This window comes from Phaeodactylibacter xiamenensis (assembly GCF_000759025.1).
Classification (GTDB): domain Bacteria; phylum Bacteroidota; class Bacteroidia; order Chitinophagales; family Saprospiraceae; genus Phaeodactylibacter; species Phaeodactylibacter xiamenensis.
On record NZ_JPOS01000012.1, the window covers coordinates 115,343 to 173,013 of the forward strand.

Here is a 57,671-nt window from a genome sequence, read left to right on the forward strand (position 1 = left end):
CCTCCATACCAAGGATGGCGATGATGTCCTGAAGCTCATTGTAGCGCTGCAGGATATTCATGACGCGCTGAGCGGTATTGTAGTGCTCATCACCGATGATAGCCGGATCGAGGATACGTGATGTTGAATCGAGCGGATCCACTGCAGGGTAGATACCGAGGGACGCAATCTTACGGCTCAGTACCGTTGTTGCATCAAGGTGAGCGAAAGTTGTAGCCGGTGCGGGGTCTGTCAAGTCATCCGCAGGTACGTATACCGCCTGTACGGAGGTAATAGAACCACGCTTGGTGGAAGTAATCCGCTCCTGCATCAGGCCCATCTCCGTAGCCAGGGTTGGCTGATATCCCACCGCTGAAGGCATACGGCCAAGCAGTGCCGACACCTCAGAACCTGCCTGCGTAAAGCGGAAGATATTATCGATAAAGAAGAGGATATCACGACCGCCCATTGGGTCTTTCATATCACCATCGCGGAAGTACTCTGCAATTGTCAGGCCGGAGAGTGCCACACGGGCACGTGCCCCGGGAGGCTCATTCATCTGACCGAATACGAAAGTCGCCTTAGAGTCTTCCAGGTCTTTCATATCCACAGCACTGAGGTCCCAGCCGCCATTTTCCATAGACTCCATGAAGTGCTCGCCGTACTTGATAATGCCCGCTTCGAGCATTTCCCGCATCAGGTCGTTACCCTCACGGGTACGTTCACCAACACCTGCGAATACAGAGATACCATCGTATCCCTTCGCGATGTTGTTGATCAGCTCCTGAATGAGTACGGTTTTACCTACACCTGCACCACCGAAGAGGCCAATTTTTCCACCCTTCAGGTAAGGCTCGATCAGGTCGATCACCTTAATACCAGTGTAGAGTACTTCTTTCTCCACGGAAAGGTCTTCGTATACAGGTGGCTTACGGTGGATTGAAGCCGAACCGGTTTGGTTGGCTACTTCACCAATACCATCGATTGGCGTACCGACCACGTTGAAGAGACGACCTTTGATGCCAGGGCCTACAGGCATAGCAATTGCTTCGCCGGTGTCCTGTACTTCCATTCCGCGAACCAGCCCGTCTGTTGCATCCATAGCAATAGCACGAACGCTGTCTTCACCGAGGTGCTGCTGAACTTCCATCACCAAAATTTCTCCGTTGGGACGGTCGATCTTCAGTGCATTATTAATTTCGGGGAGTTTCGAACCCTCAGCAGAAAAACTTACGTCTACTACCGGGCCGATAACTTGCTTCACATGACCGATGTTTGCCATATCAGTGCGTGTATTTAGTTGAAAACTAGAGTATCTTTTAAAAATCGGCACAAATTTAGGCTTTTGGGTTGATAATCAAAAGCAATTCCCTGCCCTTATCTTACCTAAAGCCTAATAAATCAGCCCCTTGACTTAAACCCCGGCACCGGGCTTCCGGAGAGACCGGGAAATATTGCACCCCCTTCTGCTCCTGTTCCGGTATTTTATTTCCCCGAACAACGCTGCTATACACCACGATTAGGCAAATCGCTAAGGAGACAATGGCTTCAGGCCGCGGGGAGGCTGTGATATTTTTCTGTTCATTATGTCCAACAATTCTCCCGGATTGCTTATTCTTGATACTATGATCTGGGAAGCCCTTTCAAAATTAGCCCTTTTGGGCACAGAACGCGGACAGCTGCCACCGGAAGTCTTAAAAGCCTTGGAGCAGGTCGGGATACAGGCCACGCAGGCACCGGAAGCGGTGGTGCTTGAAGGTGCTGCCCTGTACCATCAACTTCGCCGGGCAGGCTTCCCGCTGCAGCACTTGGAAGCACCTACTGCTCCTCTGCTACAAGGCAAACAGGCTGCTGCGCCACCGCAGGCAGCACGACAGATGGAACATATCGTCCGCGGCAACTTCCGGGAAGCCCTGCCTGAAGCGTTGCAGCTCCTGCATCAGGCCAATCTGCCCCTGCCCCCTGAGCACCTGCCTGCCTTGCTTTACAAAGCCGCTAAGAAACCAGACTTCTGGTATGCCCTCCGCCCAGTCCTCCAACCGGCAGACTTTGAGCTCCTCCGGCTTAACCCGGACTGGAGCTCGATCGCGGAGCGCCCCCCCGTAGCAGACTGGCAAAAGGAAACGCAGGCCGATCGGGTGCAGATGCTGCGGCGACTGCGCTTTGAACAACCGGAGCAGGCGACATCCTGGTTAACCACTTGCTGGGAAGGGTTGACTCCGACTGAAAAAAAGGAACTGATTAGCATCCTGGACACCGGATTGAACGCATCAGACCAACCGTTTCTGGAAGCCCAATTGTCCGACAGCCGGAAGGAAGTGCGGCAATCGGCAGCACAGTTGCTGCTCAAAATCCCGGATACTCCTTTACAAGACACCTTATATAAGGAAGCTGCCACCTGGCTTACCCTGCATAAAGATGGCCGCCTGGATCTGCATGCGCCCCCGAAGCCCATATCCGCTTTTAAAAAGCTGGGGCTGTACAGCAGCAAAAAGCACAAATACACCGGTGGCGAAAGGGCCGGCTATGCTTACGACATCCTGTCAAAGGTGCCGCCCAAGCGCTGGGAAGCATATTTTAGAAAATCCACCCTCGATGCCCTGCGCCTTTTCGCCCGGGCCAATCAGCATCAGCTCCTTACCGATGCTATTGCGAATGCCGCTCTCCTGCATCAGGACCACCGCTGGATAGAAGCGCTGCTCCGGCATTGGTGGCGCACGGATAACGAAGTGCGTTGGAACAGCGCCCTGGGCAAGCAGCTTATGGCCGCTTTGCCGGACCCCCTTTTTAACGAAATCATGAGCCAACACCTAAAGCAGCATCAAGGCTATATCGAGGAGCGCAGTTTTGCCGGACAATTGCTATGTTTGGGCGTGCATAAGTGGGAAAGCCGCGTGGCCCGGCAGGTACTCCAAAACTTCAGGGACTGGCTCAACGCTGCGCAGTCGGTCTACTGGAATATGTGGCACTACAAGCGCATCCTCCGGGTAGCGGCCTATCTGGCACCGGTGGATATCCTGCCTGCCTTCCGGGCCGGCTGGAACCAACGAACTCCCATCTGGGGCAACTGGGAAGGCGATATTGACCGATTGCTGAAAACGCTGGCTTTCCGCAAAGACCTGAACGAAGTGTTGAACCCACCCGGCAAAAATCACAACAAGAAAACACCATAATATATGTCTGCCAACGCTGCTATCCGACTACAAGCTGAAGACGCCTACGCTGAGGAGCTCAAAGCCCTGCAAGCTGCCGACGACCGCCCCCGCCCTACCAACTGGAACCTTTCGCCCTGGGCGGTGATGATCTACCTCATGGGTGGAGAGCTGGAAGATGGCACCAGAATTTCGCCGAAGTATTTTGGCAACCGCCGCCTGATCGAAGTTGCGGTAGCTACCCTGGCCACCGACCGGGCGCTGCTGCTCACGGGCATCCCGGGTACTGCTAAAACCTGGGTATCCGAGCACCTGGCCGCAGCGATCAGTGGCAACTCCAAACGCCTGGTACAGGGCACCGCCGGCATGGCAGAGGAATCCCTGCGCTATGGCTGGAATTACGCCCGCCTGCTGTCTGAGGGCCCTTCAGAAAAAGCCATGGTACCCAGCCCGGTTATGGTAGCTATGCAGGAAGGCCGTATTGCCCGGGTGGAGGAACTGACCCGCATCCCCAGCGATGTGCAGGATGCGCTTATTACTATCTTATCCGAAAAGGCGCTGCCCATTCCGGAACTCAACTCAGAGGTACGGGCACAGCGGGGCTTCAACCTGATTGCCACAGCCAACGACCGCGACCGGGGCGTTAACGAGCTATCCAGTGCCTTGCGCCGCCGTTTTAATACAGTAAGCATGCCCCTGCCGGCCACCCTGGAAGAGGAAGTAGAAATCGTCCGGCAACGGGTAGCGCAAATCGGCAGCACCCTCGAATTACCGCCACAAGCGGCCCCGGTAGAGGAAATCAGGCGCCTGGTCACCATCTTCCGGGAGCTGCGCAATGGCAAAACCGAAGACAGCCGGCGCAAGCTCAAAGTCCCCTCCAGCACACTGAGCACAGCGGAAGCTATATCGGTCATCAATAGCGGGCAGGCGCTGGCTGTGCATTTTGGCGAAGGGGAAATCCGGGCGGAGGACATTGCCGGCAGTTTGCTGGGTGCAATTGTTAAAGACCCGGTGCAGGACCTGGCCGCATGGGAAGAGTACCTGGAGACGGTCGTAAAGGAACGCAAGGGCTGGGGAAACTTGTACGAGGCAAGCAGAGGGCTGTTGGGAAAATAGAAAATGATACCTAAAGTGCCCGATTTTCGGATATTCAATATGCTCTTTCAATATCCCCTTTGAAATTTCCGTGCGATATTTAGACTGTTTTTCAGGCACTTACAAAAGCACCTTTGCGATTTTTTTATCAAAAGCCTTGTTTATTGGATTAAAGAGCGCTACCTTTGCACCTGCCTTTTCAGAGGCAGCCCGATCAAGGCGAAACAATTAAGAAAAACAGGTGCAAAAAGAAGGTGCATAACTTCGCTCGCATCGCTCCATTTCCTCCTGATTTTCTATTGATCAACAATTAAATTATTTGAAAAGTGGATACGCTAAGTTATAAAACGCAATCTGCAAAAAAAGAGACAGTAGAACGCAAGTGGCACATCATCGACGCTGAAGGCGAAGTGGTTGGCCGTATGTGTACCAAAATTGCTTCTGTTCTCCGTGGGAAGCATAAGCCTTCCTACACGCCACACGTAGATACGGGCGATTACGTCATTGTTGTCAACGCAGGCAAAGTCCGGTTTACCGGCAATAAGCTGGACCAAAAGGAATACCAGCGCTACTCCGGTTACCCCGGCGGCCAGAAGTCCCGCACAGCTAAGGAAATGCTGGACAAGAAGCCAATTGGTATAGTGGAAGCTGCCGTACGTGGCATGCTGCCCAAGAACCGCCTGGGCCGTGCGATGTTCAAGAAGCTTTTCGTTTATGAAGGCGCTGAGCACCCACACGAGGCACAGAAGCCGGAAAAACTGGAACTTTAATTTTAAAAAAGCAGGACAATCTCGATAAATATGGAAATGATCAATGCCATTGGGAGAAGAAAAGCGTCTGTAGCCCGTGTTTACCTCAAGAAAGGTGAAGGCAAAATCGTTATCAACGGTAAGGACTACAAAGAGTACTTCCCTCAAAATCACATCCAATATAACCTTACGGATCCTTTTCAGACCGTAGAAGTGGAGAACATCTACGACCTGAAGATCAACGTAAATGGCGGTGGCTACAAAGGTCAGGCCGAAGCGATTCGTATGGGCATCGCCCGTGCGCTCGTCAAACTGAACGAAGACTTCCGCAAGCCGCTGAAGGACAAAAAGTATCTTACCCGTGACTCCCGCGTTGTTGAACGTAAGAAGTACGGTAAGCCTAAGGCACGTAAGAGCTTCCAGTTCAGCAAGCGTTAATTTTCGTTATTCAGTATTCGTGGCGGGCTGTCTGCGTACGGCTCGCTTCCAAATTCAAACTTTAGCAAAAAGAAAATGGAAAAGCCCACCTATAAAGATTTGTTGGATGCAGGTGTGCACTTTGGCCACCTCAAGAGAAAGTGGAACCCCAAGATGGCACCTAATATCTTCATGGAGCGCAAAGGGATTCACATCATTGACCTGAACCGCACCCTGGATAGCCTGGAGCGCGCTGGTAATGCCGCCCGCCAAATGGCGAAGTCTGGTAAGAAGATCATGTTCGTTGCGACCAAGAAGCAGGCCCGCGAAATCGTTGCCAATGCAGCGCGCGAAGTCGGCATGCCTTTCGTGACTGACCGCTGGCTTGGTGGTATGATGACCAACTTCTCCACGATCCGCCGTTCGATCAAGAAGATGAACAACATCGACCGCATGTTCCAGGATGGTACACTGGATAATGTAACCAAGAAGGAGCGCCTTACCCTGACCCGCGAGCGCAACAAGCTGGAGCGCGTACTCGGTGGTATCGCAAACCTGAACCGCCTGCCTTCTGCGGTATTCATCGTGGATATCCACCACGAGCATATCGCTGTAGCAGAGTCGCACAAGCTGGGACTGAAAACTTTCGGTATGGTGGACACCAACTCTGATCCTTCTCAGGTTGATTATGCTATCCCTGCCAATGATGATGCATCCAAGTCGATTGCCATCATCACCAACTACATGGCGGAGTGCATCCGTCAGGGCCTGAAAGACAGAGAGTCTGTCAAATCAGAAAAGGAAGCAACTGCGAAAGGCTAAGCTGCCGCGGTTCCTGGATTTTATTACCACACCATTACAATACAAGATATAATGAGTGCAAACATTTCTGCTGCCGATGTCAAAAAACTGCGCGAAATGACCGGCGCAGGTATGATGGACTGCAAAAAAGCGCTTAAAGAGGCTGAAGGCGATTTCGAAAAAGCCGTCGAGGTACTTCGTAAGAAAGGCCAAAAGGTATCTGCCAAGCGTGCAGACCGTGATGCCAACGAAGGCGTTGTTGTTGCCCTGGTTTCTGATGATAAGACCAAAGGTGTTATCGTTAAGCTGAGCTGTGAAACTGACTTCGTAGCTAAAGGCGACGAGTTCATCGGCTTCACCAACAAAGCTGCCGAACTGGCACTGCAGCATTTCCCTGATACACTGGAAGACCTGCTCAAGGTTGACATGAATGGTCTTTCTCTGGGCGATCGCGTTACCGAGCTGGTTGGTAAGATCAATGAGAAGATTGAACTTGATACCTACGAAAAACTGGAAGCAACTATGATTAGCCCGTACATCCACATGGGCAACAAAGCTGCTGTTCTTGTAGGCATGAACAAAGCAAGCGATGACATCTACGATGGTGGCCGCGACGTAGCTATGCAGGTAGCTGCCATGAAGCCGGTTGCAGTAGATAAGGATGGCGTCGACCAGTCTATCATCGACAAGGAGATCGAAATTGGTAAGGAGCAGGCGCGCCAGGAAGGCAAGCCTGAGCAAATTATCGAGAAGATCGCTATGGGTAAGCTCAACAAATTCTTCAAGGAAAACACCCTGCTGAATCAGCAGTTTGTTAAGGACAGCAACGAAACTGTGGCTTCCTTCCTGAAGAAGTTTGATAAGGAACTGACGGTTACAGACTTTAAGCATGTAACCCTCGGATAAAATTTTCGAAAGGCGGATTAGTTATCTAATCCGCCTTTTTTTATATCATTGGCCCGCAAAGGTCTGCTATGCACCATGCGTATCAGGCCTTCGTAGGATTACAGCAGTTTGCTGCGACTTTAAGCTTCAACCTCAAACAACTGGGAAATATGGCACAGCTCAAGTATAACAGAATTCTGCTCAAATTGAGCGGGGAGTCCCTGATGGGCGATCAGGGCTTCGGTATTGATTCCAAAATGCTTTCGCACTACGCTGAGCAGGTAAAAGAACTCCTTGAGCTGGGCGTGCAGGTTGCGATCGTTATCGGTGGCGGCAACATCTACCGTGGGCTACAGGCCAATGAGTCAGGCATTGAGCGGGTGCAAGGGGACTACATGGGCATGATGGCGACTGTAATTAATGGCATGGCGCTCCAAAGCGCCCTGGAAACGGTGGGTGTTTACACCCGGTTGATTTCTGCTATTGAAATGAAGCAGATTGCTGAGCCCTACATCCGCCGCCGGGCTATCCGCCACCTCGAAAAAGGCAGGGTCGTGATCTTTTCTGCCGGTACAGGCAGTCCTTATTTTACCACGGATTCTGCAGCCGCACTGCGCGCCAATGAAATCAATGCAGACGTCATTCTGAAAGGCACACGTGTGGATGGTATCTATAACGCCGACCCGGAAAAGGACGCCACCGCCACCAAATTTGACAACCTCACTTTCGCCAAGGTAATCAGCATGGGGCTGAGTGTGATGGATATGACTGCCTTTACCCTTTGCCGGGAGAACAACCTGCCGATCATCGTATTCGACATCAATACCAAAAGCAACCTCAAGGATATCGTAGAGGGCAAGCCTATTGGCACTCTTGTTGAGGGGTAGGCCGCTACTGCCCGCACCCTATAGGCGAGCCATCCGGCAATCGTGGTGCCTTGGGCAATTGATATGCCGATGGCGCCTCCCGAAATTTCTGTATCTCACCCAACATATAGCTTAGGTGAGCCCGTTCTTCCCGTTCGGGCCGGTCAGACAGCTGCTTTTCAAAGCCCCGCTCGAAAGCATCAACCTGATAGCGGGCGGCACCTGCCACCTGCGGCGCAACTTGGTCATCCCCTGCTAATCTCAATAAGTGCAACATGAGCCGCTTTTGACCTACCCTTGAAATAGCGCGTTCTGACGAGGTGTAAGCGTCGTCCATCGTTTTCCACAAGGCTTCAACGAAACGGTCAAGGTGAATGCTCTGCAAGTCACCCTGTGCCTCCTGATTGACCATCCGGGCAAGCCGCTGTGGGTGCAGCATCAGGCCAAGGGTATAATCAATTGCGGATGCTGCGGCTGCCATAGGATCAAAAACAGTACCGGTATAAGGCTCAAAATATTCTCTTCCCCGGCTGTACCCCATCGGCTGTGGAGGTATCAGACCGAGAATCTCAGCCGGTATAATCAGCTCACTTGGCTTTACCGTTCTTAATAGTGCGGTCATGGCGGCACTTTGTTCCGGCTCCGGCACAGGGCGGATAACCGGCTGACCGTCTCCCCGAAGTGCATAGGTGTAGTAATATCCGCCCAAAAGCTTACTACAGGCTGCTACCTGATACCGATGCGACAAATAAAGTGGCGTCAGTACCCGTTCCAGCGTGGACATAGGCTGCCCCTCCGGAATGTTTGCCTCCCCAAAGCGGCTCAGGGCCTCCCGCCGTAAATCCATAATGCGGTTGAGCTCCTGTGGTGCGGAAGTACCATTATCCCACAAATGAGCCAGTGGATGAGCTGTGCCGTCCGACCGCGCGCCATCGTCTGAAATGTAGTGCAGCCCTGCTTCAACACCCTCCATCAGAATGGTATTAAGGGCCTCCTTAACATTTGTTTCTTTTGAGAACTCCGTATACCCGTACCGGATCGCCAGTTTGTCCCAGTCACCGATGCCCGTATCGTAGGCTTTTGAGAAATCAACAGCCCCATCTTGCCCCAATTGTAAGAGCGGGTGCGGATAATCCATCACTGAGGCACGGTTCTTCATACTCGCAGCAAAATTATGCGCCAGCCCAAGCGTATGCCCTACTTCGTGGGCAGAAAGCTGCCTGAGCCGGGCCAGGGCCATTTCCTTTAGCCTTGGGTCAGCTACTTCTCCGGCCTCGTAGGCTTCTACCAGCCCCTGCGCGATCAGGAAGTCCTGCCGTACCCGGAGAGACCCCAAAAGTACATGCCCTTTTAGGATTTCTCCGGTGCGTGGGTCGGCTACAGTAGTGCCATAGGACCAGCCCCGGGTGCTACGGTGTACCCAGTTGATGATGTTGTAGCGTACATCCATAGGGTCTGCCCCTTCCGGCAAAACTTTGACCTGGAAGGCATCAATAAAACCTGCCGCCTCGAATGCTTCGTTCCACCAGCCGGCCCCTTCCAGCAGTGCAGACCGGATAGGCTCAGGTACTCCTGGATCAAGGTAGTAAATGACAGGCTCTACCGGCCGGCTGCGCTTGGCTTCCGGATTGGCTTTCTCTAAGCGGTGCCGGTAGATCAGCCGCTGCGTCAGAGGCGCATCAATAGGAGCAGCGTAGTCCTGAAAAGTCAGGGGAAAATAGCCCGAGCGCGGATCATAGGAACGTGGCTCGAATTCATCGTCCGGCAATTGGACAAGAGAATGGTGCATGCGTACCGAAAAGGAAGCAGGCGTAGGAGCAACCGATTTGAGCTCCTGCCCGTGAGGTGTACCTGTGAAAGTAAGCAAGGCTTCGAACTCCGTATTCTCTGGGAAGCTTCTGGTCCGGTCCAGCCAGAGAATGCTGCGCTCCTCATCGAGTTTAAAGTCTCCTTGCTTGTGTTCCTTTAAACGCTCTGCAACACCATGGGCATCGCGTATCAGAAAGGGCGTCCAGTCAATCAGCACTTTCCCATTTTCCTCCGCCTCGACTTTAAAGCCCCACAGCACAGACTGGGCAAATGCTTCTTCCACAGATTGGCGCTCCGGGAGGTTTTGAGTACGGGCACGAAACTTCAGGTTGGGCTCCTGCAGCAAGACCTTCCGCCCTTCCCGGATAAACCGGACCACTCTTGTATCCCCGAGTTGGTTGCGGTCAAGACCAATGTCATTAGAACCCAACCCGGCGGTCAGGCTGTTGATATAAAGTACCTCTTCGCCCAGTTGCTCCACTTCCAGCCAGATTTTGCCGGTCTCTTTATCGTAGTAATAGGTAAAAAAACCACTCCCGGGCTGAAGCCCTTTTGTCTTTTCCGTAATTGTGGGTAGTTGAGCATGCAGCAACATAGTCCAGCCCATCAGGACAACGGGCAGCAGGTATTTTCTCATCGCCTTTTTTCTTAAAAGTAGAGAAAAATTCAGAACTTGACGGAGAACCAAAGTCCTCTGACATGAAATATGGCCATTTGATCGCAGCGGCTTTATTTGCGCTATTTGCCTATTTCCAGCTTAATGATCCGGATCCCTGGAGCTGGGTTGCCCTTTACCTGAGTGTCAGTGCCGTAGCCCTGCTTGCCTTTTTCCGGCAATCCTTCCGGTGGCTCGCTATTGCGGGGCTCGTAGTCATTACCATTTGGGGCATACAATTGTTCCCCGCTTTCCTGGACTGGGTTTCCATGGGTGCTCCCTCCATTACCGAAGAAATGAAGACCGAACAGCCCCACATTGAGCTGACCCGGGAATTTCTCGGGCTCATGCTTTGTGCGCTGATGTTTGGCGGCTACCTCATCAGAGGCCGAAAAGGCTGGACATAACAATGATATATGATTTTTACTAATTAGAATGCATCTATCCGTGAAAAAGGGTAAATTGGAGCATTCACAGGTCCCAAGCATAATGCACAAAAATGTCACTTGAAGCCCCAACTGTTTTACAAACGCTCCTAAGATCAGTCCTCACCTTACAGCAGGCACCTTCTCTGCAAAGAGGTATTATCACTACTATTCCTGAAGTGGTGCCCCTGGTAAATACAGATGCGATATGGGTGCTCCGGTTGCCCGCTGCTGCCCCGTTCACTCCTTCACCAATTACCAGCATCCACCGTTGCGAGAGCGGCCAATGGGAAGTCCAGGAAACCTCCTTACCAGATTCCTGGCTTCGCAAACTGGAACACGAGGCGGGTTCAGAATCGTATGTGGCACTTCCATCTCCCTCCGAGAACCACCACATCATCGCTGCCCCAATCCGGTCAAAGGGCCAGGCTGCCGGCTTTTTCATTGCCCGCATACCTGTCGCTCAGGCTACCGGAAGCTCAGACCCGCTTCAGCCCATACAGCCCTATCTTGAAGGGTTGGGCGCGGCGATCTCCCGTTTTACACAGGAGAAAAAGATTAAGGTGCAACGTGACTACCTTCGAAAAATCATTGATAACATCCCCGGGCTTGTCTTTTCCAAAGACCGTGAGGGCCGTTTTGTTCTGGTAAATAAGCGCGTTGCTGAAATTTATGGCGTGCCGGTGGAAGAGCTTATCGGCAAAACAGACAGCGACTTCAACCCGCACAAACAGGAAGTGGCCCGGTACCGGGAGGAAGACCTTCGTGTACTGGATGAGGGCGCGACGATGTGGCTGCCGGAAGATAAAATCACGACTCCCAAAGGACAGGAAATACACCTGCAAACCTTGAAAATTCCTGTAACGAGTGAAGGAGAAGAAGGCACCAACAACGTACTCGGCTTATCGCTTGACATCTCCCCCTGGCTGCGTATCAAGGAGCAGGAAGCCAAAAGCAGAGAACGGTACCACAACTTCATCAAACACGCCGAAGAAGGCATTTACTTTGTGAAGTGCGATCCGCCGATCCCTCTTGAAGGGCTCACTCCGGAAGAGCAAATGGAACATTACTATGCCTCAGCTGTCATCGCAGAGTGCAATAAAGCGATGGCCAAAATGTATGGCCTGGAAGGGCCGGAGGCTCTGATCGGCAAAAAAGTCGCAGACCTGCACAAAGGGGAGGGCGAGGCTCAAAACCGGAAATCCACCCTGCAGTTCTTCAAGAAAAACTTTAAGATTAAAGACTTTGAAACCCACGAGATCACACCCGATGGAACTGAGCGCTGGTTCAACAATCATGTGGTAGGTGTATTTGAGGCCAACCACATGATAGGTATATGGGGCGGGCAAACAGACATCACTGCACGTAAACAGATGGAACTTTCCCTGCGTAAACAACGCGAGGAACTAAACTTCATTCTCGAAGGAGCGAAGGTAGCCACCTGGTACTGGGACCTGCCCGGGAAAATAGCCCGCTTCAATGACTACTTCTGGCAGCTTCTGGGGTACGATAATTCTGAAACGCCATCCAACCCCAAAGAATTCAACAACCTGGTCCATCCCGATGACCTGCCTCCTTTCATCTCCAAGGCCACCAAACACCTTGAACTGAGGAATAACCCTCAGGTGTTTGAACACGAAATGCGTTTGCGTGCTAAGGATGGCAGTTACAAATGGGTACTTAACCGTGGCCGGGCCTTAACCTGGAACGAAGAAGGGTACCCTATACAGGGTAGTGGGATTTTTGTAGACATTACCTCTCAGAAGGGCGCCATGATGCAGCTCAAAGCCCAGCAGGAACTCCTTGATATGGTTTCTGAAAGTGCTATGGTATCCTTTTGGGAGTTAGATCTTGATACAGAGCATGTAAAGATTTCTTCCACCTTCTTCAAAATTCTCGGCTTCGAAACGGATGAGTTTAAACTCACGTTGACGAGTGCCTTTGAGCTAGTACACCCTGATGACCAGGAGCCACGCTTCAACCATGCTATACAAAAAATTGAGCTGGAGGAGAGCTTCGAAGTAGAGCTCCGGCTCAGGACGAAAGAGGGTTCCTATAATTGGGTCGTCGTTCGCGGAGAACTCTATGTCCTGGAAGGCAAAAAGTACTACGCCGGCCTGCTTATTGATATCAATCAGCGCAAACAGACCGAGCTGGAACTTCAGCAAAGTCAGGAAAAGCTCAATCTGGCAATTGAAGGATCCCGGATTGGGATATGGGAATGGGATATCCCCAACAGGAAGGTTTCCAATAATGCGCTGATGTTTAAACACCTCGGCCATACACCGGAAGCCCTAACGGACCGCTATGAAGACTGGGTAAAATACCTTCATCCTGATGATGTCCCAAGGATTCAGGAAAGCTTTCACTTTCAAACCGGAGCTTCGGATAATTTCCGCCTTGACTACCGTATCAAAGATGCACAGGGCCATTACCATTGGGTCTATGATACCGGTAAAGTAACCGGGCGGAATGAAACCGGGCAGGCGATTCATGCTACTGGCATAACCGTTGACATTTCGGAGTTGAAAGCCACCGAACTCGCACTCAAGGAAAGCCAGCAGCGTACCCAACTCATTCTTGATGCCGCCAAACTAGGCTTATGGGAGTGGAATTACCAGACCGATGATTGTTTCTACAACCTCCATTGGGGCGGAATGCTGGGCTATGCACCTCATGAAATCAAGCCCGTTTCACAAACTTTTTTCGAGCTCATTCACCCGGAAGACGCCCCCCTGCTCAGAAAGGTGCTCGACGACCAACTCGCTGGCAAAACGGAGTTATTTGAAGTAGAAATCCGATTGCGTACAAAAGACGGAGACTGGAAGTGGGTGCACGATAAAGGCAGGGTCATGAGCCGCGATAAAGAGGGGCTGCCTGTAAAAATTGCTGGCATTCACATAGATATTGACCACCGGAAAGCAGCCGAAAAAGCCCTCACGGAAAGTGAAGCTTTCTTCCGCAGCTTGTTTGAAGACAGCCCGCTGGGCATATTGTTCTGCAATATGGATGGAGGCATTCAGGAAGTCAATGAAATGGCCTCTCAGCTACTGGGCTACTCCAGGCAGGAACTCACCCATAAAACGCTCAACGACCTGAGCATTGACGAACGGCTCTTTGAAGGACTGGTACATACGCTTAAGCAAGACAACACTATTAATCAGTTTGAACAGCAACTGCGCCATAAAGAAGGCCGCCAAATATGGAGCAACCTGCTCGTCAGTATTATCAGAGATATTAATGGCCAGCCTGAGAGCATTATCTGTTCTATTGAGGATATCACAAGCCGGATGGAAGCCCAGCAGGCGCTACAAGAGAGTGAGGACCTCAAACGTGCCATCCTCGATGCCCTGCCGGACCTTAAATTCCGAATTGATAAGGAACACCGCTTTGTCAGCTTCTTTGCCCCAAAGGGAGAAGCCCCGAAGCTGATCCTGCCCCCCGAGCAATTCCTGAATAAAAAAATAGACGAGGTCCTCCCGCCACACATTGCTCATGCTCTGAAAATCAATTTGAAAAAAGCACTGGAAAAAGGAGATGTGGAAACCTTTGAATATCCTCTCCCATCCAGTGAAGGCATGCGCTTCTTTGAAGCCCGGATCAACAGCATCAACCGATCAGAAGCCATCGTGGTGATCCGAGATGTGACCGAACTCAAAATTGCCCAGCAGGCATTGCAAAATAAGCTGCGGGAGCTTGACTATAACAATGAAAAGCTCACCCGCTATGTCAACAGCAATCTGCAGCTGGAAAACTTTGCCCACACTGTTTCCCATGACCTCCGGGAGCCGGTACGTACCATGAATAGCTTTTCGCAACTCCTGAAGCGCCGGTATGAAAATCAACTCGATGAGGATGCCAACTCTTATCTGGACTTTATCAGCAAGAGTGCCATTCATATGAACAAGCTCATTGAAGACTTGCTGGAGTTTGCCCGTTTCACCAATAGTGAAGACCCTGGCTTTGAAGAGGTAGACCTGAATGAGCTCCTTGTCGTAGTGCAGCAATCTCTTCGGGGGCTGATTAAAGATAAAAATGCTGATCTCATCATTCAGGAGCCACTGCCTGTCCTAAACGGCAACCCCACAAAGCTCGGGCAGCTGTTTCAAAACCTGATTTCGAACGGTATCAAATTTCAGGAAAAAGGCGTTCAGCCCAAAGTCACTATTACAGTGGAAGACCTGGACGAACACTGGCAATTTACAGTAAAGGACAACGGCATAGGCATTGATGAAGAGTACCATGGGCAGATTTTCCAGCTCTTCCGGCGGCTGCATAGCAAAAAGCTTTACCCTGGCTCGGGTATTGGGCTCGCTCTATGCAAGCGGGTAGTCGAACAGCACGGAGGAGATATCTGGGTGAAATCCAGGCCCGGTGAAGGAGCTACTTTCATTTTTACACTGCACAAAAACTTTTAGGCATGCAGGAAAACGCCATCCGTACTTACCTTGATGCGCTTTCCCGGGGAGACTTAGCTCAGCTCCTGGATTTGTTTGCTCCTCAGGCCATCGTACATTCTCCCCTCTACGGACAGCAGGCAGCCCGTAATTTCTACCCTGCCCTGCTGAAGGACAGCTCTGCATCCAATATAGAACTCCTGCATATTTTTAATACCCATAGCACAGAACATGCTGCCGTCAATTTCCTTTACCACTGGACCCTCGCTAACGGCGAACAGGTCACCTTTGACTGTGTCGATATTTTCCGCTTTGATGCAGCCGGAAAAATTACAGAGCTCAAAATTATCTACGACGCCTCGCAAACGCGGCCAGCATTGGAGCGCACTCAAAACTCCTAAGCTATAATGGTGTTGTAGAACTGCAACCCAACCTCGCTATGGCACTACTCGAATTTACCAATAAAGGCATCTACTGCCCACCCGCGGATGTTTACATCGATCCCTGGCGCCCGGTCAGTAAGGCGCTGATCACTCATGGGCACGCCGATCACTCCCGCTGGGGGCATCAGCATTACCTTTGTACCGAAGCTGCAGCACCGGTTATACGGTACCGGCTTGGCAACATCAACCTCTCCACCGTTCAGTTTGGAGAAGCAACGACCATCAACGGGGTAAAGTTCTCTTTTCATCCGGCCGGGCACATCGTTGGCTCTGCCCAGATACGCGTAGAGCATAAAGGGGAAGTCTGGGTCGCATCAGGCGATTACAAGGTAGCACCTGATGGTTTATCCGAGCCCTTCGAGCCGGTCCGCTGCCATACTTTCATCACAGAGTCCACCTTTGGGCTGCCGGTGTACCGCTGGAAACCGCAAGACACTGTTTTTGAGGAGATCAATGACTGGTGGCGGCAAAACCGGGATCAGGGGAAAGTCAGTGTTTTGGCAGCCTATGCTCTGGGGAAAGCACAACGCTTGCTGCACGGTATCGATGCCGAAATCGGGCCCATCTTCACGCACGGCGCTATTGAGAAAACCACGCAGGTCATGCGCAAACAAGGCATCAGGCTACCCGAAACCCGGCGCATCACCCAACAGTACAAATCAAAAGACTTCGAAGGCAGCCTGGTACTGGCCACCCCCTCCGCCACTGGCTCCAACTGGATGCGGCGGTTTAAGTCCGCGTCGGTAGGCATCGCCTCTGGCTGGATGGCACTGCGGGGCACCCGCCGGCGAAGGGCTGCCGACCGGGGCTTTGTCCTCTCAGACCATGCCGACTGGAACGAGCTCAATGATGCCATCAAAGCTACCGGAGCAGAACGGGTGGCGGTAACACACGGCTATACCAACCTTTTTGCCCGCTGGCTGCGGGAAGAGTGCGGGCTCGATGCCTGGGAAGCTGCAACCGAATACGAAGGCGAATCTCTGGATAAAGATGATGCCGAGGACATGGAAAACGAAAAGGACGCATGAGAGCATTTGCCAACCTCTATACCCGCCTGGACCAAACCACCAAGACCAACACCAAAGTCGCTGAACTGGCCCGCTTTTTCGATCAGGCCAATGATGAGGACCGGCTCTGGACGGTGGCCATCCTCTCCCACCGCCGCCCCAAGCGTACGGTGAATACAACCCTACTGCGGCACTGGGCTGCCGAACTCGCCGGGATTCCGCTTTGGCTGTTTGAAGAGTCCTACCATGTGGTGGGCGATCTGAGCGAAGCCATTGCCCTGACCCTGCCCAAGGCGCACAGCAGCAACAAACAGGGCCTCACCTACTGGATTGAGTACATCAAAGCGCTGGACAAGCTGGAGGAAACCGAAAAAAAGCAGCGCGTCACCGATGCCTGGATGCAAATGGACTATACCGAGCGCCTGGTCTTCAATAAACTCATTATGGGCGGGTTCCGCATTGGCGTATCCCAAAAGCTGATGGTCCGGGCGCTCGCCCAATCCACAGCAATTGATGAGAACACCCTCGCCCACCGCATCATGGGCGATTGGACACCCGACAAGACCACCTTCGAAGACCTCATCCTTACCAAAGACCCGTTAGAGGATGTTTCCAAGCCCTACCCTTTCTATCTGGCTTATGCCCTGGAAGACAGCCCGGACGATCTCGGCCTGCCGAAAGACTGGATCGCTGAGCGCAAATGGGATGGCATCCGCGGGCAGCTCATCGTCAGAAAAGGGGAACTTTTCGTCTGGTCGAGAGGCGAAGAACTAGTAACAGACAAATTTCCGGAGTATCATCCCCTCGCCGAAATCCTGCCTAATGGCACGGTTATCGACGGGGAAATCCTACCTTACAAAGACGGGCAGCCCCTAACTTTTAATGATTTGCAAACCCGGATCGGGCGTAAGAATGTCACCAAAAAAATTCTGGAAAAAGCGCCGGTAGTATTGGTAGCCTACGACTTGCTGGAGTGGGAAGGACAGGACATCAGGGAGCGCCCGATGGAAGAGCGCCGGGCACTGCTCGAACAATTGCTGGAGCAAACGGAGACGGACGGCATCCTAATGCTATCCGAACGCGTCAATTTTTCCACCTGGCAGGAGCTGGAGCCCGAGCGGCAAAATGCCCGGCAGTATCATAGCGAAGGCCTCATGCTCAAACACAAAGGCAGCCCCTACCGCTCCGGCCGCAAGAAAGGCGACTGGTGGAAATGGAAAGTTGAGCCGCTGACCATCGACGCTGTGATGATCTATGCCCAACGCGGGCACGGGCGGCGAGCCAATTTATACACCGACTTTACCTTCGCAGTTTGGGATGACAAGCAGTTGGTGCCGTTTACCAAAGCCTACTCCGGGCTGACCGACAAGGAATTCCGGGAAATCACGGCCTGGGTGCGGCGCAATACCATCGACCGGTTTGGCCCGGTGCGCAGTGTGGAGCCAGCCCATGTCTTTGAGATTGCCTTTGAGGGCATCCGAAAATCCTCCCGGCACAAGTCTGGCGTTGCTCTGCGTTTTCCCCGCATTTCCCGCTGGCGCAAGGACAAACCCCTGAAGGAAGCCAATACGCTGGAAGATTTGCATCAGCTGCTAAAGCTTTATGAAGAAGGTGGTTAAAATGTGTATTTTTGGGCCAAATTAATCCCATTAATCTCATGTTCAGAAATTGCCTTGCTTTTAGCCTGTTTGCAGCACTATTGATCGCTTTCCAGGCTTGCTCGCCTGCTGTTGCGCCGGAGGTTTATCAGGCAGCGCCTCCATCCACTTCCGTCTTCCGGGACACCCTGCCTTTCGAATTCCGGGAAGGCTTCATCGTTGTGCGGGCCCGCCTGAACGACAAAAGCATGCCGCTTGACTTCATCTGGGACAGCGGTGCTGCCGTCAGTACGATTTCACAAGCCACCCGGGAATACCTGGGGCTGCCCAACAGCATTCAGGCAGGGGCGGTCACCACGCTCGACTCTTTCCACCTTAGCGATATTACGTTCCCTTCCGTGCCCGTCGAGATTGTGAATTACGACGGCTATGCTGCCCCCAAGTGCATAGCCGAAGCTGGTGTTATTGGCGCTAATATCATCCGGCACTGCAACTGGTATATCGATTTTGATCAACAATTGCTCATCTTTTCTGACCTGGCGCAAATATTGCCCGCTCCTTCAGCTGTTCACACCCTACCCTTCAAACCTACGCCCTACGGGCAGCCGGAATTGAGAATAGCCACAGCAGCTATGGGCAAAGCTAAAGCAATAGCCAGTATAGGGCAGAGCGGCCCGGTGCGCATCAGCAGCAAGCAACTGCCTGATGCCGGCACCATGATCTACGACCGGGCGGTGGTGGACCGTTTTGCTTCAGATATTGATACGGCGGTTGTCTTTGAAAATACCGGCATTCAGATGGGCGGGCTCAATTTTCAGGGAACGCTTAAGGTACAGTCCGGCCGGCAGAATCAGATTGGCAATGCCTTGTGGGCGCAGTACAATCTCGCCCTCAACTTTAAAGAGGCCAACATTCAGCTTTCTCCAAGAGCGGAAGCTCCAACACCGGATTTCTCGCTGCCCAAATTAGGCTGGATGCCCCATTTCACCCCGAAAAGTGACCTGACGGTAGGCTTTATCGTAGTGGGCAGCCCGGCCTGGGAAGCTGGCTTGCGCATGGGCGATGTGATCAATCAGATCGACCGCAGGGCCTCTCCGGGCTGGTACAATGACTACTGTGCTTATCTGTCTAGTGTTCAGGCCCAGTTTGGGGCACCTGAGCAGATGCAGGTTTTCAAAAACGGCTCGAAGCAGCCCATTTTACTATCGGTAAAAGCGCAACCATAGACAGGATCAATCGGCGATGGCGATGGCTGCCATGCTCAATTCAAGGTTGGAATACCGCAAGAGCTCAGCGCCGCAGGCTTCAAGCGTAGCACCGGTGGTGACTACATCATCGACCAGCAGTACGTGCCTGCCGCTGAGGTCAACCCCGGCAACCGGTTCAAATGCCTGACTGACATTCCCCTGCCGCTCTGCGCGTGTCATGCGTGTCTGCGTTTGGGTGAAGACGACCCGCCTGAGTGCCTGTACTACAGGACGATCCATAGACTCCCCCAGCCCTTTAGCAAACCAGTCCGCCTGATTGTACCCCCGCATTTTTTCTTTTCTGGGATGCAGGGGAACCGGCACAATCGCTTCCACACTTTGATAAACGGGTACCGAACGCAGCACTTCACCATACCACTTCCCGATGTACCGGCCTACCTCCTGCTTGCCATTATATTTAAGGTGGTAAAGCAGGCGCTGTGCCCGCCCGTCTTTAACGAACTGGAAAAAAGCAGCTGCTGTTTGCAGTTCCAGACGCCCCCACAGGCGCTCCGTGAACGCATTGTCCAGGTGCAGGTGATGGTCGGTTTGCGGCAGTTTATACCGGCAGGTAAGACAAATCGGGTCAGATTGCCCGGAAGGCAGGTTGCGGTCGCAGGCATAGCAGAGATTGGGGTAGAAAAGCCCGAGCAAATCGTCAAGCCAAGGGGGTAATGATTGGAGTGGTACCGACATCCGGACAGTGCGTTGGTTTTGCCCTTTGAAGGTAAGAAAAAACGTCTGCCCCGCAAAGCGAGACAGACGCATCAAAACAAAACGAAAAACCAACTTTAAACAAGTTTCTTTATCACCACTAACTGAATCCGTGGGCCGAATGTTGCTTGAAGTGGTGTTAAGGATTTCTTAAAAGAATCCGATATTATTTTAGTTTTCAATGGCTTATACCGCTTCTTTCAATTTAAGTTTTGTAGCGGTTAAGCGCAAGGCCGAAGCCGTCATTTTTCTTACAAAACGCGATTTGACCGCTGAATTTATTCAAGCAATCAAACTTTAGCCGCTTTTTACTCCGGCTTCAGCCGAACGGGAAGGCTCAATTCTTCGCCATTGCGATTGACCGCCACGTCCATGATATCACCGGCTTTAGCCTGACCGATAATCTCCTGCAATTCCGGAACGGATTTAATCTCCCGGCCATTTACCCCGACGATCACATCTTTAGGCAACAATCCGGACATTTTTGCGGAGCCGCCTTCCACCAGTTTCTCAATAACAACCCCCTGCGTAATAGGCAAGCCCAATTCACGGGCATAATCACCATCGAGCTCTGATATCTCGACGCCCAGGTAGGCACGCTGGAAACTACCATACTCAATGATATCATCGGCAATACGGCGGACCAGGTTCACCGGAATGGCAAAGCTGTAGCCCGAGAATACACCGGTACGGGTAGCGATAGCGGTGTTAATGCCCAGCAACCGGCCCTCTGCATCCACCAAAGCGCCACCGCTGTTGCCAGGATTGACGGCAGCATCGGTTTGTATGAAGGACTCAATGGCTTTTCCGCCTCCCAGCAGGTTAATGCTGCGCCCTTTGGCACTTACAATACCCGCGGTTACGGTGGAGGTCAAGTCAAAAGGATTACCAACGGCCAGCACCCACTCCCCAATTTCAGCTTCGTCGCTGTTGGAGAAGTCGAGCGTGGGGAAGTCGTTGCCTTCGATTTTGATGACGGCCAGGTCGGACTTTTCCTCTGTGCCAATCACTTTAGCAGTATACGTACGATTGTCATACAAGGTTACTTCCACCTCGTCGGCATTCGCTACTACATGGTTATTTGTCACGATGTAGCCATCGCTGGAGTAGAACACGCCCGAACCGGTACCGCCCTGAGGCTGACCGCCACCGTAGGAATCGCCAAAGAAGAACCGGAACGGATCCTGACGGTTGGAGGTGGGCTGAGCAATTTTAGAAGAAATATGGACCACGGCAGGCATGGACTTAGCTGCTGCTTCCTTGAAGTCGAAAGGCGCATTGGCCATAGCAGGGGACACATTGACATTTCTGACCGCCTGGGCATAAGTATTGTCCTGCGTGACAGGCAAAGTGGGCTGTGGGGCCAGCAAACTGTAACCGCCAAGGGTAATCAGGCCACCTACAATACCCGCGAACACGAGTGCAAATAGCTGTTTCATAATCGGATGAATATTTTGTGTTTGATGATTGCCGAGATGCATTCTGATCTCTTAACATTTGGCAAAACGCCTGAGCTGCGATCTTTGTTATGGGAATTTCAGGGCTTTAACGGTAGCTTAACTACAGGTACTTTTTACAACCCTCTTGCTGATTTAAGTGGAAATCGTTATCTTGAATGCCTGCACTTGCGAACAGCACCTCAAATAAATTGACCATTCTATTCTGCCGTATGCCGAATAGCAGATTTCGGTGAGTCCCTTCCGGGTTTTATCGCAAATCTCTTTTGGTCTTTTTTCTTTGTTTCGTGGGCGTAGTGAACGGATTTGAAACAGCAGGAGTTCTATGGTAAGTACACCTTTCATCCGTGCCCTTACGCTTGGCTAACCTTTAAATCTGACATGACTCAAGACTATCGCAAACGCCTACAGCAACTCATCTGCCCTGAAAATGAAGCAGAAGCGGCGCTCCTTAATGACCATGCTTTTCAAGAGGGCCTGCTTTGGGGCGTTCCACGGTTTGGTCATCCGGAAGGAGAGGTGTATAAACATATCCTTGAGGTACTGGAAAATGTAGACCGGCTTGACATTTCCCCTTGCGTACGCCGAAAGTTGCGGCTCATCACGCTTGTGCATGATACGTTCAAGCATTTAGAGGTTCGGGGTACGCCCCGCGACTGGTCTAAGCACCACGGTATGATCGCCCGGCGCTATATGGAGCAGTTTACGGCTGATACCAGCATTCTTGATATTTTAGAACTGCACGATGAAGCGTTTTATGCCTGGCGGTGCATTTTCGTCTATCAGCTGCCACAAGAGGGACAGGCACGTCTGCAACGCCTGCTCGGAAGGCTGGGGAGCAACCTGCAACTGTATTACCTTTTCTTCAAGTGCGATACCGAAACCGGCGACAAAATGCAGGCGCCGCTGCGTTGGTTCGAAACCACCGTGCCAGGTATTGAGCCTCTTCCGCCACTACCTCAAAGCTCCACCCGGTAAGTCAGGATCGGGATCAGGCTTAACTGATAGCGCTGTAACACCTCATTTTGAAGAATGTCGTAGTAGGTATAAGCTACATTTTCCTGATTGGTCAGGTTTTGGATGTCCAGCGCAAGGGTACTGCTGTACTTTTTCCGGCTCTTTTTGATGTAAATCCGCAAGTCGGTGCGGAAGAAATCGGGGAACTGCTCCGTGTAACCAGCTGAGAAATCAAAGCGGGTATAACTTGCAGCCTCAGAAGCATCCACATCTATCGGGAGGTCCCTCAGCCCTCCCAGGTAGTTCACCCGAAGGTTCAGCCCTATGGTCCTTATATGTTTATCGGTTTCCTTTTGCCATTCTTTTCCTCCGGCGGCATTGAAGATGTAGCGCCCATCGTAGCGGCCAGTTTGAGCTGCTTCACCGGGCAAAGTGAAATCAGCCTGGTACAACGTCAAATTAGCCAGATAATAAAAGCCTTTGGTCAGGAGCTGTTCGACGGAAAGTTCAACCCCATAATTATCGCCCGTTGCCTTTTCTTCCCGGATGCTTCCGTCCAGCCATGACCAGCTATTGAGCTCGTTCAGCGTAGTGAAGGCGCCGCCGCCTGCCACATCAAAAACCGGTGCATTGAATAAGTGGTGGTAGAACGCCTCGACTTTCACACTCAGTGCCGGTTGCGGTTGCCATTGGTAGCCTAGCGCACCCTGATGAGAACGGGTGGGGGACAGTGCCCCGAATGCCCGGAAATACGGAGAGCTCATCTGAGAATGCAGCCCGTAGCCTGCATAGAGTTGATGCTGAGGCGCCAGTTGATAGCTTAAGGAAGCCCGGGGCTCGACATAAATGGGCGAGGACTCCAGATAAGCAGGCAGGTGGAGACCCAGTTGATAGCTCACCCGACCCGATAGCGGGCCGCTTAGGGTGAAGTATGGAGTCAGGATGGTTTCGTTTTGTGTTGCTGCATCCGGCGAGGCTCCTTCCAGTTGGTCAAGGTGGTCAAACGCCCGTACCTGAAGCCCGAATTGTGCCTGATGCCCCCGGATGAAGTTGTGACGGTAATACGTATGCCCGGAGATCAAACGCAGACGGTCATCATCCTCCAGAAGAGCCTCTGGGAGTGCCTCCTGCAAATCTGGAATTAGCGCCTCGCTGTATCGCTCCTGATCGACGGCAGAAACCCCAAGCCCGGTAAACCACAACCCACGCTCACCAACCGGCTGTTCGTGGGTCGCCCCCAATATGCCCATATTTGACCGGAAATCAATACTGAACAAATCCTTATCCGACTCTCGCAATTCGGGGTCAGCCTGCCCTTCGAATAGGTTGCTGCTAAGGCCACCCACCCCAAAGAGGGTAAGCTTACCGCCCTTCTGCCCGGGAAAAACCAGGTTGAAGGACAAATCCTGAAAATTAATCGCCTCTTCCCCGAAGTTCACGCCGGCTTGCGTAAGCAAACCTACGGTAGAATAACGGTAATTGACCAGGTAGGAAGCTTCGCTGTTTTTAGAAAAAGGCCCCTCAGCGGCAACATCCAAACCGATCAACCCGGCCTGCAGGGTAAATTCCTGCTGTTGATTATTGCCCGCCCGCAGGCGCATGTCCATCACCCCGCTCAGGGCATTGCCGTAGGCTGCCGGGAATGCTCCGGTGTAGAGGTGGGAGGTCGACAGCAACTGAGCGCTCAAAGCATTGACGCCGCCGCTGTTCATCGTTGTTCGATCGGAAAAGGTGCCGGCATTGGGCGTGTGGTTAGGATTGAGAATTTGAATCCCCTCCAATTGCCAGGCCATGTGGTCCGGCGAGTGCCCCCGAATGCTCATGCCATTGGCCTGATCATTGGTATTGACCACACCTGCGTAAGAGGAAGCCAACCGTGCCGGATCGTAGAAGGTAGCCGGGAAACGGCGCACCTGTTCGATGGTCATGGTTTTGACGCCCAAAGGCTGCACCACCTGCATACCACTGCGGGAAGCGGTCACCTCCACCGCGTCTAAAGCCTGTGGCTTCGGCTTGAGCTGCAGTTCCAGCACCACTTCCTTACCGGATTCCACCAGCACTTCCGCCAGGATAAAGGGCGCGTATCCCAGGAAGGTTACCCGCAGTTCGTACCGCCCAACCGGCACTTCCGGAAACAGGAACTGCCCCCGATCGTCCGTCACGGTACCCGAACCGAAGCCAATAAGCTCAACTGCCGCCCCGGTCAGCGGTGCGTTGGTGCCTGCTTCCAGTACTTTCCCCCGAACGGTTTGGGTAGGTGAGGACTGTGAGAACAGCGAAAAAGTGCCTAACAGCAGAACCAGTAAGTAAACGTAGCGCATGAAAATGATTGATTTTAGATCCCCAGCGTATCGCGGTTGAGCTGATCGTCTGACCCTCCCCCGGCGAAATCATCGAAAGACTTCTGTGTCACTTCGATGATGTGCTCCTGAATGAAGGGCGCACCCTCTGCCGCACCCTGCTCGGGGCTTTTGATGCAGCATTCCCATTCCAGCACCGCCCAACTATCGTAGTCGTACTCTGCCAGTTTGCTGGAAATGGCCCGGAAGTCCACATCCCCGTCACCCAGCGACCGGAAACGGCCTGCCCGCTTTAGCCAGGGCTGATACCCTCCGTAAACACCCTGTTTGCCAGTAGGGTTGAACTCCGCATCCTTAACGTGATAGGCCTTGATGCGTTCATGGTAAAAGTCAATAAACTGAATGTAGTCGAGGCACTGCAGCACGAAGTGGCTGGGGTCGTAGTTGATGCAGCAGCGCGGGTGCCCATCCAGCGCTTCCAGAAAAGCCTCAAAGGAACCCCCATCGTGCAGGTCTTCGCCCGGGTGCAGTTCGTAGCAAACGTCCACGCCCTGCTCCTCAAAGGCATCGAGTATAGGCTTCCAGCGTTTGGCGAGTTCTTCAAAGCCCATTTCCACCAGGCCGGCCGGGCGCTGTGGCCAGGGGTACATAAAGGGCCAAAGCAGGGCGCCGGAAAAGGACACATGGGCATCTAATCCCAGATTGCGGCTCGCTTTGGCGGACCATTTCAGCTGCTGAACGGCCCACTCCGTTCGGGCTTTGGGGTTGTTGTGCACCGCTTCCGGGGCGAAACCATCAAACAGCTTGTCGTAAACCGGGTGCACGGCGACCAGCTGCCCCTGCAAATGAGTAGACAACTCGGTGATTTCCAGCCCATGTTCGGCAATTCTGCCCTTAAGCTCGTCGCAGTAAGTTTGGCTTTCCGCAGCCTGCTGCAGGTCAATGAGCCGGCTTTCCCAGGTGGGGATTTGAACGCCTTTATAGCCCAGCCCGGCCATATAGGCACAGATGGCATCGAGGCTGTTGAATGGAGGCTCATCGCCCATAAACTGAGCGAGGAAAATGGCGGGGCCTTTCATGGTCTTCATAGTCGTGGGTTTTAGATTGGAAAGTACGGATTTTTTGGAAAAGCATCCCTGGCTTCAACCAACCAGATAGCTGATCAAAGCCCCGATGGCTTCATTCATACAGGGATAAGTAAGGTTTAGCCTCATCCGTATTCACAATGTTTTTTTCAAAAAAAATTTAGGCCATTTGGAAATACCTATGAAGGAGGGTATATTACATTCATTCAAGTAACCGTTGCAATACAAAAAATCACAACCGCGCCGGATCAATTAATTTTATTGCCTGGCTTAGATTGTCAGTTATTCTAATGACTTCACGCGCTGGCGCTTACTAAAACTGTATGAAGCGTGTTTTTTTTGGACTTTTTTTAGGCATCAACCTGGCTTGCACGGTCCAGGTACATTAATTTTTGAACATGCGAACTTTTTTGACTTTACTCTGCTGTATGGCCGGATTTACCTCCAACCTATCCGCCCAAAAACACGATTACACCTGGCTGTTCAGTGAACAATACATCACTAGTAATGACTGGGGGGAAGCCTCTAGGCTCGACTTTAATTCAAGCCCCCCTGTCATTAGTGCACCGGACAGTGTGCAGATGATTTTTGGGGGTACCAATTTTACGATGAGCAATGCGGAAGGGGGGCTGATTTTTTATACCAATGGGTGCGAAATACACAATGCCCGGCACCAGCTTATGGAAAATGGAGATGGAATTAATCCGGGTGATGTGCATGATCATCAATGTGATGAAAGTCAATATTCTCCAGGTTATACCGTACCTACACAAGGTGCTCTAGCATTGCCAAAACCTAACACACCTAATATATTTTATCTTTTTCATATTCGGTCTGCCTATGATCCAATCTTAGGAGCTCCGTATGGTGCACTTATTCAATTATTGTACACCGTAGTTGATAGTGCCCAAAATGAAGGGAACGGATCAGTCGTAGAAAAAAATATGAGTGCGTGACAAAAAAGCGGGGCATCTATTATGCCGCCATTTTCCGGAGGCGGATTTTGCGTTCTGAGCCAACGACAAACTGGACAAAATCCTCCATGTCGCCATTTAATTTTACAGCTCTTAGATCCATCACTTTTTGGGCACTGTCGCTGCTCCACCGCATGCCGCTCTGCTCCATACGCTCTTTGACCAAATGCCCACAAGTGGACTCTGCCATAGCTGAGCTTATGGGGTATCCCTTCTTGATAAAAGCCAGATAGTCCATCTTATGCTGATGGTTGGTAAAATAGGTAATGGCTTTGTTCAGCTGTTGGCTTTTACTTTTGGATAATTTTGTCTTATCCCGGATAGCCACTAAATCATCAATGACTTTTTGCGTTTTGCTGTTGAGCAAGTCCGTGAGCATATCCCTGACCCAAGGCGTGCGCAGCTTGGACTGCTCGCCAAAAACCGCAGTCGCGGCTGCCCAAACATATTCCAGCACATGGATAATATCCAGGATAATGCCATCAAAGGCATCTTCCAAACCGTATTTTTTGACCGCTCCCAAGACTTTGTCCTCTAGCCCGATGCCTGCGTCAATAGGGACAACGAAGCGGCTGTCTGTATGGCTAATCCGGTTTTTGATGTCCTGTATCCCATAGTCCACCGCCTTGTCCTGGTCTGCTAAAAATGCCCTGCGGTGGATATTTTCGTGCCAGCCATTCTTTTTTGAGCGCTGCTCTTGTTTTGGTTTTTTCTTTATCTTTTGAGGCTCGTTTTCCACTCCCATCAAAGCATCGGCAATGGCTTTGACACTACGTTGCTTAGGCTTAAAGCTGGAAGTTACTGAAACAGTTGCCATCTGCTTTGTCCCTGGTTTCTCCCCTTTGCCCAAGCGGGCTTTGGGGTTGCCCGAGCGGGCTTTGGGCTTTCTTACCTTCGGTACGCCCTTGCCGTCAAAAGAGGCGCTGAAGCACACCGCTTCAGGTTCTGCCTTAGCCGGGCGGGCCTCATAATAGGCTTCCACGTATTGGCCCAAATTAAGAGTGTTGCGCACCGAGGACTCCCAGCGCAAATCCAAATTCAGCAGCTTGTTAAACAGGTGCACGCTTTCACGGAAATCATTCTCTGATGCACTTTCGCCCACTAATTCCTGGATATTGTAAGACCAATAGCTCCCTCGGGGCAACTGCAGGTGCTCATCCAGTTTATATACAACCCCTTTGTCACTGGCCCAGTGGCTCGGGCGCTGTATGGATAAGGGCCCAAACAAACTTAAATAGCGCCGCGCCTTCTTGCCCTTGCTTTGGCAAGCTGCTTGATTGTCCACGTCGAATTCATAACTCTTGCACTGTTTTAGCTTCCCGGCTATGATGTACCGGAGCAGCAGCAGCCCGATGCTCAGCAATTCGCTCAGCAAGCCTTTTTCAATGTCATGCATGGCATCCGAAGATTCGACGTATCCATCGCTAAGGCACACTAATTCTTCAAACTTCTGATTTAATCGCTGGGTAAGTTGCTGTTTTTCCATAACTTCATCCGGGAGGTTTGGCTGTCGTTAATTGTTTTGTGTCAAACTCAATTTACGACTTATTGGCTCAACCTCCCTTTTTTACCCATCCCCGCTTTTTTGTCACGCACTCGTGCGATTTTATAGCTTCTCAAGGAGCAGCATCACAATGGCTTGACTACCATAGGAAGGTTATCAACCCTTAGCCTCTAAAAATTATCGTTCCCTCCACCTTTCTGATCATCATTATTGATCTTGGAACGGCGGCCGCGGCGGTTACCACTGAAATCCAGTTCGCCAAAATTGTAGCTGATGCTAAAGCCAATCGAGCGGAACGGAATGCTAAAGTTGGAGCGCTGATAGAAGTTTTCGCCCTGAATTTCGGAGGGGAAACTCTTGCGCTCATTAAACGGCTCGATAGCACGGATACCAAGGCTGAAGCGCTTGTTAAACTGCTTCCGTAGCCCCATACCATAAAGCCAGAAACTCGGGTTCTCTCCCTGCAGCGTCTGCTGTGGAGAACGGGCAAAACCGAACAAATCAAACTTCCAATCCCTCGGTAAATTGATATTCGCACCGATATTACCGTTCCAAATTACCGTGCTCCGGCTCAAATCAATGCTGTCTACCGTCGACTCGGCGTTATAGGTGAAGATGTTAAAGCCCAGGCGGAAGGAACCTATTTCTTTGATGTTGACCGATGTAAAGAGGTTAACTCCCACACTGTTGTTTACACCAATGTTCAGATAACTGGTAGACGACACCTCTGAAGCCGGCTCGATTTGGACGAAGGACTCAATAATATCCGTTGTCTGCCGGTAATAGACCGCGGCATTAATAGCGACCCCTTTGACGAAGGTATTGTAGCTCAACTCGTACTGGTCCACGACTTCGGGGTCAAGTGTTGGATTTCCAAAAACCAGGTTGTTGGGGTCACTGATTTGGGTGAATGGGTTGATAAAGAACAGACTTGGCCGCTGAATACGGCGCGAATAGCTCGCCTTCGCATTACTGAAGTTCTTAAACTGCTTGTTCAGAATAATGCTGGGCAAAATATTACCGTATTGCTGGGTAAATGGCTCTTGCTCTAACTCCCGGTATGCGCCACGAATGGTGGTATGTTCATAACGCGCGCCGGTGATCAGTCCGATAGACTTGCTCAATTTCCAGTTCAAGGAAACATAACCGGCGTATACATCCTGATCGTACAGGAAGTTATCTGTGAGGAAAGGAATAGGCGTAAACATAACGGTATTCGTCTCCCTCGTCAGGGTCTCGTAATCACTATTGATGCGCCGAATGACGGTCTTGAGCCCCGTTTCCAGTTTTGTCCCTCCGGGAAAGGGGTGTACATAGTCCGCCTGCAGAGTGTACTCACTGTTGATACCATCGTTAAAATTTCGGATATCTTCCTCGTAGCGCAATTCGCTGCCATCCTGATCTGTGACATTTTCCTGATCACTGTTGGTAGTACTTAGCTGAAAGGCTACAGAAAACTCCCGTTCAGATTTGGGATAGGTACGCTTGTAATCTACTGTCCAATCGTAGCCATTTCGTACGCTTGCATTATCATTGCTGCGCACAAAATCCACGATATCACCTGTATTGGGGGCGATGCGGCCATTGGTTGTACCGTCCCGCCAATTATTAAAGCCATTGAACCGGATACTGGAGTTGATGCTATTGTAAGCATTGAAGTCGTAGAAGGCCCCGAAATTACCGTTAAACCCGAGTACCTGACTACTATTCGGCCCACCCTGGATAAAGGTACTTAGTATGGTTTCGCCCTCCTGCTCCTCCCGCAGGAAGTCAATAGACCCTTCGCGCCTCCAGGACCAGAAGCTGTTGGCACCACCGTTGAGCCCAAAACGGCCACGCACCCAATTCAGATTGACCCCACCGTTATTTTGGCGGGTTCCGATGGAGGTGTTTACAGAGCCGGTAAAGCCTTCAGCGTTTCTTTTTTTGGTGATGATATTGATGATTCCCGAACTCCCTTCCCCGTCGTACTTAGCGGTAGGCGTCGTTATTACTTCCACCGTTTTTATCTGGTTAGCAGGGATCGTTTTCAGGGCATCCGCCGGGTTAGAACCAAACAAGGTGGAAGGGCGGCCATTGATCAGGATTTGAATATTGGAGGAGCCCCGCAGGCTTACGTTCCCGTCCAGATCTACTGACAGCAAAGGGACATTACGAAGTACATCTGCGGCGTCGCCCCCCACGGTACTCGCATCTTTTTCCGCGTTGTAAACCAGTTTGTCAATCCGGTTTTCCACAAGGGCCGCCTGCCCCGTCACCGTAACCTCTTCCAGGTTTACACCCGTTGGCAGGATATAAATAGTGCCCAAGTCCAGGTCAGGCTTTTCCAGGGTGGTTTCCAGGCCTTCCAGTACCTTAGGTTCGTAGCCCAAAAAGCTAATATTCAAATCGTATTTCCCATTCTCCACCTCAATAATCTTGAAGGAGCCATCCGATTCCGTAATCCCGCCATCCTGTTGCTTCCCATCGGCTGACTTGATTAAAACCAGGGTTGCAAATTCTACCGGCTGCCCACTGATCGAATCAATCACCGTCCCGGCAATACGCCCTTTAATGGTAGGCCCCTTCTTGCCGCCCCCAGTGCCGCCCCATGGAGGCTGAGCCGATATAACGGAAACCACCAGCAAAAAAACCAACAAGAGGGAAAAATGTATAACGTTGGACTTCATACTAACGAATATTTTGGTGCAGAACAAAGTTCTCCCTGATCAGTTGCGAGGAACAAGCAGATTGTCATAGTAGTGTAATGGCTGGCAAAAGTAAGCTTTTCGTATTTATCCAAGCTACTCCTGCTTTTTGTCGGAGACCATAGGTACTGCTGTTGGAGCAATCGCTTTTTTCAACTAAACATCTGCGACGCCCGGGTTAAAAGTGTGACCCGGTTATCCCCTTAAAAATGTGATATCACCTGGAAGCTGACTGCATCAAAGATCCGGGAGGTCTTCGCTACCCGAAAAGACTAAGAGATGCTAACATAGCATCTCTTAGCTGTACTTCCTCAGAATCATTGCCGCAGGAGTAAATAGCAAAGGAAATATTGATAAAGAGAGTGGTGGCACATTAACGCCAAACCACTTTCTGCTGCGCCAGCCGCTGCCCCTGCCGCCAGAGGCTGGCCACATACCATCCGGCAGCCTGAGGGGGTAAAAACACCGGAGATTTAGGCGCTCCCGGAGCTTCGTACACCAACTGCCCAATGGCATTGTGCAAGCGTACCACCACTGGCTCTTGTACCGGTAAAGACCATTCTACCTGTACCTGGCCGGTGGCTGGATTGGGCAGGGCTTTCAGATGAACGTTATTGAGGGCAGGCTCCGGCGTACTGACGTAGAGCGTAGTGGCACAACTGCGGTTATCCGAGGGGTTGTAATCGAAGCTGTAGTTGGGCAATTCCGCTGTAACGCAAAGCTGGTAGGGGTCTCCAATAATACCGAAACTATTGAATTCAAACTCCGGGATATCCCATTCCAGCTCAATGGTACTGCCCGGGGCAAAATTCAAGTTATCCCAGTTTTCTTTATTGAACTGCTCAAGAGAAGAACAACCGTTCCAAATATCATAACTGACCCAGGGGAAACGAATGGCTAGAAAAAGGGTATGCACGGTATCCGGACCGTGATTCTCAAGTGTAAACCGGGCGACTGGCAAGTCGTAAACCAGCACTTCACCAACCGGCACGCTGAGCTCCCGGCTACTAACAACAGCAGGCCCCTGCACCTCGATTTCCGAAAGTACAATATCATATCCCTCCGATTCACTGAATCCATTAAACTCATAATGTTTTAGGAAGGGGGCAACTCCTGCGCGCCCGACCAGTAGGTAACCGGTAGGGGTAATTGCAAAGTCGTTGGGCTGTATACCCTGGTCTATATTGAAGCCGCTTAGTGGCTGTAAAATACTGTCATAAATATTGATCAATCCATTATCATGCAAGATGGCAACCTGCCCAAAACCAATCGAAACAGCCTCTATAGCGGCACCTGTTGCCGATGCCACAACGGCCTGAAGCTGCATCGCCTCATCGTGCAGCCATACCGAGTCCTGATCATAGCTGATCAGCCCGCCTGAGCCATTCGATTCCACCTGCTGCCCGCGATAGCCTGGCAAAGTGTCCAGGACTGACAAAGCCGTATCCGTAATAATAATATGCTGAAGTGTCCCGATGGCAATAGTTGTATCACTTAGTCGTTCAAATTCCAGAAACTCCTGCCCACCAGGAAAAGGGATTTCCCGGACCACCTGCCCGGATACCTTTATTTCCTGAAGCATATCGTCGTAGTAATTGTGCACCAGAAAAGACTCCCCCCCTAAAGGAAGAACATTAAACGTAGTCCCCTGCTCAAAGGGCACTTCTTGCCTGCCCCCCTCCGAATCGACGAGCAGTATATTTGCCCAACCGGAACAAAACCCTACATTGACAGGAAAAGCAAGCGCACTATCCGGAGTTTCCTCTAAAGAAAACTGTTGCCAGGCATTGAGGTCATATGGAAGAGCCTCATTGGTGATCAATTCTCCATCAGGAGTAAATTCCAGCAGCCGATTGCGGTTGGGCACCAGCATGGCATAATTACCGCTGTTCCGCTCTAGGATTTGCGTGACCTCTCCGGACATCAGGTCAGGAAAGGCTTTTTCCCACTGGGCAGACAGGGTCGTACTAAATACGGACAGGACTAAAGATAGCGCTAACTTTTGCATCGTATTGGGGTTTTACAAGCAATTTAATGCTTCTCTGTATCCACTACAATGTTTCGCTATAATGAATACTGCAACGGGGCTGACGAAACCCCATGCCTAAATCACCGGTAATGATTCGTCACCACCACCAATACGCCATTCACCAGATCAAACCAGTTAGGGTGCGGGTCGTTGGTGGACAGGGCGATGCTGACATCAGCTTCCGGAACGTACATAATGATGCTCCGGTAGTCCATCAGAGAGCCGGTGTGCCCGTAGTGGACGATGCCAAAGTCGTCCCACAGACGGGTGCCCAGACCGTAGTTGCTGCCGCCTACGGCAAAACCATAATCGGTGATCATCAGTTCTTTGGAGGCAGCGGTGAGGAAGTCGCCTCCGTACACGGCATTGCCATACTTCGCCAGATCGGAAGGGGTGGAAACGATAGCGCCCGCCGCGCCCACTGAGGTCAGGTGGTACTCATAGGCACGGCTGTTTTCCGCCAGGCTGTCGATTTTTTCTGCGTAGGAGCTGAAGTCGTCGTACAAGGTTTGATCCAGCCCGAGTGGATTGAAGATGTAGGATTTGTACAGATCGCTCAGCGACTGTCCGGTGACGGCTTCCGCCAAAGCGCCCAGCACATAAAAGCCCGTATTGGAGTAGCGGTAGCTGCTGCCAGGCCAGAAAAAGGAGCCCTGATCGACCGTGTAGTCGTAGATATCCTGATGCTCCCACACGCGGGTCTGCCAGTCGCTGCCGGTGTAGAAGCCACCGTCATTGAGATGGTCGCCCATGCCGGAAGTATGCGTCAGCAGGTGTTCAATGGTAATAGCGATGCCATTATCCAGCCCAGGGATTTCCAGGTATTCAAACAGCTTATCATCTAACTCAAAGTAGCCCTCTTCTGCCAGGCGGAGGATGAGGGTCGCTGTGAAAGATTTGGTCACGCTGGCCACCCGGTAGCGATAGTTGGGGTCGAGCGGGTTGTTGCCTCCGGGGCTGTGCTCTCCGCGGGTGGTGGTGATGAGCTCATCCTCGGGGGTCATCAGTGCTACGGACACCCCCAGCATACCGCTGGTGGTAAACTGGAATTTACTGGTAACTTCGTTGTTGAGCTTTTCGGTGATGGACAGGTAGACCAGCACGGCAATCTTCAGCGTCCGCTTGCGTTGCCCTATATCATCGGCGGCAATGATGTCTATGGTCACATTGCCCTGATCGGAGCGGGCCGGCGTACCGGAAAGCACCTGCGTGGCCGCATCGTAGGACAGCCAGTCCGGCAAGCCTTCAAAACTTACTACCGGAACAGGGCCATCGGGATCGGTAATTTCCAGTTGCAGCGTAAACAGGGAATCGGCAATAGCCGAAACCGAAGATGGCGCCTCGATGACCGGCAGTTGGTTGGCAGGCATGATGTCGTCCTGCTGATCTTCTTTGGAGCAGCTGTGGAAAAGGAGCGATAGTGCGAACAGTGAAAGCAGTAAGAAACGGTTCAGCATAGATGATAAAACTATTGAGTATGCAGATTAAATGTAGAGGAAGTAATTTCTGTTGTTGTACGCAAAGCCGCAAAGGGTAGCGCAAAGATCGCAAAGTTATACGCAATACGAAGTGGTTTGCGACATCGGCCACTGACGAAGCATAGCTTGTCAGGACAGGCGCAAGCCACTTCTCAGCGTAGATGCTGATATTGAGTAGGTTTGCTGTGGCAAACCACTTAATCGTCAGTATATAAGGCTCAGAACCTTCTCAATCGCCATAGCAACCATCCTTCGCGCCCTCTGCGTGAATCCCAGGTAAGCCATCGCTGTACCTGACAGAACACAAAACCAAAGGGATGACCAAGATAAGGAATTCTCCCTTACCTTTGCTGCACAAACAGCAGGACCATGGCCCGACTTCAATTTTGGATGTTTCTTCTTTTTCTCCCGGCACTGGGCATGGCCCAACAAGCCAACCGGCAGCACTACACCGGGCTCAACCTTGGCGTCAGTGTCATTCAGGAAGACCTGCGGGAAGGATATGCTTATCAACCTTTCACTTTACTGGCGGAAACCTCACTCTGGCTCATAGGTCCGGTATCGGTTTATGCAGAGGGGCAGTTTGTCTATGCTGATACTCCCATAGAACCGGGCGCCGTTTACGAAACCGGCCTGAATATGGGCTTCCGGTATCAGGCGCAGCTTTCGGAGCGGTGGCTTTTGGGGGCGGCCATTGGAGCCGGACCGCATTACATCACCCTCAATACAGAAAGCCAGGCGCCGGGCTTTATCTTTTCTGATAATTTTGAACTGGGCTTTTCTTATCTCCCACCTGCCAGAGACTGGGGCATCAATCTGCGCACCCGTTTTCGGCACATCTCCAATGCCGGCTTCAAATACCCGAATCTGGGCCTGGATAATCTCTTTGTCATTATTGGCATTCGGCAACAGATTTAGCCCTTTCGCATTTGAGGAACTAAAACATAGGAGATCTTTTGTTGTTATAACAACGTTCTGCTTTCGTAGCGAGCACTTGCACAATAAAAAACCCTTCACTGATGAGATTCCTTACCATAATTTGCAGTTTGAGCTTCGTGCTTTTTGGATGTAATACAGGTCAGGAGGCACCGGATAGAGCTACATCCAACGCCACGCCCGTCCAAACAGCTGCCTTTACTTTTGCTGACCAAGACCCGGGTTTGAGCGATTACTGGTATCAGGGCAAGGCTGAAATCAGCCGGTATGATTTGGAGCAAAACCGCTATCAAGATGTACACCCGGGAGAAGCCGTTGCTATTTTTGTAACGGAGGATTTCCTGACCGACAAGCAGGTCAAAAATGATAATTACAGCAACCCCAACAGCACACCGGTACTAAAGACAAACCTGCTGCGCAAATTCCCCACCGGCATTTATGACTACAGCATTATGACCTCTGTCTTCACACCCACTAAAGTGAAGGATTACCCCCAGACGCTGAAGGTTTCCACCACGGCACAGGATTGGTGCGGGCACGCTTACATGCAGCTCAATTACGAAGAAGAGCAGTACCGCATGCAACTGCATTCCTACTTTGAAAATGAGGCGGACCAGGACAAGAAGGTGGGCTACGCAATGCTGGAAGACGAGCTGTTCAACCGCATCCGGATTCATCCGGAAGGATTGCCGACCGGGCAGATTGATGTCATTCCGGCAACAACCGTGATCCGCTTGCGCCATTTACCTTTTAAAGCCTATACCGCCAACGCCACTCACGGCGATTACAGCGGTACCGATTTTGAAGGAAGCAACCTCAAGGTATATACGCTGGAATATCCGCAACTGAAGCGAACGTTGTCCATCGTTTACCAGGCTGAATCACCCTACATTATTGAGGGCTGGAAAGACACCTATCCTTCCGCATTTGACCGGCAACCCCGTACCACGCTGGCCCGGCGGACGAATACTATTTTATCGCCCTACTGGAAATTAAATAGCCGTGAAGATATGCCCGAGCGGCAGCGGTTGGATATGGAAGTATTCCCTGGAAAAGCGGAGGATTAACCCCGGAATGCCTGCCGGGCCGCCTGATCGGCGCGGCGCATGGGCTCGATGTTGCGGTATTGCCCCATCAGCTGCTTTACGGTTTCCAGCGCAATGCCCTGACTAACTTTATGCCCGGCACTGACGAATACCGGCTTGACGTTTTTTCGGGTGCGCAAAGCATGCCCCACTACTTTTTCATCTAGAAGAACAGGCAACGCAGCGCCCTGTTCCGGCGGCAGTTCGCCTGTGTAGGGAAGCAGCGTATCCTTAGCTAGCCCAATTACCGGGTAGCCGGTAGTTACGCCCAGCCAGCAGGCCAGCCCGAACTGCCGGGGATGGTTGGTCCCATGCCCGTCGGTTATGATCACTTTAGGGTAGCGGTTGAATTCCCGGGCGATATCCTCCAGGGCATTGATCAGCAACGGTCCCTCCCGAAAGGCAAAAAAGCCCGGCGCGTAAGGAACCGTCACCTCGTAAGTTTTGATTACCGTACCAACGGGCTCCTTGGGCCAGCGCAAGACATCCACGGCTACTGCACCAATATCCCCTTGATACTGCACGTCTGTAGTAAAAACCCAATCACCGGGATTTAGCGCCAAGTCCTGCCGCGAAGATTGCGGAATGCGCACTTGTTGCGCCAAGTCCAGTTGACGTTCCCGCAGAGCTTGTTTATCCATTTTTTAAGTAATTGTGCAGGCGTTCCAGTTGAGGGCGGTTGCGGAGCAAAGCACCCGCAGTAACTTGAGCCGTCTTAGCCTCTTTCAGGTTGGGAAAGCGCAGGGTTTTGTAAGCGGCTGAGTACTTCCACAATAAATCCAAAAAGTTGAAGTAAAGGTTGTACTTTTCGTAGGGAGGGATTTCCACCAGTTCAAATCCCAGCCGTTTCGCGGTCCGCTCGCTGAAAAAGTAGGAACTGCCTTTGATCAGGGTTTCCTCTGAGACCTCTCCTTTTTCCACCAAGTCTGTCAGATGGAGCAGCCCTTCCAGATAATAAGCCAGGATGCGGCGGCGCAAGGGTGCACCGGCGGGCGTGCCCCGCAGCACAAAAAGGTAGTCGAAAGAGGTGCCGTTGTGCAGTCCCCAAACCTTTTCATTGGGTGCATATACCAATAGCATAGGCGACAGATAGCGGTACAGCCCGATGAGCCTGAAGAAAGGCGTGAAGGCAAATTGTATCGCCGGGACAATGAGCAAGAGCAGCGGAATGTAAAAGAGCCAGTGCTCTGTGCCATACATGATGACTTTCCCGGTAAGGTAAGCGCCGGCAGCAAAAAGCAGTAACGCCAGAATCCATTGTACGGCCTTGGGCCAGGTGTAAAATGTATTCATATCAGTCCTTGTAAAAGATCCATTTGCCCAGTTCCTTAAGCGTCACTTTCTTACCGTACATGAGAATACCTACCCGGTAGATCCGCCCGGACAACCAGACAAAAAAGATCGCTGTGGCGGCCAGCAGGACGACCGACAGCACCACCTCCCAGACCGGAGGCGAGAAGGCCAGCCGGGCCGGCATCACAATGGGTGAAAAGAGCGGGAATATAGACGACCATACGGCCAAACTCGAATTGGGGGCCTGTATAGCCACAATCATAATGTAAAATGCCAGGATCACCGGAATGGTAATCGGAATAGTCAGGGACTGCCCTTCGCCCAGATCATCGCCCATGGCTGAGCCCACGGCAGCGAACATGGAAGAGTACAAAAAGTACCCGCCCAGGAAGAAGAAAATAAACATCGGCAGGATGAGCCACCAGTTGAGGCTTTTAAACTCCTCAATGGCAAGGGCGACCATAGCTTCTGTGTCCTCCGGGTTGAAATTGGCAGCGCCGGGCTGCTGTTGTGCCATCTCCATTTGCGCACTGGAATCAATGCCAAAGAGCAGGCTGCTCACCAGTATGATAATCGGGATCAGGATAGCCCATATGGCGACCTGCGTCAGCCCTACCGCGCCAACGCCTACAATTTTGCCCAACATCAACTGAAAGGGGCGGACGCTGGAAATCATGACCTCTACAATACGGCTGGTCTTTTCTTCCATCACCGAGCGCATGACCATCATACCATAGATAAAGACCACGATGTACATGATGATGCCCATGATGCCTCCAATGCCGGCGGCAATAGCTCCGGTGAGCTTACTGGCATCCGCGCTTTCGTCATCAATGGGCTCCGGCTCCAGCTCGATGCGGGTATCGATTGCTTCCAGTTGCTGAGGGTCGAGCTGCAGGGCTTCAATTTTGTAATCGCGCATCTGTCCCCGCACCCGGTCCCGGATCAGCGCATCTATATCCAGGGAGGGCTGCTTGTCGGCATAGTAGTAAATAGTGTGGCGGGTAGCCATCACATCTTTGACCCTGGGCACGACAAGAATGCCATCGTAGTCGAAGTCATCAAAATTTTGGCGGAGGGTTTCCAGGTCCGTGTCCACAAATTTGAAGTACAAATTCTCTTCATCTTTGATAGACTGGTCAAAGATATTGCCTTCATCAATAATGGCAATGCGCCGGGAATCGTCGCTTTCGTACTGAAAGATGAGCCCCGCCACTACGAAAAACAAGCCAAAGGCCAGCGGGGTCAGCAAGGTAGCCAGGATGAAGGAGCGGCGGGTCACCCGTGTGAGGTATTCCCGCTTTATGATGAGCCAAAGCTTATCCATGATCGTTGTTTAGGGTTAATTAGTTGACCTGACGGATGAAGATTTCATTGAGCGTAGGCAGGATTTCCTGAAAGCCCTTCACAAAAACGCCCCGGTCGAGCATCGCACGGAGGAGGGTATTGGACTCAGCCGTTTCTGCCACTTGTACGGTGAGCCGCCCGGGCTGTTGATCAATAACTTTAGCCCGCTCCAGCAGGCCCTCCGGCAGCTCGCCCTCGTACTCCAGTTCAAACAGGTTTTGCTTGAAGCGGTCTTTAACGGCGCTGACTTTGCCCTCCAGCACATTCTCGCCTTTGTTGATCAGTACGATGTGCTCGCAAATTTCCTCGACCTGCTCCATGCGGTGGGTGGAGAATATGATGCTCATGCCCTTCCCGCGCAAGCTGTGGATTTCGTCCTTGATCAAATTGGTATTGACGGGGTCCAGCCCGGAAAAGGGCTCGTCCAGGATCAGCAGCTTAGGCTCGTGGACGACGGTCGCAATAAACTGAATCTTCTGCTGCATGCCTTTGGACAGCTCTTCCACCTTTTTGTCCCACCAGTCCTCAATGCCAAATTTTTCCATCCAGGCGCTGATCTTGGTTTTGGCATCTTTAGCGGATAAGCCTTTGAGGCGGGCCAGGTAGGTCAGGTGCTCGCCCACCTTCATTTTGCGGTAAAGCCCCCGCTCCTCGGGCATATAGCCAATTTCTTCGGGGTGGCGGCTGTTGAGCTTTTCTCCATCCAGGTACACCACGCCCTCATCGGCCCGGGTTATGGTGGTGATGATGCGGATAAGGGAAGTCTTCCCCGCCCCATTCGGTCCCAGGAGCCCAAAAATACTCCCGGCAGGCACCTCGAAACTCACGTCATTGACAGCGACGTGCTTTTCGTAGGTCTTCACAATATTCTGAATATCAAGTATAGGTCTGCTCACGGTTCAATAGGTTGTGGCAGGGAAGATAAGCCCATTTCTGCGGGGGACGCAAGAAATTCGGTTAGGGATTGGGATTTTTGGATGAATGGGTGGTTGAAATACAAAGCACCTTGAAGGAGATGCTACACTAAGTTAAAGTCAAAACTACTTCCTGTTTACATAAGTTTTCTTAAAATTTCACTTCAATTCGTTTAGTACTAACCGTAAACAACACCCCGTACCCGCCCTCAAAATTGGTAAACAGGTCATCCTTTGGCGGGAAAAACCCTCCGATCTCGTCATCTGGCACCGATGCCCGATAAGCATTGTACTCCTCAGAGATGACCCGGATAAATACCGCTGCACTGTCAATGCTAAAGGTATCCACCGGGACAAAATCCTCAAATCGGGTAACTTGGGAGGGAACAATTAGGTTAAACCGGACCGTGTCGTTTTCAATAAAAGGCTCGCTACCGCTGAGTGCAGTACGCACTCTGTCTCTGACCAGTTGCCCATCAGCATACAAGTCGGCAAAAACACCGTAGGAGGCTGCATCCTGCCCCGTATGACTGAAGGATAAAGATATGTTGTATTGAGAAGCTGGCTCATTATAGTTGACCGTATAATCAAAGACATCAACCGGCGGGGGTAACAATACCACTTCCGACACCAGATCGGGGTAATCGTTATGGCGCACCTTTAGCTGATACTGGCTTCCCGGGGCGCCCAGTGTAGCTGGTGCAGAGACATATTGATCTTCTTCAAACTGAAGCTCTTCCAGAAAGCCGCCGTCTTTGTAAAGTTCCACTACCGCATCTGAAATAAAATTAGCCGCAGAGGTATCCAATGCCTGCACAGTAGGAAAAAGGTAGGCAGATACAGGCCGGTCATTCTCAATGCGCGCAAAACAGACCAAAACGGGCGGAGCCGAAGGGAAAATCCCCTCATCGTATGGCCGCGTCAATTCACAGGCAGTAAGTAGTAGTAGTGGGCCAAGAAGTATTTTGTTGAGTTTCATATACTAAGCTATTTCCAGTCGAACGTCCGGCTGTAACTAAGTGAAGGAATAAAAGGGAACAGCCCGACAATGACAACCTCTGGCTGATCCTCTCCCAGGTATTGCCCATCCCGGCTGAAGCGGGGCGTTGACTCTATGCGGATGAAATAGGGGTTGATGCGATTGTAGGCATTATAGATACTCAGGCTCAGGTCATGGGTAGGGCCTTCTTCCCTTTTCTGCCAGCGGTAGGTGCATCCGAGATCAAGCCGGTGGTAAGAAGGCAGGGTGACATTATTGCGCTGATCGTTGATACGGGCGCCACCGGGGAAAAAAATATCCTCAAATGCAATATTCGTATTGGGTATTTTGGCGGTGGGCAAAGTGATATGACTACCCGTTTGATAGCTCCAGGTGGCTGAAAATTGCCATTTTTCGGACACCGCATACAAGAGCACTACGGAGCAATCATGACGCCTGTCAAAACGAAAAGGGAACCATTCCCCCTGATTGATCCGGTCGAACTGCCGCTGACTCTTCGACCAGGTGTAAGACAGCCAGCCGGTAAGCGGGCCTTCCTGCTTTCGTAGCAATAATTCCAGCCCATCTACCCGTCCTTCTCCATTAAACTCCAGGAGCTCTTCCCAGCTGTACACATCCTCCAACCCACTGTTGCCTACCGCTTTTAATTCCGTAAGGCCTGACATGCGCCGGTGAAAGGCTTCCAATGCTACCTCATAACGCGCGCTGGGATCCAACCACCTAATCCCCATTGCCACCTGTGCGCCCTGTTGCGGGGGAGCCGAAGCGGTGGCTCCCAACCAGATTTCATTAGCTTGCCCGGCATTACCCCCCGTAATCAAATGCATAAATTGCTGCCCGTAATTGGCGCTTAGGCTCGCCCATAATCCTTTGCCCACGCGGCTTTCAAATTCTAATCGGGGCTCCAGCGATAAAAAAGTGGTATCTGAAGCCTGATGCACCACCTGCCGAATGCCCAACCGAATATCCGTAGCATTGCCCAGCCGGATGTTCATGTCTGAAAAATAGTTCTGCTGAAAAGCCCGGGCATCACTCAACAGGAGCGTGGCAGACCGACCTTCGCTCTGAAAAGTACTCTGTGGGGTGAACCGCTGAATAACCTGCTCGGTGCCCAACATAAAACTTAGATTCCGGTGGGTGTATTTGGCGAAGGCCCGTATCCCAAAATCCTGATTGGATGAGGCATTGGCATTGAAAGATGCTGTCGTCAAACCATTCGCAAAGAGATTCATCTCCCGCTGATAACCTGAAAAGCGATACCGGGTATAGTAAATGATACTCTGCAGTGACCAACGATCGCTTAGAAAGGCGGCGTACCTCAATGATGCCGTTTGATTGCCCCATTTCACGCCAATTGCTTCTTCAGATCTGATTCGTTCCTGATTGCCCAGGCTACCACCCGTAAGGACTTCTTCCACCTGACTGTCATCCAGACTACTATAGTAGCTTAAGTAAACCCTGTGGTTATCATTTATCTGGTGGGTAAGCTTTACGTTTAGGTCGTACATGAGGTAACGCTGTTTGAAATCCTGGCCCGAAAATGCGTTAAACAAGACGCCCAGCCAGGAGGAGCGGGCCGAAAGCAGGAAGCTGGTCTTATCCGTTTTGAGCGGCCCTTCTACCAGGAAGCGGCCCAGTAAGGGGCTAATAGTCGCCTTCCCCTCCCAATGCTTTAGATTACCCTCGCGCGTCCGGATATCAACCAGACCAGATAACCGCCCCCCATACTTTGCCGGCCAGCTTGCCTTGTAGACATCAAAGTGCTTAATCGCATCAGTGTTGAAAACAGATAAATAAGTCCCGAAATGACTGAGGTTGTACACCGGAGCCCCATCCATCAAAACCAGATTCTGATCAGGGCTGCCCCCGCGTACCAACAAGCCGGTAGTGCCCTCTACGCCCTGCGCAATGCCCGGCAGCAGCGTAATCGTCTTGAGCAAATCAGCTTCGCCACCAAGCTGGGGCAATAACTGAAGCGTTGAAATGGGCAATGAGACCCTGCCAAGTTTCGGCACGCCGTGATTAGAATAAGAAGACACTTCCACCTGAGGCAGGAAATTCGAAGTGCTCAGCTCAATGTGCAAAGCCTTCCCTTCTTCGAAGACTCCACAGATCACTTGGGGCTCATAACCGATGTACTGCGTATGTAAGCAACCATATACGCCGGGCAGGCTCAAAGTAAAAAAGCCGTACTCGTCAGAAATACTGTATGCTTTGCTCAATGTATCCTGTATGACCGCTCCGATGACAGGCTCTTGGGAGTTTGCAGATTTAATGGAGCCGTGAATATTGAGCATCCTTTGTTGCGCAGATACCGTAACGGATGCCACCAGAAAGAGAAGCGTATAGCATTTACCTTTCACGAGAAACCAGCTTTATTGTTAAGAGCCCGGTCGGCGAGACAGGCTTTTTATGTAACGGTACCCCCACAAAGTTTAGCTCAGATACGATCAGTATTAACACTAATACTGAAGGCTTAGAATAGCCCAATCTTATTGAATCGTCTTGTGTAATGGCGATAGCTCGTTATAAAATGAACCCGTTTCGCCTAAAACGTGAAACCAAACTAAAGATTAAACTTGTTTGATCTTAGACATTACCAGAAAACCAAATGATGAACAGAGACACGATTACTATTGGAATATGTTTTATGCTTCTTCTATCGACAAGTTGTGTAAAAGATCAAGGCATTAATGATGACGAAGGTGAAGCGCTTCCTGATACAACATGGCTGAGCTCCAATTATTCTTTAAGTCTGGAAGGGGCTTTATCAACCTACAGCGATGAAGATATAGGATATGACTTTTGTACCGATGTCAGCACAAGGAGTATTTCAACCTACAAGCTTTACGGTGACTCCACAGTAGTTTACGAGGTAATATTAAGCCCGCTTAATATCGTTAACCAACCAAAAGTGCTCAGCTATGCGTTCTACGTTTACTGGAATCGATTTGAAGAGACAGACCTTTCGCTTTACAATGCTGTCACTGATATCATTCAAGGCCACTCCTCGCGGAAATATCATTTGCAATTTTCGATAAGGGATGAGGATGTAAGTTACTCCAATAGCTTTTTCTATACAGAGCGTACTACAAACACTGATGCCGATTCTGATTCGGAATCAATCCTTCGCATCCCTGAGAACATTGATTGCAGGGTTTACGGAGAAAGGGTAGGCGAATTAAATTTTCAGTACTCCGGATTCGTTTATTCCAATGGCAGAGCAGATTCTTTGTTTGTGGATTATTTCGATTTACAACTCTTTTTGCCTTTGTCGTTGTGAGCTGGGTGCCTCCCGTACTAAGTGCCTGGCATCATCGAAGCTTTTATTTTTTTCAAAGCCCTACATCCGCCGCACCTTCCCCTCCTGTTGCGCTTCGTTTGCCGGCTGTTCCGTCTTCAGGTCCAGGATATTGCCCATGTGGTAGCAGGTGCGGCAGCGGGCCTCATAGGTATCCTTTTCGCCCAGCACGACGGTGTGGTCATCTGCCGAAAGGCGGTAAGAATGGGTGGCCAGGTTCCCGCAGTGCTGACAGATGGCGTGCACTTTCGTGATGTACTCCGCCACGGCCAGCAGATTGGGCATCGGGCCGAAGGGCTTGCCCCGAAAGTCCATATCCAACCCCGCCACAATGACGCGCAGCCCGCGCAAGGCCAGCATCTGACAGACCTCCGGCAGGTCTTCATCAAAGAACTGTGCCTCGTCTACGCCGATGACATTCACACCCTCCGTCAGCTCCAGCAGGCGGCGGGAGTGCTCGATGGGCGTGGAGAGGATGTAGTTGGCATCGTGGGACACCACTTTGGCCTCATCGTAGCGCGTATCTACCTTGGGCTTGAAGATTTCCACCCGCTGATTGGCAATTTTGGCGCGCTTCAGGCGGCGGATCAACTCCTCGGTCTTACCGGAAAACATGGACCCACAGATGATTTCTATCCATCCGCTGCGCTGTCCCTTAAAATGCGGTTCTAAAAACATAGGCTCAGGGTTGAACGCCTAAAGTTACGGCACCGGGAAGGGATTAAAAAATAATCCGGAGCATGGGCCTGATTTTTCTGCCCCATCTTATGGAAAAGTGCGCTGCTGCAAAGGTGTGAACTTGACTGGCTCTGCTAATGTTACTAACTTTGATCTTCCGGTGGAATAGCCGGTGTGTCTAAATGATAAATATTGGTCCGCCATGATAAAAGTTGCAGAAAGCGCAAAAAGCCAGATTGCAGAGATTCGTAAAGCCAAGAATTACGGAGCCGATTACTTTGTCCGGGTATGGGTCACGAGCGGGGGCTGTTCCGGGCTAACCTATCAACTGGAGTTTTCCAATGAGGCTAAAGCCGATGATCAGGTCTTTGAAGACAACGGCGAGAAAGTCGTCACCGACCTGCGCAGCTTCATTTACCTTTGTAACACCACGCTGGAGTTTTCCGGCGGGCTCAATGGGGAGGGCTTTGTATTCAACAACCCGAATGCCTCCCGCACCTGTGCCTGCGGAGAGAGCTTTGCTGTATAGATAGCATCCCCACACTCATCAGAAACTTCAACGACAAAAAAAGTCGTTGGAGTTTCACTGTTCAGGAGATGTCTGAATGCCTTTTTTAACCAATCTTTTTTCCATGCAATCTGACCACCCTCCCTCTTGTTGCTCCAGGCATTGGTTTATCCTACTGCTCAGGTCTCTGATTACAAAAGCCTGACCGCCTATGCTACGCATCGGATATGACGCAAGGCAGTTGTACAATAATTTTACCGGGCCCGGCAACTACAGCCGTACGCTCCTCTCCAATCTCGCGGAATACTATCCGGACAATGCCTATTTCCTGTATACGCCGCGCCTGACCCGTAACGAAGAGACCCAGTTCTTCCTCAACAGTGCCTTGTACAATACCCACATGCCCCGCCGAAAAGGGTTCCCGCTGCTATGGCAAAATTTTGGCATCAAACGTGACCTGAAGCGGCAACGCATACAGCTCTTTCACGGTCTTAATCAGTCTCTGCCCTTTGGCTTATCCAAAACGGGAATTAAAAGTGTGGTCACGGTGCATGACCTGATTTTCAAACGATTCCCTAAGCAGTATACTTTTTCGCGCCGGCTGGCGCTTGACTTCAGACTTAAGTACGCTTGCCGGGAGGCAGACCACATCGTAGCTATTAGCGAAAATACCCGGCAGGACCTGCTGCACTTTTATGAGGTGCCACCGGAGAAGGTATCGGTTATTTACCAGTCCTGCCACGAGCGCTATATGCAGGAACGGTCAAATAAAACCCTGGAAGCGGTAAGGCAGCGGTACCAGTTACCTAAAGAATATATTTTATCGGTGGGTGCCATCATACCACGCAAGAATTTATCCGGGGTCATCAAAGCATTATCCATAATGCCTGCAACAGAACGGCTTCCACTTGTAGTTGTGGGCAGAGGTGCCAGGCATAAGCAGCAAATCCTTCGTTTGGCCAAGCAACTGCAACTCAGCGATCATATCCACTTTGCAGATGTCCGCTTTAACGACCTCCCGGCAGTCTACCAAAGTGCCTCTCTTTTTGTCTATCCTTCGCTTTATGAGGGCTTCGGTATTCCTATTCTCGAAGCGCTGTTCAGTAAAGTCCCGGTTTTGACGTCTGATACCGCCTCCCTGCCCGAAGCAGGCGGCCCCGGAGCACATCTGACAGACCCCACACAACCCGAAGCTATTGCCGAGGGTATCCGAAAAGTGCTTACCGATACCGAATACCAGGCCCGGCTCATCCATGACGGCTTTGAACATGCCCAACAATTCCTGGGCGAGCCCCTTTCCGAAAAAATGATCGACCTTTACGAAGAGTTGATCGGAGAAGAATACCTGACGCCGGAACAAATTACCTAACCCCCTCCCTTCATCCAAACATCGCGTTGTGGGAATGGAATGGTGACACCATTTTCCCGGAAAGCGTGGTCAACCTTAAAACGCATATCACTCTTGACATCCTCGATTCGGATGAACTCGTGCGACCAGAAGTGGAGCTCAAAGTCGAGGGAAGAGTCTCCAAAATCCACAAAACGCACAAAAGGTGCCGGGTGGCGGATGACTTCCGCATTGCTCCGCGCAATATCCAGTAGCAACTGCTTAACCAGCTCCGTGTCTGACCCGTAGGCCACCCCCACCTTGATGTAAAAGCGGGCCTTGTTGTCGTTGTGGCTCCAGTTGACAAAATGCTGAACAATCAGGCGGGAGTTGGGGACAATCACAACGATGTTATCACGGGTCTCTACCAGCGAGGTCCGCACGCCAATCCGTTTTACCGTACCGATAAGGCCGTCCACTTCCACTACATCACCGACCTCTGCCCGGCGCTCGAACAACAGGATCACACCAGAGAACAAATCCTTGAACGTTTCCTGAAGGCCAAGCCCCACGCCCACCAGTAGCGCCGCTGCACCGCCCCAAATCAGGGTAAGCGTAAAGCCAAGTGCCTCCAGCGCCATCAGCCCGGCAATGATATAAACGAAGTATTGCAACAGCTGATTGAAGGCATACTGCGAGCCCACATTGATTTGCTTGCTCCGGTAGTACTGACTGAGGATAAGCTGAATGATCATCCAACTGAACAAACGCGCCAGCACAATAATGAACGCCGCATTCAGAAGATTGGAGACTGAGAAATTCCGGGTTTGCCCGTCCTCCGCACCAGCGGGTTTATAAGTGTAAAACACCCAATCTATTTCGAAAGCCTGTACAATAAAGAGCAACGCCAGGATGTAAACGGCATATTGTACCGTACGATTCGTCTTATTTTTGGAGTCCGTCTGATAGCGGTCCAACTCCACGGGGTCTTCCCTTCGGTTACGATAATAATTGGTAACCAGCAGGCGCGAAATGACGAAGTCCAGCAGGCGGGCAAACTGCCAGATCAGCATCGCCTGAACGAAAGTGGAGATGAACAGGTTGGGTGCATTCTCATTGGTAGTCTCCACCAGCTGCCGGTCGAGTTGCAGCACCGCAATTAGCGCGACCGCTGCCATCAGGACCAGTAAGGTGCCTAAAATCCGGCGGGCTTTGCGGCGTTCCTCCTGTGGCAGCTCTAGGTGAGCGGCAATTTTTGGAAAAAGCCGGCGGGCGACCAGCCAGTACAGGAAAGCAAGCACAATCAGAATACTGGTACCCAGCACCACCTGCCCCAGGCGCAGCGCCCATCCATTGTACTCCAGTATGATCTGATCAAATATCTCCTGCATAGCCCTGATCTTGACGGAAAGTTAAGCAGACCGTTGTTGAAAACGGAATGGATGACTAAATATTTGCATATTCTTTACTGCCGGGCAGGGTCAACTTTACTCTTGCATAATTTGTATCTTTAGGCGCAACCAAAACGTCGTTACATGCTGAAACCACTGGCTCAGGTCATCTCCGTACTTTTCCACCCCCTATTGATTGTGACCTACATGCTGGTTCTCCTCTTGCTGATCAATCCCTACCTCTTCGGGGTATACAGTATTGGCGATAAGTTTAGCAAGCTGCTCATTCTGCAGGTGTTCCTGTCTACCTTTTTTATTCCCGGGTTTGCTGTAGCCATGCTGCGCTTTACCGGGCTGGTGAGTTCCCTGGAGATGAAGACGAAGCAGGAGCGCATCGGCCCCTACGTCATCACGGGCATGTTTTACATTTGGATGTTCCGCAACTTCCTGGGCAATGCACAGGTGCCTAATGCCTTTTCCGCTTTTCTGCTGGGGGCAGCGATTGGCCTGTTTATTGCTTTTTTCATCAATATCTTTTCCAAAATCAGTGCGCACGCTGTGGGTATGGGCGGCCTGTTGGGTATGGTAGTCATTACCCTGCTGCTCTTTAGCCACGACACCTTCCTCATCAATCTTGGCGCAATCGGCGTCTATGAAGTCAGCATGTACTGGGTGCTGATGCTTACAGTGCTCCTGGCCGGGCTCGTTGGCACCTGCCGCCTCATTCTGCAGGCGCATGAACCAACTGACCTCTACGGCGGTTACCTCGTCGGATTCGTATCGCAGTTTATCGCGCTGCGCTTTATGTTTTAGGACTCAAAACCAACCTTTTATGAAAGATCGCATCCTCATTGTTGGCGCCGGGCTGGTGGGCTCGCTTTGGGCCGTACTGCTTGCCAAGCGTGGCTATCAGGTAGAGGTGTTTGAACTCCGCAATGACCCCCGGAAGGCAGGCTTCAAAGGTGGGCGGTCCATCAACCTGGCTATGAGCGACCGGGGGTGGAAAGCCATGGAACGGGCTGGCATTAAAGATACGATCCGGCAACAGGCCATCCCGATGCGGGGCAGAAAAATGCATGATACCGCCGGGCAGCTTACCTTTCAGCCCTATGGCGACCAAGACCAGGCCATCTACTCTGTCTCCCGGGGCGGGCTCAATATTGAGCTGATCGATATCGCCGATCAGTACGACAACCTGAAATTTCACTTTGGATATAAGTGCCTTGGCGTAGTGGCCGAGGAGGCCAAAGCGCACTTTGAGCACCGGGATACCGGCGAGCACCTGACGGTAAATGCGGACCGGATATTCGGCACTGACGGTGCATTCTCAGCAGTGCGGCGAAGCCTTATGAAAGCCCTCCCCCGTTTCAATTACAGTCAGTCTTTCCTGGATTATGGCTATAAGGAGCTGCACATACCTCCTACAACGGATGGCAAGCACGCACTTGACCCCAATGCACTCCATATTTGGCCCCGTGGCCAGTTCATGATGATCGCTTTGCCAAATGTTGATGGCAGCTTTACCGGTACGCTGTTTCTGGCCTATGAGGGGCAAACCCCGGCTTTCGATCAGTTGAATACGGATGAGGAGATCATGGCCTTCTTCCAAACTTACTTTGCAGATGCCATCCCACTTATCCCCAACCTGCTGGAAGAATTTCGCGAAAACCCGACTTCTTCCCTGATCACCATTCGCTGCAGCCCCTGGCGCTACGAAGACAAAGTCCTGATCATGGGCGATGCTTCCCATGCGATCGTTCCCTTCTACGGGCAGGGCATGAATTCTGGTTTTGAAGACTGTACCTTACTCGATGAGCTCATTGATGCTCACGATGGCAACTGGGCGGAGATCATCGAAGCCTTCAATCATTCGCGGATCAAAGATGCCAACGCTATTGCCGACCTTGCCCTGCGCAATTTTATAGAAATGCGGGATAAGGTGGCAGACCCCAAATTCCTGTTGCGTAAGGAAATCGCTGCTCATTTTAACAAGATTTACCCGGAGTTCCTGCCGCTTTACTCACAGGTGACCTTCAGCCATATCCCCTATAGCGAAGCACTGGAGGAAGGGCATGCGCAGGACGCCCTTTTTGAGGAAATACTGGTGCTGGATGGCATTGAGCACAACTGGAAAGACAATCCCGAAGTTGACCGTATTTTCAGAAAATGGATGCAGGGGCGCCCGGTGCTGGCAACCAGCTAATACAAAACAGCCCTCAGCGCAGCGGAGCACTGAGGGCTGTTATCATTTTTGCATAACTTTTCTTATTTCTCCTCTTCCGGAGCTTTTCCCTCCATCCAGCCTTTCGTGAGGGCAACTTCCTGTAGCTGCTCCACGATGGTGCCCAGCTCTTCCGGGTAACCATAGTAGAGTTTGATTTTTTTCTGTTTGCCCTCATGCTCAAAGGTGAGGTATGTGGTCGGCAAATCCGTCACGTTATCGGTATACTCCCGCTCGTACTGATACAGATCGGCCTCAATCAGGCGGGAAAAAACCATGTTGGTGGTATCTGCCGAATAAGTCCGGTGGTGCTCCCCTTCCGGCTCTACGAAGCGGCGCCCATTGAAAGTAGCCGAACCATCGCCTTTAAGCGAGAAAACATAGGTAGGGCACTGGCCAAAGCAGCCTGTTTTCGCAATTTCGATAGAGGTGGTGGGCTCGTACTCATATTTACCGCTGCCGCACTTCTGTGCCGTAAACAACAGAAAGGCACTTGCCAGCATTAAAGTTAGTCGGATTGGACTTTTCATAGATTTCATTTTTGCCGCAAGATATTAATTCCTTGCCTTATCCACCACTTTGAAAAGGGTTCCGCTCTCCACCTGCGTATTGAGCTCCATCCCATTCAAGATAGCAAACTCTTCCAGACGATCATTCGGGATCCCATTGCTGGTCAGCAGGCTACGCAGGTTGGTGGTGCGCGGCGCTTTTACGATTTTGATGCGTTCTGGCTGTACATTGATCCTGGAGGCATCCGTCAGGCGGTCAAAACCGTTCATCGTGCGCAGGAAGCTGCTTTCGTAGTTGCCATACTGCTGCTGATACGCCATGCCCAGTAGCTGGTATACCCGCCCTTCGTACTCAATAAAGTAAAGCAGAATATTGATGACCTGCTGATTCTGCTCATCCACCTGACGCCCCTGTACCACACGGGCATTCAGTCCGTTAACCTGCCGGTTATTCCGGCTCGTCACTTCAAACTGATGGGTTTCCATATAAGCCTGTTCTGCCTGAGTCAGGTTATTCTTAGAAGACAACGAGAGGGTCATAAGGGCATTACCATCTTCAGGTGCCATTTGTACCTGACTGGGCGTATTGACCGTCCGCCAGCCATTTGGAATGGGATACTGGAACTTGAGGTCAGGATGATAAAAAGTATTGCGTTCTACATAGCCCTGACGGGGGTCTTCGCCGTAGAGCAGCCCATCGATCATATTCAGGTAAGAATCACGCCCTACCTTTAAATTACGGCCATTGGAGCGCTGCTGCCACTTTTGGGCCAGAGCCTTGGTATTTTCGTACCGGTTAGCCGGATCAGGGTGCGTAGACATGAACGTTGGCAGCCGCCCTCCGCTCTGATCGGTCAGGCGCTTCAGTGTTTGGAAAAAGTCGGCCATTTCCCTGGCATCATAACCTATTTTTGTAGAGTATTCCACGCCCAGCCGGTCGGACTCGGTCTCCGCATCCCGGCCATATTTCAGAAACAGCAGCCCCAAACCCTGGCTCGCCACATCTGCAAACTCCGCAAACTTAGGAGAGACGATGATGCCGGCAATCAGCCCTACCTGGCCAAGCATCTGACGGCTGTACTGCCGGGCCGAATGCCGGGCGGTCACGTGCCCGATTTCGTGCCCAAGCACCCCTGCAAACTCAGCTTCGTTGTTGAAGTGAGCCATAATTCCCCGGGTGAAGTAGACGAATCCACCGGGTACTGCAAATGCATTCACGACCGGCGAATCCAGCACCTTAAACTCATAGGGCAGGTCCGGCCGGTGAGAAATCCGGGCCATTAACCGGCCCTGAGTCGTAATAAACTGCTGGATTTTATCATCTTCGTATAATCCATAAGAGGCAACGACCTGAGGGTCATAACTAATACCCATTTGCACCTCCTGCTCTTTGCTGAGCAACATGAATTCCTTTTTGCCCGTCACCGGGTTGGTGGCGCACGAAGCCAGAAAACCGGCGCACAACAAAAGGAAGGAAAACTTCGTAAGAATGGGGCGTAGAGTTATCATAGTTCTTCAGCTTTGTCTTGTTTCGTTTGGTTGACATAAGCTAAAATAATAAAAGCTCACTACAAATGACACAAACCATTTGGATATATGTATCACTGGTCGCCATGGGGGGTGCCCTGTTGCTGTATGGCCTGCTCAAAATGATAGCGAGCTACAAAAAGCGCAAGCTCCAGCGATTAGAGGAAATAGAAACCCTGAACCCTGTCAAAACCGTTTCTCCTCCCGGGGATTCACCGGAAGCTTCCCTGGAACGGGCCGCCGACAATATCTCCGGGCGCTTCAGCATCATCAGAAAAGGAACAATCACCTTCTCTATCCTCATAATCATTCTGATTGGGGTACTGCCCTTCTCCACGAAGCTCCCCATTACTTCAATCTCTCTGCTGATCTCGGCCTTCGGTATCGTTTTGGGTATCGCTGCCAGACCGGTCATTGAGAATTTCATTTCAGGCATCCTCCTTAGCTTTTCCTCCGCCATCCGGTTGGGCGATACAGTAGTTATAGATGGATACTACGGCACAGTTGAGGACATCTCAATGCTGCACACGACCGTCAAAACCTGGGACTGGAAACGATACATCGTTGCGAATTCAGATATGCTAAAGCGGGAGGTTATCAATTTTTCTGTCCATGACACCTACATCTGGGCGCATGTGGAGTTTTTTATTTCTCCGGAAGCTGACCTCTCCAGCGTCCGCTATACGGCTATGCGCATCGCTGAACAGTACAACGCCAGCCAGGTCAAGGAAAAGCCCCGGTTTTGGGTGATGGAAATGGGCGAGAAAGCCATCAAATGCTGGATCGCTGCCTGGGCAACCTCTCCGGCCAATGCCTGGTCCGTACAGCACAATATCCGCACAGACCTCATGGTAGCACTACAGGAGATGGGCATTGCCACCCACCTCCATCAGCACCAATTATTATTACAGTCGGATCATCCCTTTGACACCAAAGGATAGTAAATACGAGTCAGCCACTTGGAGGTATCCGGCTCAGATGCCGGGTCCGTGACGTACTCTTCGATAGCAGGCTCTCCCGCAACTAAACCTTGCTGTTTGCAATAGCTTTCTATTGCACCATGTGCAGCACCTGTACCTTCAGGGTTACCGTAATATTCAACCAAAAGTGCCTCACTTTCTGAGATCTCAATACTTTCAAAACCCTCTAATCGATGAGCCTCTGCTAACGGAATAGCCTGCGCACAGTCCGTAGTTCCTGTAGCTTCATCCCAGGTATAGTACAGCCCGCAAGGCATACCAGCCATCGCTAGCCCTGCCTGTTCTACAGCTTGATAGACTTTCGAGGTATTGGCACCAAAAACGTCGGTCATTTCCGACATATCCACCGTTTGCCGTAAGGCTATGAAATGGCGCAACGGCAGCTCAACCGCCCGTACCTTGAACTGAGGCGCAGCGGCAGCCTTCGCCTCCACCTGCTCCTTCAGCAACTCCAGCCCTCTGTCGTAATCCTTCTCAATCGCACCTTCAAAATCCTGAAACAGCAGCATCGCATTGAAAGGGTAAGGGAACTCCGTATGAAACGCCCAGGTGGTTTCCGTACCACCATCTACCGGCTTGAACGTCCAGGCTGCATCTGCACCGCCCTGTCCCTTGAAATCTACGTGCGTGGTCAGCTCTTCCGGTGCAGAAGAAGAAGTGATCTCCATACGCCCTTCTCCTGAGTTCTCGCCTGTCCATGAATAAAATGCGCCTGTGCCTACAGAAGGGTCGCCCATAGTGACCTTCATAGCCGGGTCCATTTCCTTCCAGGGTGACCAGGATTCCCAGGTTTTCAGGTCATTCACGGTATTGAAGACCATTTCCTGCGGGGCTTCAATAATGATGGAACGACTAAGGGACACTTCGCGGGGCGCGATAAGCCCTCCAATAGCGAACAGGCCGATAAGCCCGGCCAGAATAAATAAACCAATTTTGAGGATTTGCATAATATGTAATAGGTTTTAGTGACGGGTGAACCAGACGAATTGTCAATCTACTGTAAAAATAAACAATTGTTTTAAATAAATCAATTATAAAACAAATATTTATTTTCGCAATTCAAGCGCCGCTGTCGTGCCCAATCCTATTCATCGGGTCAACCAAAGGTTTCATCCAAAAGTAGAAAAGAGTATACCCTGGGGTGGCGCACCTTTCCGCACAATTTGCGTACTTTGGAAGCGAACCCACAATTGCCTCAATCCAAACCTTATGCACCGCCTAAGCATACTACTGTTCCCATTGCTGTTCTGCACCCTGCTGCGGGCACAGAGTGATGTACAGATTAAGGTGTACGACTTTGAGGATGGGCTGAGCCACCGTATTGTCTCAAAAATTTTGCAGGATAGCGCCGGCTTTATCTGGATGGCTACCATCAACGGGCTCAACCGGTTTGACGGGTATGAATTCGTCACCTACACGCCGCAGTCCCCCTCCACCTATCTGCCACACGAATCCTTTTCCGATATGGTTATCGATGCCGAGCAGCGGTTGTGGCTGGGTAGCCCCAATTATATCACCCGCTTTGATCCGGGCAACAACCAATTTGAAGACTATAAGATCAAAGAAGGCGATGTACGCATACGGGAAGCGGTAGTCCCGCATGATCTCACGCTTGGTCTCGGCGGGCAGATCTGGTCGGCGGCTTACCATGAAGAAACAGCCACTACGCACCTTTTGCTCATGCAGCCGGATGGCCGTTATGAGGAGCTGTCACGACTTGCCGGCAGGCACATCGGGCGCCCCATGGCTCAGGTCCGGCAAAAGTTATTGCTCGGGGCCGTAGGCAATGAGCTCTGGGAACTCAGTGCTACAGGCCGTGTGCTGCAGCGGCATATTGTGCCGGTACCGGAAAGCAACCGTATCGTACAAATCGCCGGAACGGATGCCTTGGTTTATGTTCTGTGTGCTGATGGACAACTTTTCACCTTTGACCTGGCACAGGAAACCTTCAGCGAACACCCTGCCAGTATTCGTAATGCCGTTGCTTCCGCTCTTCTGGTGGAGCAGGATGGCAGCCTGTGGGTGGGCTGCCGGGGTATGTTGCTGTATTACAATGCCCTGCTGGGTAGTGTCGAAAATTTCGCGCCCAAAATCCGGTCCATTACCAAAAATACTGCTACCTACCGGCAGATTTTCCGCGATCAGTCTGGCGTGGTTTGGGTGGCTTCGGATTTTGGTGCTATACGGATCGTGCAGGCAGAACAACTCTTTGCCCATTACCTCGAAGGCGGCAGTGAGTATTGCAGCAACATTTACTGCAGCACCCGCGGCATTACCGAGGACGATGATGGGAATATCTACTTTTCCTACTACAGTTCCATCCATGTGCTTGAGCCGGAAACCGATGGGCTCCGCCCGCTTTTCCCTTTCAATGACTATTTCAATTCCCCTTTTGGGCTGACCTACTTTGATGGGGCGCTTTATACCGGAAACGGCAAGCGGATCGACCTGGAAACACTACAGGTGCGTGATATTCTCAAAAAGCCGGATAAAGACCTCGGCCATGTGGTCGTGGCCCCCGACAGCACGCTTTGGATGGGCTATCTGCAGTGGCTTTATCAATATGAGCCCACCACAGACCGCCTTATTCCTTTTGAAGATGAGGTGGGGCAATGGGATAGTTTAGACGGCAACATCAGCTATCTCCACTTCAATGCCGCTGGCGACCGCCTCTGGGTAGGCACACTCGACAATGGGCTCCACGAAATCGTGCCGGGGCAGGGCCGGGTGGCTCACTATCATACCGGAAAAGACAGCCCGGTGCCTCTTCGGAGCAATCAGGTGAATGCCATCTACGAGGATAAAGCTGGTAAGCTATGGATCGGATCGGGTGAAGGGCTCCATTGCATCCTTCCCGGGCAGGACAGCCTGGTCATTTACACCACAGCAGATGGGCTATCGAACGACTTCATCAATGGTATTTTGCCGGAAGGCGACTCCTGCCTTTGGGTGAGTACGGACAACGGGCTGAGCCGGATGGCCGTGCCCAATGGCTCCTGCACCAACTACTATGTGGAAGACGGGCTGACAGCGAATGAGTTCAACCGGATTTCCTTCTACCGCTCCCGGGCAGGACGGCTCTACTTTGGCGGATTGAACGGCATCAATGCCTTCTTCCCCGGCCCGCAGTTTCAGGAGCAACAGCTCGAAGACCAGGAAGCACACCTGCTGCTGACCCACTTTAGCAAATACGATGTAGCAGAAGATACTCTTATCCAACGCAATTACGGATTAGACCCCGGCGAGCGGGTAGACCTCTCCCCCTGGGACCGCATTTTCTCTTTTGGCTTTGCACTGGCTGACTACCGGCAGCCACTCGAAAACACCTATAGCTATAAACTCGAAGGATACGAGGAGGAGTGGAGCCCACCTGCCACCACCACCCTGGTGCGCTACAACAACATCCCTGCCGGCAGCTATACCTTCCGGGTCCGAGCCAAAGCCGGGGCGAACAGCCCTAACTGGAATCAGAGGGAACTAGCTATACCTGTGGTCGTCCACGAAGCCTTTTACAATACCTGGTGGTTTTGGGTGCTGTGCACGCTCTTGCTCAGCAGTGCCGTTTTTGGCGTTATGCGCTGGCGGATCATCCTCGCCCACCGCCGGGAGCAGGAACTGGAAGCCCTGGTACAGGAACGCACCAAAGAACTGGAAAAGGAAAAGCAAAAGTCCGAAGAACTCCTGCTCAATATCCTGCCTGAAGAAACCGCCCGGGAACTCAAAGAGTTTGGTTTTGCCAAAGCCAAGCGGCATGAATTGGTCACAGTCATGTTCTCTGACTTCAAAGGTTTCAGCCATATCTCAGAGGGCATGGAACCGGAGGACCTGGTCGCCGAGATTGACCACTGCTTCCGCGCCTTTGATGAGATCATGGAAAAATACGGCCTGGAGAAGATCAAAACCGTAGGCGATGCCTACCTCGCCGTAGGCGGCATGCGGGACAC

The 57,671-nt window shown here is 51.5% G+C and carries 45 protein-coding genes (2 of these 45 running past the window's edge); 24 read left to right on the plus strand and 21 right to left on the minus strand.

The window, feature by feature from the left end:
* Positions 1 to 1,261: the 5' portion of a F0F1 ATP synthase subunit beta gene (gene atpD / locus IX84_RS04100; protein ID WP_044216789.1), read on the minus strand. Its footprint begins 257 nt before the window's first position; only the first 1,261 of its 1,518 coding nucleotides appear in the window; it begins with the start codon at positions 1,259 to 1,261; the stop codon falls past the left edge of the window.
* 343 nt (positions 1,262 to 1,604) lie between these two features.
* Here atpD and IX84_RS04105 point away from each other — a divergent pair, with 343 nt between their 5' ends.
* From IX84_RS04105 to pyrH, 7 genes are all read left to right on the plus strand, one after another.
* Positions 1,605 to 3,152: a DUF5691 domain-containing protein gene (locus tag IX84_RS04105; RefSeq protein ID WP_044216790.1), complete on the plus strand. Its 1,548-nt coding sequence runs from the start codon at positions 1,605 to 1,607 to the stop codon at positions 3,150 to 3,152.
* 3 nt (positions 3,153 to 3,155) lie between these two features.
* Positions 3,156 to 4,247, plus strand: coding sequence for an ATP-binding protein (locus IX84_RS04110; RefSeq protein WP_044216791.1), 1,092 nt, complete (start codon positions 3,156 to 3,158; stop codon positions 4,245 to 4,247).
* A 305-nt stretch (positions 4,248 to 4,552) separates the two neighbouring features.
* The gene (rplM, locus tag IX84_RS04115) at positions 4,553 to 4,996 is read left to right on the plus strand and encodes a 50S ribosomal protein L13 (RefSeq protein WP_044216792.1); all 444 of its coding nucleotides are present in this window, start codon (positions 4,553 to 4,555) and stop codon (positions 4,994 to 4,996) included.
* A 30-nt stretch (positions 4,997 to 5,026) separates the two neighbouring features.
* Complete coding sequence (rpsI, locus tag IX84_RS04120; protein WP_044216793.1) at positions 5,027 to 5,413, plus strand: 30S ribosomal protein S9; 387 nt, start codon at positions 5,027 to 5,029, stop codon at positions 5,411 to 5,413.
* 75 nt (positions 5,414 to 5,488) lie between these two features.
* A complete protein-coding gene (gene rpsB, locus IX84_RS04125) occupies positions 5,489 to 6,214 on the plus strand; it encodes a 30S ribosomal protein S2 (protein WP_044216794.1) in 726 nt (241 codons plus the stop codon).
* Positions 6,215 to 6,265: 51 nt separating this feature from the next.
* The gene (gene tsf, locus IX84_RS04130) at positions 6,266 to 7,099 is read left to right on the plus strand and encodes a translation elongation factor Ts (protein WP_044216795.1); all 834 of its coding nucleotides are present in this window, start codon (positions 6,266 to 6,268) and stop codon (positions 7,097 to 7,099) included.
* A gap of 149 nt (positions 7,100 to 7,248) precedes the next feature.
* On the plus strand, positions 7,249 to 7,965 hold the full coding sequence (gene pyrH, locus IX84_RS04135; protein ID WP_044217266.1) for a UMP kinase: 717 nt from the start codon (positions 7,249 to 7,251) through the stop codon (positions 7,963 to 7,965).
* A gap of 4 nt (positions 7,966 to 7,969) precedes the next feature.
* Here pyrH and IX84_RS04140 read toward each other — a convergent pair whose 3' ends face one another.
* Complete coding sequence (locus IX84_RS04140) at positions 7,970 to 10,390, minus strand: zinc-dependent metalloprotease (protein ID WP_044216797.1); 2,421 nt, start codon at positions 10,388 to 10,390, stop codon at positions 7,970 to 7,972.
* A 62-nt stretch (positions 10,391 to 10,452) separates the two neighbouring features.
* Here IX84_RS04140 and IX84_RS04145 point away from each other — a divergent pair, with 62 nt between their 5' ends.
* From IX84_RS04145 to IX84_RS04170, 6 genes are all read left to right on the plus strand, one after another.
* Positions 10,453 to 10,815 carry a transmembrane 220 family protein gene (locus IX84_RS04145; protein WP_044216798.1) on the plus strand — a complete coding sequence of 121 codons (363 nt, stop codon included), beginning with the start codon at positions 10,453 to 10,455 and terminating at the stop codon, positions 10,813 to 10,815.
* A 92-nt stretch (positions 10,816 to 10,907) separates the two neighbouring features.
* A complete protein-coding gene (locus IX84_RS04150; RefSeq protein WP_044216800.1) occupies positions 10,908 to 15,251 on the plus strand; it encodes a PAS domain-containing sensor histidine kinase in 4,344 nt (1,447 codons plus the stop codon).
* Positions 15,252 to 15,253: 2 nt separating this feature from the next.
* On the plus strand, positions 15,254 to 15,631 hold the full coding sequence (locus tag IX84_RS04155; RefSeq protein WP_044216802.1) for a nuclear transport factor 2 family protein: 378 nt from the start codon (positions 15,254 to 15,256) through the stop codon (positions 15,629 to 15,631).
* A gap of 38 nt (positions 15,632 to 15,669) precedes the next feature.
* Positions 15,670 to 16,701 (plus strand): ligase-associated DNA damage response exonuclease, encoded by a 1,032-nt coding sequence (locus tag IX84_RS04160; protein ID WP_044216804.1) that lies wholly within the window; start codon positions 15,670 to 15,672, stop codon positions 16,699 to 16,701.
* Positions 16,698 to 18,299 carry an ATP-dependent DNA ligase gene (locus tag IX84_RS04165; protein WP_044216805.1) on the plus strand — a complete coding sequence of 534 codons (1,602 nt, stop codon included), beginning with the start codon at positions 16,698 to 16,700 and terminating at the stop codon, positions 18,297 to 18,299. Before IX84_RS04160 ends, IX84_RS04165 begins: the two co-directional genes overlap by 4 nt.
* 38 nt (positions 18,300 to 18,337) lie before the next feature.
* The gene (locus IX84_RS04170; protein WP_044216806.1) at positions 18,338 to 19,504 is read left to right on the plus strand and encodes a hypothetical protein; all 1,167 of its coding nucleotides are present in this window, start codon (positions 18,338 to 18,340) and stop codon (positions 19,502 to 19,504) included.
* Positions 19,505 to 19,510: 6 nt separating this feature from the next.
* Here the strand turns inward: IX84_RS04170 and IX84_RS04175 are convergent, their stop codons facing one another.
* Together IX84_RS04175 and IX84_RS04180 are read right to left on the minus strand one after the other, a co-directional pair.
* Positions 19,511 to 20,221, minus strand: coding sequence for a ComF family protein (locus tag IX84_RS04175; RefSeq protein WP_044216808.1), 711 nt, complete (start codon positions 20,219 to 20,221; stop codon positions 19,511 to 19,513).
* A gap of 326 nt (positions 20,222 to 20,547) precedes the next feature.
* Entirely contained in the window at positions 20,548 to 21,678 is a 1,131-nt protein-coding gene (locus tag IX84_RS04180) for a S1C family serine protease (RefSeq protein WP_044216810.1), read from the minus strand.
* A gap of 399 nt (positions 21,679 to 22,077) precedes the next feature.
* Here IX84_RS04180 and IX84_RS04185 point away from each other — a divergent pair, with 399 nt between their 5' ends.
* Positions 22,078 to 22,674, plus strand: coding sequence for a hypothetical protein (locus IX84_RS04185; protein ID WP_044216812.1), 597 nt, complete (start codon positions 22,078 to 22,080; stop codon positions 22,672 to 22,674).
* Here the strand turns inward: IX84_RS04185 and IX84_RS04190 are convergent.
* Entirely contained in the window at positions 22,656 to 24,974 is a 2,319-nt protein-coding gene (locus IX84_RS04190) for a TonB-dependent receptor (RefSeq protein WP_044216814.1), read from the minus strand. The two genes, IX84_RS04185 and IX84_RS04190, sit on opposite strands and share 19 nt — an antisense overlap.
* A 14-nt stretch (positions 24,975 to 24,988) precedes the next feature.
* On the minus strand, positions 24,989 to 26,041 hold the full coding sequence (locus IX84_RS04195) for a sugar phosphate isomerase/epimerase family protein (protein ID WP_044216815.1): 1,053 nt from the start codon (positions 26,039 to 26,041) through the stop codon (positions 24,989 to 24,991).
* A 395-nt stretch (positions 26,042 to 26,436) separates the two neighbouring features.
* Between IX84_RS04195 and IX84_RS04200 the strand changes: the two genes are divergently transcribed.
* Positions 26,437 to 26,994, plus strand: a complete 558-nt coding sequence (locus IX84_RS04200; protein ID WP_152604909.1) for a hypothetical protein — start codon at positions 26,437 to 26,439, stop codon at positions 26,992 to 26,994.
* A gap of 19 nt (positions 26,995 to 27,013) precedes the next feature.
* Here IX84_RS04200 and IX84_RS04205 read toward each other — a convergent pair whose 3' ends face one another.
* From IX84_RS04205 to IX84_RS04220, 4 genes are all read right to left on the minus strand, one after another.
* Positions 27,014 to 28,498 (minus strand): ISKra4 family transposase, encoded by a 1,485-nt coding sequence (locus tag IX84_RS04205; RefSeq protein WP_044216405.1) that lies wholly within the window; start codon positions 28,496 to 28,498, stop codon positions 27,014 to 27,016.
* A 188-nt stretch (positions 28,499 to 28,686) separates the two neighbouring features.
* Entirely contained in the window at positions 28,687 to 31,185 is a 2,499-nt protein-coding gene (locus tag IX84_RS04210) for an outer membrane beta-barrel family protein (protein ID WP_044216819.1), read from the minus strand.
* A 391-nt stretch (positions 31,186 to 31,576) separates the two neighbouring features.
* A complete protein-coding gene (locus IX84_RS04215; RefSeq protein ID WP_044216821.1) occupies positions 31,577 to 33,211 on the minus strand; it encodes a T9SS type A sorting domain-containing protein in 1,635 nt (544 codons plus the stop codon).
* A gap of 101 nt (positions 33,212 to 33,312) precedes the next feature.
* Complete coding sequence (locus IX84_RS04220; RefSeq protein WP_044216823.1) at positions 33,313 to 34,689, minus strand: serine hydrolase; 1,377 nt, start codon at positions 34,687 to 34,689, stop codon at positions 33,313 to 33,315.
* A 390-nt stretch (positions 34,690 to 35,079) separates the two neighbouring features.
* On the opposite strand from IX84_RS04220, the gene IX84_RS04225 reads away from it, so the two are divergent.
* Positions 35,080 to 35,628, plus strand: coding sequence for an acyloxyacyl hydrolase (locus IX84_RS04225; RefSeq protein ID WP_044216824.1), 549 nt, complete (start codon positions 35,080 to 35,082; stop codon positions 35,626 to 35,628).
* Between the two features lie 101 nt (positions 35,629 to 35,729).
* Entirely contained in the window at positions 35,730 to 36,713 is a 984-nt protein-coding gene (locus IX84_RS04230) for a hypothetical protein (RefSeq protein ID WP_052515753.1), read from the plus strand.
* On the opposite strand, the gene IX84_RS04235 is transcribed toward IX84_RS04230, so the two are convergent.
* The 6 genes from IX84_RS04235 to IX84_RS04260 all read right to left on the minus strand — a co-directional run bounded on the left by IX84_RS04235 (position 36,710) and on the right by IX84_RS04260 (position 43,648).
* Positions 36,710 to 37,372 (minus strand): endonuclease V, encoded by a 663-nt coding sequence (locus IX84_RS04235; protein WP_052515754.1) that lies wholly within the window; start codon positions 37,370 to 37,372, stop codon positions 36,710 to 36,712. The genes IX84_RS04230 and IX84_RS04235 overlap by 4 nt on opposite strands.
* Positions 37,365 to 38,024 carry a hypothetical protein gene (locus IX84_RS04240; RefSeq protein WP_044216825.1) on the minus strand — a complete coding sequence of 220 codons (660 nt, stop codon included), beginning with the start codon at positions 38,022 to 38,024 and terminating at the stop codon, positions 37,365 to 37,367. The genes IX84_RS04235 and IX84_RS04240 overlap by 8 nt, the downstream gene beginning before the upstream one ends.
* A gap of 1 nt (position 38,025) precedes the next feature.
* Complete coding sequence (locus tag IX84_RS04245; protein WP_044216826.1) at positions 38,026 to 39,351, minus strand: ABC transporter permease; 1,326 nt, start codon at positions 39,349 to 39,351, stop codon at positions 38,026 to 38,028.
* A 19-nt stretch (positions 39,352 to 39,370) separates the two neighbouring features.
* Positions 39,371 to 40,267, minus strand: coding sequence for an ABC transporter ATP-binding protein (locus IX84_RS04250; protein ID WP_044216827.1), 897 nt, complete (start codon positions 40,265 to 40,267; stop codon positions 39,371 to 39,373).
* Between the two features lie 169 nt (positions 40,268 to 40,436).
* Entirely contained in the window at positions 40,437 to 41,264 is an 828-nt protein-coding gene (locus IX84_RS04255) for a DUF4249 family protein (RefSeq protein ID WP_044216828.1), read from the minus strand.
* Positions 41,265 to 41,272: 8 nt separating this feature from the next.
* Positions 41,273 to 43,648, minus strand: a complete 2,376-nt coding sequence (locus IX84_RS04260) for a TonB-dependent receptor (RefSeq protein WP_152604910.1) — start codon at positions 43,646 to 43,648, stop codon at positions 41,273 to 41,275.
* A gap of 248 nt (positions 43,649 to 43,896) precedes the next feature.
* On the opposite strand from IX84_RS04260, the gene IX84_RS04265 reads away from it, so the two are divergent.
* Positions 43,897 to 44,568 (plus strand): hypothetical protein, encoded by a 672-nt coding sequence (locus IX84_RS04265; protein ID WP_044216830.1) that lies wholly within the window; start codon positions 43,897 to 43,899, stop codon positions 44,566 to 44,568.
* 60 nt (positions 44,569 to 44,628) lie between these two features.
* Here IX84_RS04265 and IX84_RS04270 read toward each other — a convergent pair whose 3' ends face one another.
* Positions 44,629 to 45,264 carry a thymidine kinase gene (locus tag IX84_RS04270; RefSeq protein WP_044216831.1) on the minus strand — a complete coding sequence of 212 codons (636 nt, stop codon included), beginning with the start codon at positions 45,262 to 45,264 and terminating at the stop codon, positions 44,629 to 44,631.
* Between the two features lie 202 nt (positions 45,265 to 45,466).
* Here IX84_RS04270 and IX84_RS04275 point away from each other — a divergent pair, with 202 nt between their 5' ends.
* Together IX84_RS04275 and IX84_RS04280 are read left to right on the plus strand one after the other, a co-directional pair.
* The gene (locus IX84_RS04275; protein WP_044216832.1) at positions 45,467 to 45,793 is read left to right on the plus strand and encodes a HesB/IscA family protein; all 327 of its coding nucleotides are present in this window, start codon (positions 45,467 to 45,469) and stop codon (positions 45,791 to 45,793) included.
* 190 nt (positions 45,794 to 45,983) lie between these two features.
* Positions 45,984 to 47,141 (plus strand): glycosyltransferase family 4 protein, encoded by a 1,158-nt coding sequence (locus tag IX84_RS04280; RefSeq protein ID WP_044216834.1) that lies wholly within the window; start codon positions 45,984 to 45,986, stop codon positions 47,139 to 47,141.
* On the opposite strand, the gene IX84_RS33895 is transcribed toward IX84_RS04280, so the two are convergent.
* Entirely contained in the window at positions 47,138 to 48,490 is a 1,353-nt protein-coding gene (locus IX84_RS33895; RefSeq protein ID WP_202965203.1) for a mechanosensitive ion channel family protein, read from the minus strand. The two genes, IX84_RS04280 and IX84_RS33895, sit on opposite strands and share 4 nt — an antisense overlap.
* Before the next feature lie 144 nt (positions 48,491 to 48,634).
* Between IX84_RS33895 and IX84_RS04290 the strand changes: the two genes are divergently transcribed.
* Both IX84_RS04290 and IX84_RS04295 read left to right on the plus strand, forming a co-directional pair.
* Positions 48,635 to 49,303, plus strand: coding sequence for a hypothetical protein (locus IX84_RS04290; protein WP_081968608.1), 669 nt, complete (start codon positions 48,635 to 48,637; stop codon positions 49,301 to 49,303).
* Between the two features lie 19 nt (positions 49,304 to 49,322).
* Positions 49,323 to 50,693, plus strand: coding sequence for an FAD-dependent oxidoreductase (locus IX84_RS04295; RefSeq protein WP_044216835.1), 1,371 nt, complete (start codon positions 49,323 to 49,325; stop codon positions 50,691 to 50,693).
* A 62-nt stretch (positions 50,694 to 50,755) separates the two neighbouring features.
* Here IX84_RS04295 and IX84_RS04300 read toward each other — a convergent pair whose 3' ends face one another.
* Together IX84_RS04300 and IX84_RS04305 are read right to left on the minus strand one after the other, a co-directional pair.
* On the minus strand, positions 50,756 to 51,241 hold the full coding sequence (locus tag IX84_RS04300; RefSeq protein ID WP_152604911.1) for a DUF6438 domain-containing protein: 486 nt from the start codon (positions 51,239 to 51,241) through the stop codon (positions 50,756 to 50,758).
* A 24-nt stretch (positions 51,242 to 51,265) separates the two neighbouring features.
* Positions 51,266 to 52,729: a M48 family metalloprotease gene (locus IX84_RS04305; protein ID WP_044216838.1), complete on the minus strand. Its 1,464-nt coding sequence runs from the start codon at positions 52,727 to 52,729 to the stop codon at positions 51,266 to 51,268.
* A 65-nt stretch (positions 52,730 to 52,794) separates the two neighbouring features.
* On the opposite strand from IX84_RS04305, the gene IX84_RS04310 reads away from it, so the two are divergent.
* Positions 52,795 to 53,688 (plus strand): mechanosensitive ion channel family protein, encoded by an 894-nt coding sequence (locus IX84_RS04310; protein WP_044216840.1) that lies wholly within the window; start codon positions 52,795 to 52,797, stop codon positions 53,686 to 53,688.
* On the opposite strand, the gene IX84_RS04315 is transcribed toward IX84_RS04310, so the two are convergent.
* Positions 53,664 to 54,674, minus strand: a complete 1,011-nt coding sequence (locus IX84_RS04315; protein ID WP_044216841.1) for an SRPBCC family protein — start codon at positions 54,672 to 54,674, stop codon at positions 53,664 to 53,666. The two genes, IX84_RS04310 and IX84_RS04315, sit on opposite strands and share 25 nt — an antisense overlap.
* 262 nt (positions 54,675 to 54,936) lie before the next feature.
* Between IX84_RS04315 and IX84_RS30670 the strand changes: the two genes are divergently transcribed.
* Positions 54,937 to 57,671, plus strand: partial view of a ligand-binding sensor domain-containing protein gene (locus IX84_RS30670; RefSeq protein ID WP_052515755.1) — the 5' portion only. Its footprint extends 364 nt past the window's final position; only the first 2,735 of its 3,099 coding nucleotides appear in the window; its start codon is at positions 54,937 to 54,939; its stop codon lies beyond the right edge, outside the window.

Excerpts from the sequence above, each read along its gene's own strand:
- IX84_RS04295 (WP_044216835.1), top strand. The coding sequence starts at position 49,323 with ATGAAAGATCGCATCCTCATTGTTGGCGCCGGGCTGGTGGGCTCGCTT.
- IX84_RS04270 (WP_044216831.1), bottom strand. The coding sequence starts at position 45,264 with ATGTTTTTAGAACCGCATTTTAAGGGACAGCGCAGCGGATGGATAGAA.
- tsf (WP_044216795.1), top strand. The coding sequence starts at position 6,266 with ATGAGTGCAAACATTTCTGCTGCCGATGTCAAAAAACTGCGCGAAATG.
- IX84_RS04140 (WP_044216797.1), bottom strand. The coding sequence starts at position 10,390 with ATGAGAAAATACCTGCTGCCCGTTGTCCTGATGGGCTGGACTATGTTG.
- IX84_RS04105 (WP_044216790.1), top strand. The coding sequence starts at position 1,605 with ATGATCTGGGAAGCCCTTTCAAAATTAGCCCTTTTGGGCACAGAACGC.
- IX84_RS04155 (WP_044216802.1), top strand. The coding sequence starts at position 15,254 with ATGCAGGAAAACGCCATCCGTACTTACCTTGATGCGCTTTCCCGGGGA.
- IX84_RS04165 (WP_044216805.1), top strand. The coding sequence starts at position 16,698 with ATGAGAGCATTTGCCAACCTCTATACCCGCCTGGACCAAACCACCAAG.
- IX84_RS04150 (WP_044216800.1), top strand. The coding sequence starts at position 10,908 with ATGTCACTTGAAGCCCCAACTGTTTTACAAACGCTCCTAAGATCAGTC.
- IX84_RS04200 (WP_152604909.1), top strand. The coding sequence starts at position 26,437 with ATGCGAACTTTTTTGACTTTACTCTGCTGTATGGCCGGATTTACCTCC.
- IX84_RS04255 (WP_044216828.1), bottom strand. The coding sequence starts at position 41,264 with ATGAAACTCAACAAAATACTTCTTGGCCCACTACTACTACTTACTGCC.
- IX84_RS04265 (WP_044216830.1), top strand. The coding sequence starts at position 43,897 with ATGATGAACAGAGACACGATTACTATTGGAATATGTTTTATGCTTCTT.
- IX84_RS04275 (WP_044216832.1), top strand. The coding sequence starts at position 45,467 with ATGATAAAAGTTGCAGAAAGCGCAAAAAGCCAGATTGCAGAGATTCGT.
- IX84_RS04315 (WP_044216841.1), bottom strand. The coding sequence starts at position 54,674 with ATGCAAATCCTCAAAATTGGTTTATTTATTCTGGCCGGGCTTATCGGC.
- IX84_RS04185 (WP_044216812.1), top strand. The coding sequence starts at position 22,078 with ATGACTCAAGACTATCGCAAACGCCTACAGCAACTCATCTGCCCTGAA.
- IX84_RS04280 (WP_044216834.1), top strand. The coding sequence starts at position 45,984 with ATGCTACGCATCGGATATGACGCAAGGCAGTTGTACAATAATTTTACC.
- IX84_RS04300 (WP_152604911.1), bottom strand. The coding sequence starts at position 51,241 with ATGAAAAGTCCAATCCGACTAACTTTAATGCTGGCAAGTGCCTTTCTG.
- IX84_RS33895 (WP_202965203.1), bottom strand. The coding sequence starts at position 48,490 with ATGCAGGAGATATTTGATCAGATCATACTGGAGTACAATGGATGGGCG.
- IX84_RS04160 (WP_044216804.1), top strand. The coding sequence starts at position 15,670 with ATGGCACTACTCGAATTTACCAATAAAGGCATCTACTGCCCACCCGCG.
- IX84_RS04175 (WP_044216808.1), bottom strand. The coding sequence starts at position 20,221 with ATGTCGGTACCACTCCAATCATTACCCCCTTGGCTTGACGATTTGCTC.
- IX84_RS04220 (WP_044216823.1), bottom strand. The coding sequence starts at position 34,689 with ATGCTGAACCGTTTCTTACTGCTTTCACTGTTCGCACTATCGCTCCTT.
- IX84_RS04310 (WP_044216840.1), top strand. The coding sequence starts at position 52,795 with ATGACACAAACCATTTGGATATATGTATCACTGGTCGCCATGGGGGGT.
- IX84_RS04170 (WP_044216806.1), top strand. The coding sequence starts at position 18,338 with ATGTTCAGAAATTGCCTTGCTTTTAGCCTGTTTGCAGCACTATTGATC.
- IX84_RS04245 (WP_044216826.1), bottom strand. The coding sequence starts at position 39,351 with ATGGATAAGCTTTGGCTCATCATAAAGCGGGAATACCTCACACGGGTG.
- IX84_RS04225 (WP_044216824.1), top strand. The coding sequence starts at position 35,080 with ATGGCCCGACTTCAATTTTGGATGTTTCTTCTTTTTCTCCCGGCACTG.
- IX84_RS04305 (WP_044216838.1), bottom strand. The coding sequence starts at position 52,729 with ATGATAACTCTACGCCCCATTCTTACGAAGTTTTCCTTCCTTTTGTTG.
- IX84_RS04235 (WP_052515754.1), bottom strand. The coding sequence starts at position 37,372 with ATGGATAAACAAGCTCTGCGGGAACGTCAACTGGACTTGGCGCAACAA.
- pyrH (WP_044217266.1), top strand. The coding sequence starts at position 7,249 with ATGGCACAGCTCAAGTATAACAGAATTCTGCTCAAATTGAGCGGGGAG.
- IX84_RS04210 (WP_044216819.1), bottom strand. The coding sequence starts at position 31,185 with ATGAAGTCCAACGTTATACATTTTTCCCTCTTGTTGGTTTTTTTGCTG.
- IX84_RS04180 (WP_044216810.1), bottom strand. The coding sequence starts at position 21,678 with ATGAAACAGCTATTTGCACTCGTGTTCGCGGGTATTGTAGGTGGCCTG.
- IX84_RS04110 (WP_044216791.1), top strand. The coding sequence starts at position 3,156 with ATGTCTGCCAACGCTGCTATCCGACTACAAGCTGAAGACGCCTACGCT.
- IX84_RS04190 (WP_044216814.1), bottom strand. The coding sequence starts at position 24,974 with ATGCGCTACGTTTACTTACTGGTTCTGCTGTTAGGCACTTTTTCGCTG.
- IX84_RS04205 (WP_044216405.1), bottom strand. The coding sequence starts at position 28,498 with ATGGAAAAACAGCAACTTACCCAGCGATTAAATCAGAAGTTTGAAGAA.
- IX84_RS04215 (WP_044216821.1), bottom strand. The coding sequence starts at position 33,211 with ATGCAAAAGTTAGCGCTATCTTTAGTCCTGTCCGTATTTAGTACGACC.
- rpsI (WP_044216793.1), top strand. The coding sequence starts at position 5,027 with ATGGAAATGATCAATGCCATTGGGAGAAGAAAAGCGTCTGTAGCCCGT.
- IX84_RS04230 (WP_052515753.1), top strand. The coding sequence starts at position 35,730 with ATGAGATTCCTTACCATAATTTGCAGTTTGAGCTTCGTGCTTTTTGGA.
- rpsB (WP_044216794.1), top strand. The coding sequence starts at position 5,489 with ATGGAAAAGCCCACCTATAAAGATTTGTTGGATGCAGGTGTGCACTTT.
- IX84_RS04145 (WP_044216798.1), top strand. The coding sequence starts at position 10,453 with ATGAAATATGGCCATTTGATCGCAGCGGCTTTATTTGCGCTATTTGCC.
- IX84_RS04240 (WP_044216825.1), bottom strand. The coding sequence starts at position 38,024 with ATGAATACATTTTACACCTGGCCCAAGGCCGTACAATGGATTCTGGCG.
- IX84_RS04195 (WP_044216815.1), bottom strand. The coding sequence starts at position 26,041 with ATGAAGACCATGAAAGGCCCCGCCATTTTCCTCGCTCAGTTTATGGGC.
- IX84_RS04290 (WP_081968608.1), top strand. The coding sequence starts at position 48,635 with ATGCTGAAACCACTGGCTCAGGTCATCTCCGTACTTTTCCACCCCCTA.